Origin of the sequence: Chryseobacterium sp. Mn2064 (assembly GCF_049319685.1) — a bacterium.
GTDB lineage: Bacteria > Bacteroidota > Bacteroidia > Flavobacteriales > Weeksellaceae > Chryseobacterium.
This window is the reverse complement of the sequence record NZ_JBMOUE010000002.1, coordinates 807,403-865,073: the sequence shown is the minus strand read 5'-3', so window position 1 is coordinate 865,073 and position 57,671 is coordinate 807,403. Positions and strand designations below refer to the sequence as shown.

Here is a 57,671-nt window from a genome sequence, read left to right as displayed (position 1 = left end):
TTTTGTAATAATCATTATTGGCAGCACTTTCATAGAAAATGCGGTATCGGGTTGGGTCAATATGTTCCAGATTTTTAGTCTTGATTTTTTCAATGCTCTGCAGAGCTATGGTATAATATTCCTGGCCGTTTCCATAGCGATAGTTGAGGTTGAGGTCATGCTCTTTTCTAATGAATTTTTCATTGAGGCTGGCCACAGTTTGAATCCCAAAACCATCCAGTGCATTTTTCATCGTATTCTGAAAAGTAGTGCCGGGATTGAGTCCGCTGTTTTCTTTCCTGAAATTATTATAAAGCTTTTTGACACAGAAAAACAGAATAATAGCCGGAATCAGAGGTATTAAAAACATCAGTTTAGCATTCAATATCGTTTCTGAATGCGTTACAAACGGAATACTGACCAGAATAATAAATATAATTGCAGCCAAAATGGCATTGATTTTAAAGAAGTCCTTATTGTTCAGCATCGCATGAAGCGTTGTTTTTACATAGGTTTTTCCATCCATGAAATCTGCAAAATCCCAACTGAAAAGAATATTTTTAATCAGTTCACTTTTCGGTTCTTCTTTGGTTTTGCAGGCTGCAATCAACATGGTATTGATGGCTCCTGCACTTGTACCGGCTACTTTCAGAAAACGGATCCCAAAGATTTCCAAACCATAGAGATAGCCTACCAGAGCACTTCCCCAGACTCCGCCTCCTTCCTGTACAAATTCCACATATTGATTGCCATAGGCATCCAAAAGATCAGAAAATTCTTTGGAAGAGATATTATCATGCAATGCTATCAATTTCTCTTTAGAAGCTTGTGAAAGAGAATTATCCTGCAGAGTTATATTTAAGTTTTCGGTTTTCATGGGTTCTGTTTTTGTTGAAAAATGGATCTTTTTCAAAAGAGAGAAATGTTAAAACGCAAAAATCATGTATATCTTGTTGTGTAATGATTTTTGCATTTCAGTTTTTAGGATTATTTCCCACCAGTTCACCACTGTCTGCGCCTTACGTAGATAAAGGTACTGATCACGACTGTTGCCATTACTCCCAGTGTTATAAAATAGCCATGTTTATGATGAAGTTCCGGCATATTTTCAAAGTTCATTCCATATACTCCGGCAATAAAAGTGATCGGTAAAAAATAGACTGAATAAATAGCAAGAACTTTCATTACCTGATTGGCCTTTTGATCCGAAAGGGCCAAGAACATCGAAATAAGGTTGGTGATCTGAATATTCAAATGATCAAAGTCGGCTACAACATCTTTGTGTTTATCTTTTAAATCCACAATCTCAGAATCCTGCAGGTCCAGTAATTTAAACTTGTCGATAGCATCGGTAGAAATAATCAGAACTCTTGAATTGAGTCCCGATTTTCGCTTCAGTTTATACAATCTTCGGATCTGGCTGGTATGATTGGTGTTTTTAAGGAAGATCTCATTTTCAATATTATCCATTGTTTCCAATAGGCTGATGGATTCATCATCGAAACTTTTCATGATCAAAATGGTGATCATGAGGGCTATTTTTTGGGGACTTACTTCCTCCTGCATTACAGAAAGTTTCTTTTTCGTTTCCGTAATACTTCTGCTTTTCATTCTGTGAATGGTAATAATGGTATTATCCAACAGGAAAATTCCGATTTTGGTACTGATGTCACTAATCGTGTTGAGGTTTTTTCTTTCGAGTTCTGTACTTTCCCGGAGAAGATAGAATTTTACATTTCCGTCTTCCTCATATTTTGGGAGGTGATTAGGATCTATGGTATCTTCCAAAAGGAGATTGTTGATTTCGTATCTTTCATGAAGAAATTTCAGGTCTTCTGCGGTAGGAGCCTCTACATCTACCCATTCGCACTGGGCGCTTCTGTATATCGTATCAATTGGCATAAAGTAAAAATACTAATATTTTGAAATACTATGTGTTAAATAAGTTTTATCTTTGCCAAAATTATAAAACTATATGATTAAAAGTACAATAAAAGGTGTTGGATTTTATGTTCCAGATAACGTTGTTACCAATGATGATTTAGCCGAACTAATGACTACGAATGATGAATGGATTACAGAAAGAACAGGCATCAAGGAACGAAGACACAGAAAAAACAGGTACGACTCTCAGGAGACCAGCGCTTATTTAGGTTTTAAAGCCGCTGAGAAAGCAATTCAGAATGCAGGTCTTACTTCAAAAGATATCGATTATATTGTTTTTGCAACTCTTTCACCAGATTATTATTTTCCTGGATGTGGAGTATTGCTTCAGGATATGTTAGGATGTGACACTATCGGAGCGTTGGACGTAAGAAACCAGTGTTCAGGATTTGTATATTCTATGAGTGTTGCGAACGCTTTTATTAAATCCGGTACTTATAAAAATATACTAGTGGTAGGTGCAGAGGTTCATTCTTTCGGATTGGATTTTTCAGACGAAGGAAGAGGAGTTTCTGTGATCTTCGGAGATGGGGCAGGAGCAATTGTTCTTTCGGCAACAGAGGACGAAAATGCAGGGGATATTTTAGCCATGAATATGCATTCTGAAGGAAAATATGCAGATGATCTTTGTACGCAGTTCCCGGGATCCAAATTCGGTTGGAGCGACAGAATGAGAAAAGATCCTGAAAACGTTACCAATAAAGAAGTATACCCAATCATGAACGGAAACTTTGTATTCAAACACGCTGTTACAAGATTTCCTGAAACCATGATGGAAGCTTTAAATAAAGCAGGAAAAAAAGTGGAAGATCTTGATATGTTCATCCCTCACCAGGCGAACTTGAGAATTGCTCAGTTTGTACAGGAAAAATTCGGATTACCGAATGAAAAAGTTTTCAATAATATTCAAAAATACGGAAATACAACGGCAGCTTCTATTCCGATTGCTTTAAGTGAAGCTATTGAGCAAGGGAAAATCAAGAGAGGAGATCTTGTTCTTCTTTCGGCTTTCGGAAGCGGATTTACTTGGGGAAGTGTTCTTTTTGAATACTAGGAAGCAAAGAAAAAGAAGGCTATAAACAGATTGTTTAAACTATAGAAAGAAAAATATACTTTAGATTTTATTGATTCTGAAAAACAAAGAATTAATTTCTTTTAATGGTTTGTTGAGCATTTTATAGAAAGGCTTATATCCTTTACAGATAAAACAGAATACCGCTGCACTTTAGTGCAGCGGTATTCTGTTTTATTCTTTTATCATAAAGAAAAATACCAGGAGATATCGAAATTATTCTATGGTTCAGCATGTTTTTTAAATATAAATTTGCAGCATTAATTTTATACATAAATGATGAATCATATACTATTTTTCAAATAGTTTTCTTTTAAAGATCTACATGCGCAAATAGACATTAATACCTTAAAGATACTTTAGAATGAATACCTACTTGTGCTTGACTTTTAATTCTTTAATAAGATTTCAATTTTAGCTATCAATTTTATTTTTATGATAGTCTTTTTAACGATGTATACTGTTAAAATTCCTCATTTTTTTTTAAGAAAAATTAATTCATTATTTATAGAAATAAATGATATAATTTGTTTTTATTATCGATATTTTGTATTAAGTGTTTGATACACTGAATGTTTTTTATAACTACCTTTAAGGTGAAATTTATTAAATAAATTACAACATGAAAAATAATCTATTGTTTGGGATTTTTTTGGTTCCCTCATTTTTATGTGCGCAAGTGGGCGTTGGAACTTCAACACCTCAGAGAACACTACACGTTAATGGTTCTTTACAGGTAGTAAATGAGTTGAATATTGGAGGAAATTCAACAACAGCTGGCTCAGCGGGAACATCAGGACAGATTCTGACTTCTCAGGGATCAGGAGTTGCTCCAGCATGGCAGACCTTAAATACAGCAAGTGGAACTATTAATAGTGCTGTGTATGTACAAGGGACTACTGCTGCTACCGCTACTCAGGGAACAACAATTGATGTACCGGGTGTTACGCATACTGTAACGGTACCAGCCGGAAAGACCCAGACTGTTTTATTCACTATTTTAGGTTATGCAACGTTTGGAAGCGGTAATACGACTCAAGGTGTTTTTACCCTTTTGCAAGATGGAGTGAAAATTTCTTCAGCCTTTGCTTCTAAAGCAGGAAACTTTCCTGGGGTAACAACTTTGGTAGATATGCCGGTTCCGGTAACATTTTTGAAATCGGTTGTCCTCACAGCAGGAACTTATACTTTTAAAGTTCAATATGTTGCTTGGTCTGGAACAGCAACAGTAAATTTTGTTCCTTCAACTTATGCGGGGTACAATGGTGATACAGAAGCAATGCTTACTAAAATGCAGGTGTTGGTATATAATAACTAATTGACTTTTAAATGATAAAAAAAGCCCCGCAGAACCAAAGTTCTGCGGGGCTTTTTTTATGGGTAAGTTCTGTTAAAGACTTTTCAACAGTTTTTCTGTATCAGAAGAATCTTCTCCTGAAGTTTTTGCCAGTTCAATAGACTTTTCAGCCCACATTTTTGCGTTTTTCTTATCACCTACTTTATTGTAAAGGTTGGCTAGAGTGTCTGTATTCGCAAAATTCTGATCTTTTTTTACCGATTCCTGGGCCCATGCAACAGCTTTTTCTAAAGATGATTTGTTGTTTACATTTTCAAAAAAGTTCCATGCGAGAGAGTTCAGTTCTGCAGAGCTCGCAGCGGAGTAATCCTGATATAGCTCCAGAATCAGCTTTTCATACGTTGGGATGTCTTTGTTTTTCAGCGCTCTGTTGGCTTTCATTCTCTTTAAAATCTTTTCAGATTCTTCTTTGCTTAGAAACTTTGAGGTTTCTGTCATGAAATAGCCGTCATTCCATGTTTTTGTTTCAGAATTGTAGGCTTTTTGAGCTACGGTATTCAGTTTTATATTTTTGTTGATCGCTTCATATTTATCAGCAGGAATCAATTTCAGAATATCTGTTTTTTTATCCTGAAAGGTCTTATATAAAGGACTATCTGTAGTTTGAGTCCCGGAAAGAAGCATTTGGATATCATCCTGATCTAACGTTGATTTTTGCTGAAAATAACGGTTAAGCACTTTTCCTGCAAATTCAGGATCATTATAAATTGTAAGCCCGGCCAGGTTTTTTAGGAATTCAGCATCTTTTTCTCCATTTTCGAACTGCTGTTTCAGAGATGTAAGCCTTTTGCTTGGATCTTCAGCATCTTTTGCAAACTGTATGAAGTCTTTTTCCTCTACGTAGCCAAGAGTCCTGTGTACCGCTTCACCATTACCGTTAATAAACAGATAGGTAGGAAATGCTTTTACATTATATTTTTTGGCAAGATCTATTCCTTCTCCTTTTTCCATATCAATTTTAGCATTGATGAAATGAGAGTTGTAATAGTCACCTACATCTTTAAGAGGAAAAATATTTTTGACCATAAGTTTACAGGGTCCGCACCATGATGCATAAGCATCTACAAAGATAAGTTTATTCTCTTTTTTTGCTTTGGCAACGATAGAGGCGAAGTTGCCCTCTTCGAATTTTATACCTTGAGCCCAGGCAAGAGCTCCGATAAATAGGGTTGAAAGTATGGTTATTTTTTTCATAAAAACTTTTTATTCCATGCAAATGTAATAAATATGATGACATTTAGAGAGGTCATATTGGAAATATTTATATAGGAAACCTGTTTTTAATATAGGGATAGGTGGATATGAAAGAAAATCGTTTATTATTTTGGTACAATTATTAAAATTAATGTAATTTGGTGTTTTAGGTTAAATCGTTAAATTTCAACAGAATGTTTTAATTAAAAGTAAAATATCACTAGTTTTGTAAAAAACAAAAAGACACCTGTGAAAATAATGATGAATTATTATAAAATAAAAATAATAATTTGTTCTTCTATGTCTAAAAATGTACTGATACTTTTGTTTTTGCTCACCACGGCAGTCCCCATATTTTCTCAGCATAAAAATACTTTTGAACAGGCTTGTGAAAGGACTTCTTCCATTACTGCTTATAAGAATTTACCCGAGGCTATCAAAACGGCAGATTCTCTTTATACAGCTGCCCGAAAACCGTCAGAGAAAATAAGGAGTCTTATTCTTTCATCAGAACTGTATGATCACGCCGGAGAAATAAAAAAAGCCATATCGTACAGTGAAGATGCGCATTCTCTCATCAGCGAAGAAAATGATACAGAACGGATGGTAGAAGTAAGCCGATTACTTGCGCGACAATATAGACAGGTAGGGCTTTACGAAAGAGCGAAAAAATACATACTAAAAGGGCTTGAAGCCTCAAAGCAAATTGCTGATTTTCAAAAAAGTAATGAAGCTGCAGGACTGTTGAATCAGGAAATGGCTTTTTATGAAATGGAGCTGGGAAATTATACCAATGCCATACAGTTTGTAGAGTTTTCTTTACAACATTTTGAAAAGATAGAGAGCCGTAACGAAGATAAAACCACCGCTGCCTCTTACCAGGTTTTGGGAGACGTATATTTTAAGCTGAACAATTATCCCGTTGCAGAAAGCTATTACAGAAAAGCAGAACAATTACTCAAAAAAGGAAGCTGTACTCTGGGGCTGGTTTATAACGGTCTTGGAGGAATTCGCCTGAAGCAGAAAAACTGGAAAGACGCCGAATTTTACCTTAAAAAAGCAGAGAAAATTGCAGATACTTCCCGAAGTCTTAAGCTTAAAAAAGCAGTTTATTCCAATATCAATGATTACTATGAAGGTACAGGTGATAATTTCAAAGCTTCTCTGTATGCCGTAAAATATGTGAGAGCATATGACAGTATTGCTGCCCGCAACCACGGTGTTACATCGAAAAATAAAGAAGTTATTGCTGGTAAAAGCAAAGGATCCGGAGAGTTCAGCAAAGCCAAAAACGTAGCCATTATTATTTTATTCTTGTCCTGTATTGCTTTAATTATATTTTTTAGAACAAAACAGAGAAAACAGCGCTCGAAATTAAGAAATATCATCAGAACCCAGTTGAGCCTTATTGGGAATAAAAATCGTTCTGAATCCCCATCAGAATCTCCGGAATTTTCTAATATATCTGTTGAAGAAATTGATGAAAAAGACTCCGAGATAGACCGAAAAAGAAATGAATCGCTGATGACTTCAGAAACAGAATCCAAACTGTTGGAGCTGTTAGAAGAATTTGAAAAAGGAGAACTTTATAATAATAAAGGAATGTCATTATCATTTCTTGCCGGTGAACTGAACACCAATACCAAGTATCTGTCTTACGTAATCAATCAGCATAAAAGTGCCGACTTCAAAACATATATCAACCGTTTAAGGATTAATTATATTGTAGATAAACTCATCAACGATGAAAAGTACAGACAATATAAAATCAGTATCCTTGCAGATGAATGCGGCTTCTCTTCACACAGTAAATTCGCAGCTGTCTTTAAAGCGGTCACAGATTATTCTCCATCAGCTTATATTAAGCATATTGATACTGAAAATCAATTGAATAAAAATGTTCATTTTCGGGAAAATGATTAAAAAAAGATGTTCTTTTTGAACTCTGTCTTACCATTTTCGCGAAAATGGATAACCTATTATTTTACGAAATCCTAATGCTGTCCTATATTTGCGGCAGTTTTACGGGATACAACTTAGTGAGATGTTTGTTTTGTATTAAAAACATGATGTCTCTTTTTGAGATAAAGTAAAAACGAAAAACTATCAGACCATGAAACTTTAGATATTCACATTTACCTATTTCAATTTTTTGAAATAATGAAGACTCCAGTTTTTTATCTGTTAAAGGAAAATTTTGATCCGGAGTTCCGTTTCACACCATATAATCGGGGTTGATTGCCCGGTTTTTTTTCAGTCAAGTTTTTTTAAGTGCAAATCCACAGTACGTCTGTGGATTTGTGATTTTATTTCGTTTTTGTACTGTCGGCTTTTGTGGTTGGAGCAGGAGAAGATGATTCGGAATTGGCAACGGCAGAATCACCCATTTTATTCCTTAAAGAATCTTTATCATGAGCTGCTTTATATTCTTCTCTCTTTTCTTTGTTTTGAGCACAGCTTCCCAGAAAAAATATTCCAAGAACAGCTCCTATCCATAATGTTTTCATAATTGCTTTTTAATGATTGATGATGATCAAATATAGTGATTTTATTAAAAGATAAAAAGATATTGTTATTAAATATATCGTGATTACAGACGAATTTTGAGCAGTCTTAAATAAATCAGTGGATTATATTTAATCAAAACATAAAAAAAACCTCAGAACCGAAATTCCAAGGTTGTATGAAAAGAACAGACAACTATTACATTGTCTATTACTTAGTATATTATCCTAAATATGGATATTTATAGTCTTTTGGAGAAACAAAAGTTTCTTTTACGCTTCTTACAGAAGTCCATCTTAGAAGATTCATTTTAGAACCTGCTTTATCATTAGTTCCAGAAGCTCTACCACCACCGAAAGGTTGTTGACCTACAACAGCACCCGTTGGTTTGTCGTTGATATAGAAGTTTCCAGATGCATTTTCTAACGCTTTATAAGCCTCATTAATAGCGTAACGGTCTTGTGAGAATACAGAACCTGTTAATGAATAAGGAGAAGAAGAATCTACAAGTTTAAGAGTCTCTTTCCAATCCTGATCTTCATATACAAATACAGATAAGATAGGTCCAAAGATCTCCTCAACCATACTTTCGTACTGAGGGTTTGTAGTTTCAATAACAGTTGGGTGTACAAACCATCCTTTAGAATCATCATAAGTTCCCCCAATAGCTACAGTAGCTTCACCGGAAGCATTTGCTCTGTCGATATAACCTTTACATTTTTCGAAAGAATTCTTGTCGATTACCGCGTTCACAAAGTTAGACGGATCTTCAGGAGAACCAATTTTAATAGTGCTCATTTGAGCTTCCATTACTTTTTTCACATCAGCCCAAAGAGATTTAGGAATATAAGCTCTTGAAGCTGCAGAACATTTTTGTCCCTGATATTCGAAAGAACCTCTTACCAATGCCGTTGCAACAGCCTCTACATTCGCAGATGGGTGAGCAATTACAAAATCTTTACCACCAGTTTCACCAACAATTCTTGGATATGTTCTGTAGTTGTGGATATTGTCACCAATCATTTTCCACATTCCCTGGAATACTTTTGTAGAACCTGTGAAGTGAAGACCAGCAAAATCTTTGTGTGCCAATACTTTCTCAGCAGTTTCTTTACCATCTGTAAAGATCATATTGATAACTCCTGCAGGAAGACCCGCTTCAGTTAATACATCCATGATTACTTTTGCAGAATAAACCTGCTTGTCAGAAGGCTTCCAAACCACTACGTTTCCTAGCATTGCCATACACGTAGGAAGGTTTCCTGAAATAGCAGTAAAGTTGAACGGCGTTACAGCAAAGCAGAATCCTTCTAATGGTCTGTACTCAACACGGTTCCAGATTCCATTGTCAGAAACTGGCTGCTCAGAATACATCTCAGTCATAAATTCTACGTTAAATCTTAAGAAATCGATGAACTCACAAGCAGAATCAATTTCAGCCTGGTGTACATTTTTAGACTGTCCGATCATAGTTGCAGCATTGATCACATCTCTGTAAGGACCTGCTAAAAGATCAGCCGCCTTTAAGAAAATAGCTGCACGCTGCTCCCAACCAAGTTCGTTCCAAGCATTTTTAGCTGCCAATGCCGCGTTGATAGCGTCATCTACATGCTGCATACCTCCCTGGTAATAGAATCCGAAATCATGAGCATGATCCTGAGGAGACTGAAGCTGTACTTTTGTATCTGTTGTTACTTCTTTACCATTGATGATCATTGGGATTTCTACCTTTTCAGACCACATTTTTTTGTACGTGTCGATAAGGCTTTTAACTTCCGGAGATCCCGGTACGTATGAATTTACAGGCTCGTTTACCGCTAATGGTACTTGCGAAATTGCTTTTGACATATTACGTTTTATTATTTTTATTAAATTAATAAGTATGTTGTATACAAATTTACGATAATTATAAGAAAAGAAAAAAATACCTCCTGTTTTTGTGAAATGAACTTTTTTACTAGATAATTACTGTAGTATGGCTGGGTTTTGATAGAAAATATTGTTAATTATTTATTGAATTAACCAATACTTTAAATAGAATAAAAAAATACACTATTGAACAAGAATTATGGGAATACGGACAACAAATTATTTGTCATAGTTGATCATCATACTTTACCCATTGTGAATAAAGGATTTATGACCAAATGTTAAAATTATATAAAATTGCATTTGTTGCGATTTTGAACATTTTAAATAATTTTTTTGATAGCCTGCCTTTTAAGATTGTTCTAATTTTACACCATTATTAACAGGTATGAAAAAAAGAGTCTTATTTTTCTCTTTTGTGATATTTTTCTCAGCATTGTGTGTAGGTTTTCTTACACATAAAGGAAAAACTCAATCATATTCTGATATTCTTTCAAAAATTCATCTTCTTCAACAAAAATCCGATCAGCAGACTCAGACTGAAATGTACAGCTTTTCAGATGTACAGGATGCACAGGATTCCAATGACTGGGAGAAAGTGAAATTTGATTACTCCATCCTTGCACAGCAGTGGCTTCACTATTTCTTTGCAGGATATTCTTCTAATATTCAGGTAGCGGCCGTTCAAAACCGTGTTTATATTACAGCACCAAGATACATTCTGTATCATTCCCTGCAGATAGCGGGCTGCTAATCTTATTTTAAACTTATAATGATCCTTTATGGTTTGTATTAACATCAATACAGATCCATAGATATGATTCTTCCTTTTACATTTTTGAACATTCCTATTTGCCTTTACAGAAAGGCGAACCGGATTCTGTTTGTCCAATTTTAAATAAAAATATTATGCACTTAACACCGAGAGAAACGGAGAAGCTTATGCTATTTCTGGCAGGCGAACTCGCTCTAAAAAGAAAGGCAAGAGGCCTTAAATTAAACTATCCAGAATCAATTGCACTTATCAGCCACTTTTTGCTTGAAGGAGCAAGAGATGGAAAAAAAGTAGCTGAACTGATGCAGGAAGGCGCTAATCTTCTGACTAAAGAAGATGTAATGCCGGGTGTATCAGAAATGATCCACGATGTTCAGATTGAAGCCACTTTCCCCGATGGAACAAAGCTGGTAACCGTACACAACCCAATCCGTTAATACCAATTCATTATGATACCAGGAGAAATTTTTGTAAAAGAAGGCACTATCATCTGCAATGAAGGTAGAGAAACTGTCAAAATAAAAGTAACCAATACAGGAGACCGCCCTATTCAGGTAGGTTCACATTTTCACTTTTTCGAAGTAAATAAAGCGATGAGCTTTGATCGTGAAAAAGCTTTTGGGAAGAGACTGAACATCGTAGCAAGTACTGCGGTACGTTTCGAACCGGGAGAAGAAAAAGAAGTGGAATTGGTAGAAATCGGAGGAACCAAAAAAGCAATGGGCTTCAATAATCTTGTGGACGGACAGGTAGATTCCGAAGAACAGAAAAAAATAAGCCTTGCAAAAGTAGAAGAGTTAAACTTTAAAAATCAGTAAGATGAGCTTAAACGTAGACAGAAAACAATACGCCAATATATTAGGTCCTACAGCCGGAGACAAAATCAGACTGGGAGACACCGAAATTATTATTGAAATTGAAAAAGATTTCACCCATTACGGAGACGAAGCCGTATTCGGAGGTGGAAAAACCGTTCGAGACGGAATGGGACAGAATGTTACCGCTAAAAGAGACGATGGTGTTTTAGACCTTTGCATCACAGGAGCAGTAATTATTGATCACTGGGGAATTGTAAAAGGAGATATCGGAATCAAAGACGGTAAAATCGTAGGAATCGGGAAAGCTGGAAACCCTGATACAATGGATGGTGTGTCTCCTAATATGATCATTGGAGCTTCAACAGAAGTACACGGAGGAAAAGGATACATTGTAACAGCGGGAGGAATTGATACCCACATTCACTACATCTGTCCACAACAGATTGAAACCTCTTTATATAGTGGAATCACCACAATGATCGGAGGAGGAACAGGTCCAAACGATGGAACGAATGCCACTACAGTAACACCGGGTAGATTCAATATGCAGAAAATGCTTGAAGCAGCAGAAGAATATCCAATGAACCTTGGTTTCTTTGGAAAAGGAAACTGTTCAGCAGAAGAACCTATCGAAGAACAGGTAGAAGCAGGAGCTCTGGGAGTAAAAATTCATGAAGACTGGGGAGCAACGCCTGCAACCATTGATGCAGCGTTAAAAGTAGCTGATAAATACGACGTTCAGGTGGCGATCCACACCGATACCTTAAATGAAGGAGGTTTCCTTGAAGATACGATGAGAGCAATCAATGGAAGAGTCATTCACACGTTCCATACAGAAGGAGCTGGTGGAGGTCACGCACCGGATATCATTAAAGCAGCCATGTATCCAAACGTGTTGCCGGCTTCTACCAACCCAACACGTCCGTACACCGTCAATACAATTGATGAGCATTTGGATATGCTGATGGTTTGCCACCACTTAAGCAAAAATATTCCTGAAGATGTGGCTTTCGCAGATTCTCGTATTCGTCCTGAAACCATTGCAGCAGAAGATATTCTTCATGATATGGGAGTATTCAGTATCATGAGTTCCGATTCTCAGGCAATGGGAAGACCGGGGGAAGTGATCACAAGAACATGGCAGACTGCCAGTAAAATGAAGGAGCAGAGAGGAGCTTTGGAGGAAGATCAAAATGCAGACAATGACAACTACCGTGCAAAAAGATATGTGGCTAAATATACCATCAACCCAGCTATTGCACACGGTATTTCAGAATATGTAGGATCTATTGAAGAAGGGAAACTGGCGGATTTGGTGATCTGGAAACCTGCATTATTCGGAGCAAAACCTGAAATGATTGTAAAAGGAGGATTTGTAATTGCCGCGAAAATGGGAGATCCAAATGCTTCTATCCCAACTCCTCAGCCTATTATTTACAGAAATATGTTCGGAGCCCATGGTAAAGCTAAGTTTGGTACTTGTGCCAACTTCGTTTCTCAAATCTCTATTGACAACGGAACCATCGCTTCTTATAAATTGGAGAAAATGATTCTTCCGGTGAAAAACTGTAGAAATATTGGTAAAAAAGACCTTATTCATAATGATAAGACTCCTTTAATTGAGGTGAACCCTGAAAACTATAAAGTAACGGTTGATGGTGAGTATATCACTTGTGAACCGGCGGAAACACTTCCTTTAACGCAGCTGTATTTCTTGTTCTAAGATAAGCTTTAAAGTAGGGTGTCTGAAAAGGTCATGATGGCGAAGGAAGAACCTCTTTGATAATCCCCTTGAGGTTCTTCACTACATTCCATTTCGTGCAGAATGACCAGAGCCAGGTATGTTTTCAGATACCCTCTTTATTCAAAGTTGATCTGTTAGAATTTTAAAACAATTATAGAACTAAGTTTAGAATGAAATATTTAAATAAAACAGTTTTTTCTTTTGCATTAGCCGGTATGGCAATTCTTTCAGGTAATGTAAGTGCTCAGTTTCTGGGAGGACACCGAATTAAAAGTGACGAAGAAGGACCCAAAGGGCAGTTTATGGTGTATGGGTCATTAGATTATTCTAAAATCACTACACCATCAAGCAGCAGCAGCACAGTTTCAAGTGCACCGCTGGGAGTAGGATACTTCATCAATAATAATGACCTTTTAGGAGTAAACTATGCCTATTCTCAAAATTCTGTTGATCACAATGTGGTTTATAAACAAAATGAAGCTGGAATCTGGTATAGCCCCTCATTAATGCTTGGGAAATACTTTGTACTGATTGGCCAGGTGGATGCTCACTATGTTTGGGGACAACAGCAGTCGGCAGCCGATGCAATGTATAACTTTAATGGGTTTCGTCTCCGTGCCTATCCTTTAATTGGAATCTTATTAGGCGGAGGTTGGGCTTTGAAATTCAAATTTGCAGAACTTTCCATGCTTCAGACCAAAACAAAAGAAGAAGGCTGGACGAAGAGCTATGTTGCAGGACTTAGCGGTTCAACATTCGGAGTAGGTATTTCTAAAAACATTGACTTCAGAAAAAAATCCAAAAATGATAATTAATCAAATCATAGGCAATCTATCTGAAAATCCTACAGAGAAAATTGTAGATTATCTCGACTTGGAATGGTTTGAAACCACCAAAAGAATTCAGCGTAAAAAAACCAGACAGGGAACCGATGTCGCCATCAAGTTTCTCAGAGAAGGTCAGCGTTTACGGGAAGGAGATATTCTCTTTGAGGATGCAGAAAAAATAATTGCGGTAAACGTTCTGGAAGCAGAAGCTATCGTGATGTCACCCGCTTCTTTGCTGGAAATGGGTACCGTATGTTATGAAATCGGAAACAAACATATTCCGCTCTTCATTCAGAATGATCAAGTATTGCTGCCTTTCGAAATGCCAATGTTCAGATGGCTGGAAGCAAGCGGTTTCAAGCCGGAAAAACAATCCGTAAAGCTGCTTAATCTTCTTAAATCTAATGTTGAACCTCACGGACATGGAAGTCTGGGATCCACAATATTTACGAAAATTTTAAAAATGGCTGCTCCAAAAGATGAATAATATAAACATTAATTTTCTGTCAGGGTTGCTTCATATGTCAGATCCTACACTTCCCATCGGAGGATATACCCATTCCAACGGACTTGAAACCTATGTGCAGGAAAGGATCGTACATAATGTGGAAACAGCAAAAGAGTTTGTTCAGAATATGCTTCAGTACAATCTTAAATACAATGACGGCGCTTTTGTAGCGTTGGCATATAAGGCTGCAGAGAATGGCGATTTAGAAACATTACTAAATCTGGATAACGAATGCAATTCCATAAAGTGCCCGAAAGAAATTCGCCAGGCTAGTCAAAAATTAGGCTTAAGGTTGATCAAGATTTTTAAAAGACGCGAAAACTTTCCTTTTATGGAAGCTTTTGAGAAAGCTGTTCAGAATAAAGAAGCAAACTCTCACTACTGTATCGTATTCGGAGTGTATGCTTACCTCATGAAAATTCCTTTGTATGAAGCCCTTTTAGGTTTCTACTATACTTCGGTGGCCGGTATGATCACCAATGCTGTAAAACTGGTTCCTCTTGGTCAGCTCGACGGGCAGGACATCCTGTTTTCCCTGTATCCTGTAATGGAAAAAACGGTCTGGGAAACCATAGAACTGGACAGAGATATGGTAGGGCTTTGTAATACCGCCTTTGATATCAGATGTATGCAGCACGAAAGACTTTATTCAAGGTTGTATATGTCTTAAAAAAATAAAAACAATAAAGGACGGAAAGGCGGAATGGTACAGAACAATAACATGGTAGATGAGATAAATGAATGGATGAATCTTTTAGCTGAATGAAACGTCTTTGCGACCTTAAAAATCTTAACAATCAAAAGAATCTTAGCGTTCATAGCGCTAAAAAAAATAAAATTAAAAAAAATGGAAAATAGAAAATACATAAAAGTAGGAGTTGCAGGCCCTGTAGGATCAGGAAAAACTGCATTATTGGAACGTTTAAGTAGAAAATTATTCGGAATCTATGATCTTGGGGTAATTACCAATGATATTTACACAAAAGAAGATGCGGAGTTTATGGCTAAAAACAGCCTTCTTCCTCACGACAGAATCATCGGGGTAGAAACGGGAGGATGTCCTCACACAGCCATTCGTGAAGATGCAAGTATGAACCTTGAAGCCGTTGATGAACTGGCTGCCCGTTTCCCTGATATCGAGCTGGTACTTATCGAAAGTGGAGGGGATAACCTTTCAGCAACTTTCAGCCCTGACCTTGCAGACGTTACTATTTTCATTATTGACGTTGCAGAAGGTGAGAAAATTCCTAGAAAAGGAGGACCTGGTATTACAAGATCAGACCTATTGATCATCAACAAAATTGACCTTGCCCCACACGTAGGAGCCAGCCTTGAAGTAATGGAGAATGACGCCAGAAGAATGAGAAAAGGAAATCCTTTTGTCTTCACCAACCTTAAAACCGATGAAGGATTGGATAAAGTAATCGGTTGGATCAAAAAATATGCTCTTTTAGAAGAAGTTGAAGAACCGAATTTAGTAAGATAGATGAATAGCCGTTTAAATATAATCGCAGGATTCAAGGGAGGAGAATCATATGTGAAAGATCTTTATGTCTCACTTCCCTTCAGAGTTGTTTCTGTAGGGCAGAGGAAAAGTGACAAAAAGCTCTATCAGATGGTGATGAGCTCCTCTCCGGGAATTCTGGATGGAGACCGCTACCACCTTGAAGTTGCCCTTGAAAAAGGAGCTTCCCTTCAGCTGCAGTCACAGTCCTATCAGAGGCTTTTCAATATGAAAGACAAAGCGGTTCAGGAGCTCAATGTAAACATGGAAGATAATACCTCTTTTGCCTACGTTCCGCATCCTATAGTTCCGCATGAAGATTCAAACTTTAAAAGTAAAGCCAATATTCATATCGGAAACAACAGTCAGATCATCATTAGTGAAATCATTACCTGTGGAAGAAAGCATTATGGAGAGGTTTTTAAACTGACACGTTTTCAGAATCTGATGGAAATTTACCATAACAATAAGCTGATTGTAAAAGATAATGTGGTGATTCAGCCGGATCTGATTCCTATCAGCAGTATTGGAAATCTGGAACAATATACCCACCAGGGAACGTTGATTTTCTACAGTACAAAAGAGAATGTAGATAAAACCGGATTGATTGAAGAGATTGTTGAAGCCGTAGCACAGCATCAGGAAGAAATGGAAGTGGGAGTTTCTGAAATGGAAGACAACGGTTTTGTGGTAAGAGCATTGGGGCATGGCGGAGAAATGATGTACAACTTCTTTCTGCACATTCAGGAAATGCTTTGGTCTCTGGAATAAAAAAGAAAAAGTTGGGAAGAAAGCCTTAACAAGGCCGGTAAAAATAATATTAAGTAAAAATGGACAGTACAGTTTGGGCACTTCTTTTAAGCGCCGTTTCAATAAGTTTTATACATACAGCGTCCGGACCAGATCATTATCTGCCGTTTATCGTGATCTCAAAATCTAAAAAATGGAGCGGGATGAAAACGGCCGTGTTAACAGTCGTTTGCGGTTTGGGGCACGTGTTGAGTTCTTTAATCTTAGGCTTCATTGGTGTTTTTTTGGGATGGCAGCTGAACAAAATTTCCTGGTTTCAGGATATAAGAGGTAATTTTTCCGGTTGGGCGCTGCTTATTTTCGGGGGAATTTACCTGATTTATGGAATTATCCAAGCTATTAGAAACAAACCTCACAAACATTTTGATGTAATGGGAGATGATGTGTATGTGTATGAACATAATCACAGCGAAATGGTAATGCCGCAAAAAAGAATAAAAGTAACTCCGCTTGTTCTTTTTATGATCTTTGTAATGGGACCAAGTGAACCTTTGATTCCTTTATTGTTTTATTCCGGAGTGAAGCATTCGATGTCTGAAATTGCAGTATTGGTTATTTCATTTACTGCAACTACAGTATTAACAATGTTGGGAATGGTACTTTTAGGACGCTACGGATATTCAACATTGTTCAATACAGATAAGATTGAAAGATATATGGGAGTGGTAAGTGGAGCTGTGGTAACAGTCTGTGGAGTCGGAATGGTCTTCCTGGGATGGTAAATATGAGTTTGAGAGTCAGCTTATTTGAGAGTGATAAAGACAGTGATTAAACATCTAGATTGCTATTCTTACAAATTATTGACAATTCACAATTCACTTGCAAAGCAAAATTGACCATTGTATGTAATACTAAACAGTCTATCATCTATACTTCTCTCGCCTAAATATCAACAGTCATTTAATACAATTAAAAAAACTATGAACGAATTTTTCAAAAAACTACCTTTTATAGATAACGTTTTAAAGGGAATAGGGCAAATTATGCTTCAGGAAAACAGATGGACCGGACTTTTGTTTCTGATAGGAATTTTCCTGGGTAGCTGGCAGTGCGGAGTAGCCGTGTTGTTGTCTACAGCAGCAGGAACTTTCACAGCGATGAAACTTCAATACAACAAGTCTGAAATCAATGCAGGATTATATGGCTTCAGCGCAGCATTAGTGGGTGTCGCTCTGTCTTTCTTATTCGAAACAACCCTATTGATCTGGATTCTGATCTTGATGGGGGGAGCATTAGCTGCTGTTATTCAACATTTCTTTATACAAAAAAAGATACCGGTATTTACATTTCCTTTTATCATTATTACCTGGGTGTTGGTATTTGGTCTGCATCATTTTACTCACATTCCGCCATCTGCATTATTAAGCTGTGAAGTAATTCCTACCAAATATGATGATCTTCTTGCCTGTACCAATGGTTTTGGCGAGGTGATATTCCAGGGTGGAGTGCTTTCGGGGGTGATCTTCTTTATTGCCGTTTTCATCAGTTCACCGGTTGCTGCTTTATATGGACTTGCTGCGTCTATCTTAGGGGCTGGATTATCACAAATGAATGGAGAGCCTATCAAGGAAATTCATATGGGATTATTCGGATTCAATGCGGTACTTTCTGCAATTGTATTCTCAGGCGTTAAAAAAACAGACGGTTTATGGGTCCTTATTGCAGTGATTATTACCATTGCAGTTGATGATTTTCTTGTTGATAACAATTGTCTGGGAGCCGTTGGAGGAGTATTTACCTTTCCGTTTGTGGTAGGAACGTGGATCACTCTTTTCATTCAAAAAGCAGTTCGCAAGTTAATAACAAGCGAGAACTAAAAATCTAATTTTCTAATCAGAATATAATTTATACTCAATAGTAAATAGTACGATTTACATTGTACAACATACATTTTACAAAACAAAAAATGAAAATAACAAAAATAGCAGCCATATTTCTGGCAATGGGTTTCAGTGGAAAAATGATGGCTCAGGAAGCCGAAAAAAAACTGCTAATAAAAGATGCAGACGATAAATTTCCCATAGCAGATGTTCTGATAAAATATGACCATGGGAATAATCATACTCACACAGCTGCAGACGGAACTTTTGCTATTCCTATAAAATCACTTCCCGATACTTTGGTGATCAACCGTCCGGGATATGATGAGGTAAAATGGGCAGTTACCAATGATGATGAACAGAATAAAACTATTTTTCTGCAACATAAGCCTTATCAGATCTCTGAAGTTGCCATCAATCACAGTTCATTCTTATCTGCAATTACCAAAGTTGACTTGAACAAATTTCCGGTCAATTCTGCGCAGGACCTGTTAAGAAAAGTTCCGGGATTATTTATTGCCCAGCACGCAGGGGGAGGGAAAGCCGAACAGCTCTTCCTGAGAGGATTTGATGCCGATCATGGGACGGACATAAGCGTGAATGTAGATGGTATGCCTGTAAATATTGTATCTCATGCTCACGGACAGGGATATTCTGATCTTCACTTTGTAATTCCTGAAACCGTTAATAATATTGACTTTGGAAAAGGATCCTATTATATGGATCGTGGAGATTTTAATACAGCCGGATATGTGGATTTCCAAACGTATAATGGATTGAAAAACAGTATGGTGAAACTGGAAGGTGGTTCTTTCAATTCTAAAAGAGTTTTGGGAATGTTCAATATTCTGCATGATGATCAGGGGAAAAAGAACGCCTACATTGCTGCAGAATACAACTATACAGACGGCCCTTTTGATGTGAAGCAGAACTTCAACAGAGTTAATATTTTCGGAAAGTACAATCAGTGGATTACCGATAAAGATTATTTTAATATTCAGTTTTCTACCTTCAACTCATCATGGAATGCTTCCGGGCAGATTCCTGAGCGCGCTGTAGACGAAGGAATTATCGGAAGATGGGGAAGTATAGACCCTACAGAAGGAGGAAAAACGTCCAGAACGAATGTTCAGATGAATTTCAAACACATTATTTCGTCTTCTGAACAGATTGATGCCATGGCTTTTTATTCTAAATATAACTTCAACCTGTACTCGGATTTCACTTTTTATTTAAAAGACAAAGATCATGGTGACGAAATTCAGCAGACTGATGGAAGAAATATTTACGGAACCGAAATCAAATATACCAAAACATTCTCCCTTCCCAACAGCTCTTTGAACTGGACATCTGGGGTTGGATTAAGAAATGATGATATTAATACATTACAGCTTAATCACGTTTACCATAGAGATCTTCTTTTGGAAAGATTATCAAATGTTACCGGAACAGAAACCAACCTTCATGCTTATACAGGCCTGGTATGGAAAACCGGAAACTGGACGATTAATCCTGCGTTGAGAGTTGATCATTTTATATTCAATATGCATAATCTTCTGGATGTTGAGCAATTACCTTCCGGACAATCAAAAGAAGCAACCAGAGTAAGCCCGAAACTTAACTTTTCCTACGCTCAGAATGATAATGTAATGTGGTTCCTGAAAACGGGGATGGGTTTCCACTCCAATGATCTGAGAGTAGTGGTTCCCAATAAAAACGAAAATACATTGCCTTATTCCATTGGAGCAGACTTCGGGGTAAGATTGCACCCATTCAAATCATTGATCATTACCCCAACATTATGGTATATGGATCTGCAACAGGAATTTGTATATGTAGGAGACGATGCGGTGGTGGAACCTTCCGGGAAATCGAGACGTTTCGGAGCAGATTTGGGAATCCGTTTCCAGCCGCTTGAAAACTTCTATCTGAATGCAGATGTTAATTATTCTCACGCTAGATTTATTGAGGAAGAAAAGGGGCAGGACTATGTTCCTCTGGCACCTGTCGTAACGAGTACAGGTTCTGTGAACTGGGATTTCCTTCATGGCTTTTCATTGGGGCTTCAGTACCGTTATTTGGGAGCGAGACCTGCTGTAGAAGACAACAGCATCAGAACAAAAGCTTACTTTGTGAATGATTTAATGCTTTCTTATAACCGTCAGAAGTGGGGTGCCAATATTCAGGTAAACAACCTTTTCAATGTAAAATGGAACGAAGCTCAGTTTGCTACAGAAACTCAATTGAAAGGAGAAGCAGAGCCTATTACAGATCTTACCTATACACCGGGAAGTCCTTTTGGAGTGAGAGTAGGAGTGTATTATAAATTTTAGATAGAAGAGTAAAAGAGTGAGAGAGTTTTAGAGTATAAAGATGGGAGGATAGAAATGCGGAATGTTTTTATTCTTTCACTCTTTCACCCCTTTTGCTTTAAAAATATTTTGTATAACTTTAAATAATCATAATATCGGATATGGAAGTATTATCCAATTTTCAATATAAGAAGCTTTTTCTTCCCAACATTACGGAGAAAATATTAGCCAATAATGCGGATATACAGCTTTATCGGATAGAGAACTATCTTAAAGGGATTCTGATGCCGGTTATTCCGTATCGTACGACTTTTAATTTTATTATTTTCGTTACCAATGGCCATATCAAACAGTATCTTGAAAATAAAGAATATCATGCAGAGAAAGGAGGCGTTATCTTTATCAAACAGGGAACAATAACGGCAACCGTAGAATTATCAGATGATATTGAAGGTTTTTTTCTGGCTTACGAAAATAACGTCTTGTCCGAACAGGAACTTCCCAAGCATAAAAGCAGCATCTTCTTTATGACTCCTTTCCTGAATCTAGACAGCCTGACGTATGGAACGATCACACAGTTGCTTCCGATTATGGAGCAGGAACTATGGCTGAATAATCTGAACATCAATGATGTGACAGTAACGATGCTTCATTTGATTTTAATTAAAATGCTGAGCACAGATTCAGATACGCACCACAAATCGGCCACACGTCCTATGGAGCTGTCTCTTCAGTTTCGGGATCTCCTGTTTAAATATCATGTTGCCGAAAAAAGAGTGGCTTTCTATGCAGACAAATTATCTGTTACAGAGAGTTATTTGAACAAATGTGTAAAAGGCGTTACTCAGAAATCTCCAAAACAATGGATCAACGAGATTGATATCAATTACAGTAAAGCATTACTGCATTCCAGTAAAGACATTGCAGAGATCGCCTATGAACTGAATTTTCACACCGCCTCACATTTTACGCAGCTTTTCAAAAAGATTGCAGGAATTACTCCAAAAGAATACAGAATTCAGTTTTCTAACAACCGAATTCCGGTGTAATGGAAAAATAGAAAAAAATGAACGTTGAATAGACGCTTCAACAGTAATGAGAGATGGGACAATTTAGATGATCTGTCTCTTTATTACATTCTTTCATTTTCAAGAATTTTCAGGACAAGCTTCTCTTCTTTGGTCAGATCAGATTTGCCGTCATTTTCTTCAATCATTTCCAGCTCATCAAAATATTTTTGAATGGTGTTATTTTCGTAAAGGTTGATCACGAGAGGATGAACGTAATATTTTCTGCAGACGGTACTGGTATTTCCAAGGTGTTCCGCTACAATATCCAGGGCTTCTTTTACTTTCTTCTTATATTCGGAATTATTTTCAGCATGTCCTATTTCTTTAAAAGCAATCAGTGCATTTACAGTGCCGGACCAGGTTCTGAAATCTTTTGCAGTAAAATCTTCATTGCTTATTTCTTTGATATAATCGTTTACCATTCCGGAATCTATAGAATGACGGGTTCCTTCCTCATCAAAATATTGAAACAGCTCCTTACCGGGAATATCTTTACATTTTTGAACCAGTCTTGCCAGTCTTTTGCTGCGGAGATCTACATGATGCATGACTCCCTTTTTTCCTTTAAAGGAGAATGTGATTTTTTGCCCTTTTACCTCTACGTGCTTATCTTTTAAAGTGGTGAGTCCGAAAGAACCATACAGTTTTTCATAAATAGTATTGCCAATACGGATATTGGTTCTCTGCATCAAACTTACAATTAATGCCAGGAGCTTTCTTTTTTCAAAGTTTCTTAAGGCAAGGTCTTTTTCCACCTGAAGGCGTATATCAGGAAGCGCATACCCAAACTGAAGCATTCTGTAAAATTTGGTATGATTTCTCAGAGCGTTCCATAAAGAATGATAGCGGTACTGCTTTCTCTTTTTTACATCAAAACCAGTCGCCTGAAGATGCCCGTTTTCCAAAGCACAGATCCATACATTTTCCCAGGCTGGAGGAATCACCAGTTTATTGATTCTGGCAATTTCTTCTTTATCCTTTATTTTTTCTCCATCCTTATAATAAGAATACTTTTTACCGTTTTTCTTGCGAATGATTCCGGGCGTTTCCGCATCGGTGGTATATACAAGATGTACCGCCTTTGCAGAAGCCTCGGGATCTTTCATAATTTTAACAATTTTTGCAGGTTTTAAATGAGAAATGATCTCTACCTCTGTATTCTTCTCCATAAGACATGGTTAAGAGTTTTTACCCTTCGAAAAAATCAGTAAAAGAATCACTACAATTACACAGACTAAGAAGATTCCCCACCACATTCCTGCTTTAAAAATTGTTCCTACTGCTTCGCAGCTTGTTAAAGTCAACAAACTGAATATCGTAATACTGTACAAGCTCCATTTTTTCATAGTTTGATGTTTTGATTGATTGGTTATACTCTAAGTCGGTCTGCTCTCCAGTTTTTGATGGATCTTTTGATTTCGTCCCCCGAAATATTCTCATGAAGAGCTCTGTACAAAAGTTCTTTGAATTCATCATCATAGGTAAATCTTAATGCTGCAATCTGGTCAAATCTTAATTTCTCAGCAGTTTCATCAGATCTAATATTGAAAATTTCAAAATACCGCTGTTTAAATTCAAGGATAATCATACGGTTTTGAAGTCCCAATGCATAATGCTGTCTTGTCATCAATGCCAGATAAAATAGCAGAAAAATGACAATAGAAAAAAGTATCCAGGTTACCTTTTGTTCGGGATCATTTCCAATTTTATAGATTCCGAATATCTCCAGTACAATTAATAAAGGAAGATAAATAAAGTGATGAGGTGGATAAAATTTCCTGTGATTTTTGTAATTCTGTTGTTTCATACTGTAAAAATACAGCAATAACCTTTCCAATTTTTATTATTTTGATAATAAAATCTCATTTGTGGTATATTTTAGATGTTTTTAAAAGCTGTTTTGTAGGTATGTTTTTAAGATAAGATTATTTTGGTTTTATTTTAATATTTTACCTTTTCTATAGGTTATTTTTGAAAGAAATTACTGTGTAAAACCTCCTGTCAGATATAGAAGCGGTGATTTCAGAAGGATTTCAGTACAATAGAGATCGTATTAATGTTTAACAGCATTTATATTGAAAAATAAGGACCTGATTTCACCCGTAGACATCAAATTTTTCGTAACTTTCGGTGTTTAAAAAAGAAAAGAATGACTTCAAAGGAAAAAGTGGCTGCACTTCGTGAAGAAATGCAGAAAAATAATGTTGATGCATTTATCGTATATTCTGCAGATCCGCATATGAGTGAGTACCTTCCTGAAGAATGGCAGGAAAGAGCATGGCTGTCCGGATTCTTAGGTTCAGCCGGTTTTGTGGTAGTTACCAAAGATAAAGCCGGACTTTGGACAGACGGAAGATACTTTACCCAGGCTGCTATCGAACTGGAAGGATCAGGAATCTATCTTTTCAAAGACGGAATGGAAGGAACCCCCAATTATATCGATTGGATTATTTCTGAGATTCCTGCCGGAGGTAAAGTGGCTGTAAATGCTTTAGCTGCTTCTAATGCCAACTGGGAACTGCTTTCTCAAAAATTAAACTCAAAAAATATTACCCTTATAGATTTTCCGCTTTTAAAAGAAGTCTGGAAAGAAAGAGGAACTCCCTCAACTAACCCTATCTACGTACATCCTGTAGAAAGAGCAGGTAAATCTGTAGCAGATAAAATTGCTGCAATACGTCAGAAAATGGAAGAACAGGAAGCTACCATTCATATTATTTCAAGTTTGGATGATGTTGCTTGGACTTCCAATCTTAGAGGAAGTGATGTAGACTGTAACCCTGTATTTTTAGGATATATCGTAATCACTAAAAATGATGCTGTTCTGTTTACAGGATTAGAAAAGCTGGAAGTGGAAGCCAGAAAACAGATGGATGATTCTTTCGTGAAAATGATGCCTTACGAAGAGTTCTACAATTACCTGAAAGCTTTTAAAAATGAAAAAGTATTGGTTTCTCCAAACAGCAACCAACAAATTTTTGAAACATTAAAAGCAGACAATCAGTTTATTAAAGCTCCGGTTCCGGGAAATCTAATGAAAGCTCAGAAAAATGAAGCTGAATTGGAAGGTTTTAGAACGGTAATGGTAAGAGACGGTGTTGCCATGGTGAAATTTCTTTACTGGTTAACTCACAATGCAGGAAAAGAAGCCATGAACGAATATTCGATCGGTGAGAAGCTGAGAGGTTTCCGTGCTCAAGGAGAGAATTTTGTGGGCGAAAGTTTCGGTTCTATCATTGGGTATAAAGATAATGGAGCCATTATGCACTATTCTGCCAAAGAAGAAGGAAGCAAAGAAGTTACCAATGAAGCGACCATCTTAGTAGATTCAGGAGGTCAGTATTTGGAAGGAACTACAGATATTACAAGAACTTTTGCATTAGGTACTCCTTCTGAAGAGTTCAAAAGAAACTCTACATTAGTATTGCAGGGCCTGATCCGTTTATCGATGGTGAAATTCCCGAAAGGAACCAAAGGGGTGCACTTAGACGCAATTGCAAGACTTCCGTTATGGATGGAAGGCAAAGACTTCAACCACGGAACAGGACATGGAGTAGGAAGCTTCATGAACGTTCACGAAGGGCCGCAAAACATCAGAAAAGATATGAATCCTCAGGATCTTCTTCCGGGAATGGTATGTTCCAACGAACCTGGATACTACCTTGAAGGACAGTACGGAATCCGTCATGAGAACCTAATTGCTGTAAAAGAAGCAGAAAAAACAATCCATGGAACATTCTATGAATTTGAAACCCTTACATTCTGCCCATTCTTTAAAGATACCGTTGTGAAGGAAATTCTATCGGAAACAGAAATCGCATGGTTAAACAATTATCATAAAATCTGCGAAGAAAAAATAGCTCCTTATCTGGAAGGAGAAGTTAAAGAATGGTTCTTACAACTTGTAAGCCCACTTTAATAGAAAAGAAAGTCAATAAATAGAAACCGATTGATTATCAGTTCTTAAATATTGTACTTTAAACAGTAAACAAAATAATTGTTAGATAAACTATAAAGTCCTGTAAGTATCACTTGCAGGGCTTTTTTATGTACACTACCGTATTTTTACGGATAAATTTATAGGGATTCCCCTGAGGCGTTGCCGACAGACTGTACTTATCTTTGTACCAACACAAAATCATTCATATCTTCATATATAACTTAGTAAATTCAAAGCGGTAATCATCTCGTCCTGAGATGATTTTTTTTATTTATTTTCGCTGAATGTAATTCGATTTCATGGAACACGATTATTTTAGAAGCTTTAACCTCTTTTCAGAAGACGAAATTGAAGCTTTCCTACAACTATTTGAACTCAGAAAAATAAATAAAAATGATTATTTCATACAGGAAGGCGAACGCTGCAAAGAAGTTGCCTTTATAAAATCGGGAATATTCCGGTCTTTCTATATTTCTGACAAAGGAAAAGATATGACGTATTGTTTCAGATTTCCCAATCAAATGATTGCTGCTTATTCTTCATTTATTTCAGGAGCTCCCAGTAAAGAAAATATGCAGGCCATTCATGATGCAGAACTCATGGTTCTTCGAAAAGAATCGGTAGATCAACTGACACAAAACAGCCTCAATTGGACCCGTTTCTTAAAAATGATTGCGGAGCAGGAATATCTTGAGCTGGAAACCCGATTCTTTCAGCTTCAGAGAGACAGCGCAGCTCAGAGATATAGTGCCCTTTTGGAGAACTATCCTGATTATATTCGTAATATTCCATTACAATATCTGGCTTCTTATTTAGGAATTACTCAAAGACATCTCAGCAGAATCAGAAAAGAAATTACTTTTTAGACATTTGTCCTGCCCTTAGGATTTGTGGCTCTATACTTTTGTAAAAAAAATATATGAAACACAATATTCTTATAATTGGAGGAAACGGTTTGGTAGGGAGAACAATTTCCCGCATTTTACAAACCAGAAATCCACATATTTCGGTTTTTATCGGTGGAAGAAAAGGAGGGAAAACAGATAACGATCTAAAAATTGATGTTACCAATCCAGATACTTTTAGATCCATTACCGATAAGAAAATAGACCTCATTATTCTTTCTGTTAATGATCGGGAAGATCACATTCTTCGTTTTGCCATTCATCATAAAATCGACTATCTTGATATCACCAAACCAACTCCGGCATTAGTAAAAGCATATTCGATAGCCGGAAAGTCAGACATTCACAGCCGGATTGTATTCAGCTCCGGATGGATGGGAGGGATTGTACCGGGACTGGTAAACGCCATTTCAAACGATGGAGCACATATTAAAGAAACAGGTCTTTTTGTATATTATTCTGTAAAAGATTTAGCAGGGGAGAGCTCGGCGCATTTTATGGCAGAAAATGTGGCTGTTCCTTTTCACCGTTACCAAAATGACCAACCGGTTTCTATCAGACACTTCTTAAATACAGAAACTTTTGATTTTTCCTTTGGAATAGGAAAGAGGCAGGCTTACAACTTTGATGTTCCGGATCTTTATATTCTCAATCACATTGAGAGGATCCCAAATGTAGGTGTAAAAATGACGTATAACTCAAAGTTTATTACCTGGCTGCTGGGGAGTTTTCAGTATTTGAGGATTTTCAATATTTTATCATTAAAAGAGAGGAAAATGATTTTTGGTTCCAGTGGAAATGGAGATCAATCTGTTTTTGAAATCGTAGTAAAAGATCAGTCGGGATCTAAAAAGCTAAGTCTGCAGAGTACCAAAGGTCAGGCTGAACTTACCGCTTTATCGGCAGTTATACACGCAGAAGAATTAATGAGAAATCCTCATGAAAATAAAGTTTATTTCAGCCACCAGCTGCATGAACCATTATCTTTAATGGCCCAACTGAATGCCTACGATACGATTAATATTAAAGTGACATCATGAAAAAAATAGCCATCATTAATGGACATCCTAATAAAGATTCTTTCAACTTTGGGATTGCAGAAGCTTATAAGAAGGGGGCATTAGAATCAGGAGCGGAAATAAGGGAAATTGTTATTGCAGATCTTATATTTAACGCTAACCTTGAATTTGGATATCAAAAAATAATGGAGCTGGAACCTGATCTGATCAAAGCCCAGAAAATTATTCAGTGGGCAGATCATCTGATTTGGATACATCCTGTATGGTGGGGAGGGCTACCGGCCATAGCCAAAGGTTTTGTTGATCGCCTTTTTTTACCTGGTTTCGCTTATAAATACAGAAAAGATTCATTGTGGTGGGACAAGCTTTTGAAAGGAAAAACCGCACATATCATCACAACTTTAGATCAGCCCGGATGGTATTACCGCCTTATGTACGGAAGACCAAGTGTCAATCAGTTGAAAAAATCAATTTTGGAATTCTGTGGAATAAAACCTGTGAAGGTAACCTATATCGGAATTATTAAAACTTCTGATGAAAAACAGAGGCATAAATGGCTGGAAAAGGTAAGAAAACTTGGTCAAAAACAGAAATAAAGACAGGAAGTAGGAGGGAGGATTAAATGGTTTCCTTCCTCTGCATTCCTTTTCTTAATCCTATAATCCTCTTTTTCCCTCTATCCAATAGGCCTGAGATTTGATGCATTTTGGGGAAACACCTCTTGCTTTCAGAAATTTTCTGAAGAGCGACATGCGTTCTCCATTTCCTGTAAGATAAAAAACGGCCTCATCATTATGAATGGCTTCATTTTCTTCATTCAGAAAATCGTTTAAGGCTTCTATCATTCTCATAGTATTGTTTTTAGGACTGTGATAACCATATAAATTTAACGTTTCCAGGGCAAGAATTTCTTCCAATTCATGCAGACATATAAATGTCCCTTTATTCTGATCTACAGCTTCCTTGATGGAAAGAGAACTTCCCAGTGAGGTTTCATCTCCTATGGAAAAGTGAATTTTTGCATTGTGCTCGTAGAATCGTTTCCCTCTCGGCATCAGGATCTTTACGGAACTTCCTACAGACAGTTGCACCACAAAATTACTTCCCGCGGCTGCAACATCATGAAGATGAAATATAATATCAAAAGTACCTTCTTCTTTATTAAAATTGAAAGGAGAATAATTACGAAAATCCCTGTCGTTCACTCTTATTCCTATGGCGTAAGTCGGCTCGTAGGAGGTATCCTGCAAATCTGTAGCAAAACGTACACGAAGGAGATCTGGAGTGATATTTTCTATATGGGTAACAGTACAATCTTTGAATTTTGAAGACCAGACATTTTCTACCGTGTCATTGATCCATTTTGGTAAACTTGGCATAAATAATTTTATTGCAAAGGAAGCTTCAAAATTGAAATACCACCATAGCGGTATCGGGGAATTGATTGGACTATTCGTGGTTTACCTTCTGTTTTTTATTTTGACTTCGAAATTCCGATGGCGACTTATTTTCAAGTTTTGAAAACAACCGTGTAAAGTAAGTATGATCACCATACCCCAGTTCATAAGCAATTTCTTTTACCGTAAGATTCGTAAAGGCCAGCAAACGTTTGGCTTCTATTAATACTTCCTGATGAATCCAGTGTTGTGCAGGCTTTCCTGTTATTTCACGAATGACCTCAGTAAGATAGCCTCTTGTAATATTTAGAATTTCTGCATATTCTGATGGACTTTTCAGGGTTCTGAATTGCTTTCTTACCAAGATTCTGAATGCTCTTGACAGTTGTAAAGCACGGCTTTCCTCTGAAATTTCAATGTTATTTTCATTAGTATACATAAAGGAAAACATTCCCAATAATGTATTGAGCAGAGATTGTATGATCCAAAATCCCTGCTTTGAAGAAAACATTTCATCTGTATAAGAAGAATAGAGTGTACTGGCTGTGGTATGTAGGTGCAGCATCTTGTTTTTATCTGCCATTAGAGGTTGTATCTCTATCAGGGTTTCTTCAAAAACAGAACGCACGATATCCGGAACAAGATCAGATTTTACCGCGACAAACCATCCTGAAACATTTTCCATCACGAGCCCTTGATGTACCTGACCTGGTAATACACAGAAAATAGTGGGACCTTCAGCTTCAACAGTTTTAAAATCAACCATCATTTTCACATAGCCACTTTCCATACAGGTAAAAATGTAGTGACTGTCTCTATGGATTCCTTTATCCAAAAGCATATCGTCTGCGCCACGGGTTCGCTTTTCCATTCTTTCGATAAAAAAACGGTGTTTTGAAATGCCACTTAAGTCATAGGTAGGAATAGTCTGCTTCATTTCTAAGCATTTTTTGCAAATCTATACTATATTTTTAAGAGAATGGTTTTATCATAACCTCTTTATTCAAATTTAAAATAGTAATGATCTGTGTGTTGATTGATGATAAATACCTAATGACAGAATTACGTATTTCTACGGTATTATATTCAAAAGATAAGTTCGACATTTGCACCGTAATAATAAGATAATCAATAAGGTCCAAATTTTTATATGAATATACATCAAAATCCGGAACAGCGTGAATGCTGTTCCGGGTTTTATTTTAGTAGATAAACTGAAGGTACATCTTAATATTCTGTACTAAAAAATAAGGCTATCCATTCCTGTCAGAAATGTATTTGCTTTATAGAATAAAGTATTTTACTACTAAAAAGCTGTAAATTAGTCCCAGAATTAATTAAAAATCCTTCTTTTTAGAATAATATCATGTCTAAGCTAAAAGCGGCAAGAGAACAGAAAAGCCTGACCCAGGAAGAACTATCAGAAAAGTCTAAAATTTCTGTAAGAACCATTCAACGGATAGAATCAGGAACGGAACCTAAGGGACATACCCTTAAAGCATTGGCAAAAGCATTGGATGTTGAAGAATCTTCACTCCAAGAGAGTAGTTTTTCTAGAGAAAATCCTGTTGAAATAGAAAAGGTAGAAAATCCAGATCAGAAAGAAGAGAAGGCTGAGATCAATTATTTCAGTATTAAAATGATCAATCTTTCTTCATTACTATTCGTTATCCTTCCTCCGCTCAATATTTTGGTTCCGCTTTTTTTGATGTTTAAAATGAAACAGAATAATTCTCTGGCCCGACAGATTATTTCGGTTCAGATGATGTGGACGGCTATGGCTCCCATTGTTTTTATGCTAGGGATATTTTTAAAGCTTGGGAGACAGTTTACTTTGATGATTATAATCCTGATTATACTCTCCAATGTATTCATCATTCTTCGTAATGCCGCCGAAATAGATCGTAAGAAAAAACTGTATTTTAGTCTGAAATTCAGCATGATATAAAATGTGTCAGGTTGTTGTCGGGTTTTTGTCGGGGCAATTTTTCGTTGAAAATCGATAAGAATCCGAATCTTTGTCAAAAAATAACAATGACAAAGTCTGAACATTTTATCCTCTCTTTTTTTATGTTGTTCTTTGGGGTAATTCATGCCCAAACAGAAAAAACAGATCCCCTTTATAAAACAATAATGTTGAAAGACAGCCTGCTTTTTTCGGTGGGTTACAACACCTGCAATGTGATACAGATGGAAAGTCTGCTGAGCGACAATTTTGAATTTTATCATGATAAAGGAGGTTTTGCAGATAAAAAGAAATTTATAGCTGATGTTAAAAACGGACTGTGTAAATCTCCGGAAACTTATCAGGTAAAAAGAAATCTGATTAAGAAAAGCACCGAGATCTATCCTATGTATAAAGACGGAAAAATATATGCAGCCATTCAGAACGGAGACCATGAGTTTTACGAAAAAATAGAAAAACAAGCCGAAAAACTGGTCGGAGAAGCCCAATTTACCCATCTGTGGATATTGGAAAATGGAGAATGGAAACTTAAAAACTCACTGAGCTTTAATCATCACCCAAAACAAACCACCGATAGTGAAACGATGTTTGATAATGATCTGGCCATGGAAAACTGGCTGAAAGAAAATAAAGTTCCTACTATTGGGCTAGGAATTATTGAAGAAGGAAAGCTGAAGGAAGTTAAAGTGTTCGGAGACCTCCAAAAGGGGATTTCCGCTCCTCAGAATACCTTGTTCAATGTAGCTTCTCTTACCAAGCCCGTTACCGCTATGGTAGCTTTACGCCTGATCAGCTTAGGAAAATGGAAACTTGATGAACCTCTTGATTCCTATTGGATAGATCCGGATATCGCTAACGATCCAAGACATAAAAAATTGACAACCAGAATAATTTTGAGTCATCAGACAGGTTTTCCTAATTGGAGATCGATGAATAAAGGCAAAAAACTGAATTTCGAGTTTGATCCCGGTACAAAATATCAGTATTCAGGAGAAGGATTTGAATACCTGAGAAAAGCACTTGAAAAGAAATTTCAAAAACCATTGGAACAATTGGCCAGAGAACTTGTCTTTCAACCTCTTGGGATGAAAGATACCCAGTATATCTGGGATCAAAATACAGATGAAAAAAGATTTGCTATTGGATATAACACGGAATTGCAACCTTATCCTCTGGAGAAGAATACAGAAGCCAATGCCGCTGATGATCTGCATACTACCATTTCAGATTACGGAAACTTTATGGTAAACGTAATGAAAGGGAAAAATCTGAAGCCCGAAGTGCTTAGGGAAATGATCCATAAGCAGGTAAAAACTAAAGAAAATAAGTATTTCGGACTTGGTTTTGAAATCTATGATCTTGGTAACGGAGAATATGCATTATCTCATGGAGGAGCAGATCAAGGGACAAGATGTATTGCCATTGTATTGCCAAACTCCGGAAAAGGAATAGTCATTTTTACCAATGTCGATGACGGTTATAAAGTCTATGAAAAGCTGGTTATTCACTATTTGGGTGAACAGGGAAAGAAAATTGTCGAAATAGAAACTAAATGATTTGATAATGCTCTGAAAAAGATATTTTCTGCCATAATCAATGTGTATCTTTGAGCGATTTTAAGCCTGAATGTATAAATAATTTCTACTGTATGCTTTTAGAAAAATTACTTGAAGAATTTAATGTAGACATCAATACCTTTACTCGGGAAGAGTCTGAACTGTTTGATCAGTATTTTGAAAGAATTCTGGTCAGGAAAAATACATTCCTTATTCAGGAAGGAGAAATAGAAAAGTATAGTTATTTTGTGTTTGACGGACTGTTAAGGTGCTGGATTGTTAATCATAAAGGCGAAGAACAGACGTTCTGGTTTTGTAAAAATGGTACATTTTCGTTGTCAAATATCTCGTTTACATTACAGCAAAAATCAACTTTTAACGTACAAACCATTGTGGACAGTGTTCTGTATCGGATCGACAAAGACAAAACCGCTGAATTGTATTCTGCTATTCCCGGATTAAAAACTGTTTTTGAAGATTTAACAGCCATTTTGTTGAATAAGATACTGAACAGAAATATCGATCTGATTAAATATTCTTCCGAGCAGTATTACCTGCAGATGATTGCTGAATACGGGATTATATTAAATTATATACCGTTAAAAGATATCGCCTCTTATTTGGGAATAACGCCACAGGCACTGAGCAGAATACGCAAACGTATTTTTTAACCTGGGTTCAGTGTTTCAGGTAAATAAGTTCTCACCTTTGTGCTCCTGAATTTACAATTATGATCAAAGAAATTAAGATATCAGATTACCAGCGTTTGGTGGAAATCTGGGAGAGCGCAGTGTCGAATACCCATTATTTTCTAAAAGAAGAAGACTTTGTATACTATAAAAAGCAACTTCCTGTATATTTTCAGCATGTGGCTTTAATAGGATTTGAACAGAACAATATTTTAATAGGATTTGCGGGCGTTGCAGAAGGAAATCTTGAAATGTTGTTTGTTCATAACGATTACCGGGGAACCGGAATAGGAAAGAGATTGATAGAATATACCATATCAGATTTACAGGTAACAAAGGTAGATGTGAACGAACAAAATACCCAGGCTGTTGATTTTTACAAACATATCGGTTTCATCGTTTTGCAGAGATCTGAACTGGATGGAGAAGGTAAAGAATATCCCATTCTTCACATGCAGTTGTAACAGCAAACGAGGCAAATTGTTTTAAGCAGCACAGAAATAAGCGTATAAAATCAAAATCCCTGCTTTCAGAATAAAAGAAAGCAGGGATTATTTTTATGGATAAAATATCTATTTTACCTTTTCTAACAGATACAGTTTCGCTCCCGAAAATCCAAGCTTAGGCATCAGATTTCCTTCCAGAACCATTGTTTTGCTGTTGACATCAACCACCGAAATATAATTGTTGGAGTTGTATTCTATATAATTTTCCTTTTCTTTAGTGACCGGATTTTTACCAAATTCCATAGAATATTTTACCCAGTCTTCCTTATCCGAACTGCAGTGTACCGGTTTGAATTTAGATTTTTTAGCTTTGAAAATTATTTGATCAAAACTACCTTCCGTACAATCTGAAGTAAATGAACCGTCCGGATTTTGATCTTTTGAGAAATCTTCGAAAGAACCTTTATAAACGCCTACTACTTTCCAAGTACCGTCCAAACGGTCTTCATCAATCTTTCCCTTGGCTTTGCTTACAGCCCAGCTGATTCCATTGACAGTTCCCTTTACAGCTTTATAACTTAGATTTACCGCTCCTGAAACTACTTTTGTAGCCGTTCTTACCACACAGGAATGGAGAACAAATGCAGCCGAAGCCAGCAATACTATTTTTTTCATTATGTCAAATTTTGTACGAAGATAATATTTATTTTAAACAGATAATTAAACTATTCTAAAAGGGATCGAATGGGTTTAAAATATAAAATTACCTTTGCTAAAAGAATAAAAATGCCTTTTGAACAGTTCCTATTAACAGAAAAATTAAGAGAAAGAACTTCTGATTTCTTCATTTCAAAGCCTGAAATCACTGAAGTTATTTTCAATAAAGATGAGATTGTTCTTACTCTTATCAGGAAACAGAAAATAGAAATACAGGATTTTACATCGTTTATCATTGCGGCGATGGGAGCTTCAGGTTCGGATGAATGGGAGATGCAGAATTCAAATATTGTGTTGATAGATAAGGAAAGAATGTTTCAGAAGATAAATGACTTTCAACAGCTCTGGAAGCTTAATTTAGGAATGGAAACTTATATCAACGGAGAAATTCAGTATGTCTATGAAATGATGATTGAACCTGAGAAGCCGCGGTATGATAGTGAAATTAGCTTTATTATTGAAACCGATTGCTCTTTTATTTATTTTTTTACCAATCATTTTTATTATTAAAAAAATCTTCAGGTATTGGGAAAATAAGGTATTTTACTTTTCGTCAAAATATTTTTTAAGATCAGAAATATTTTTGATATGCAGATCATCAGCCTGTTCTTTGCGCATCATTAAAGCATAAGAATTATTAAAACCTAAAGGTTTCAGCCATCGAATACCGTATTTCTTCTCAAATTCCAGGTTCACATACTGATAGGTTGTATCGGAGTTTTGAGTAACACTTTTGATCGTCTGCGCAGTAGGTTTTAAGAGAACAAGAAGCCCGGTTCCCGTATATTCAGGATAAAAATCGATGGCATCATTCATGAGGGCATCAAAACATATTTTGGTTCCTCCCAAACCCGTTTTGGTTTCTACTTTATAGTTCGTATATCCTTCAATAAGCATTCTGTACATTTCTGTGAGAATATATTGTTCCCCAAAGATTTTTGAACCAATCCGAACCTTTTCTGAGCTGCTTTTTCGGGGAGTTTTATAAAGATTATTTCTGATTAAAAAATCTTTCGCAATTTTTTCCGGGGTTTGATGGAGATAATCGGATCTGTAGTTCAAATCCGTCATAATAGAATCATTGAATTTTCCGGCTAACAGATCTAAGGTTTTTTCCAATTCAGGAAACTTTTCAAGAGTTTTGCTTTTGATGATGGGAGCCGCAAAATAAGGCGGAAATATGTTTTTATCATCTTCCAGTACATAAAGATCAAAAGCTTTAATTCTGCCGTCGGTAGAATATCCGCTGATCAGATCCAGTTCTTTTTCATATGCCGCTTTATACATGATGGCATCACTTACCACCAGAGGGTTTACATTGATTCCATACACCATCCTCAAACCGATATCACCGTCTTGTCTTCCCATAAATTCAGGAGTAAATCCTGCTTTAATAGCACGGTGTGAAATAAAGGTTCCTATATAAAAGCCTCCTGCTATAATAAGAAGAATTGGCAATACATACTTGAGTTTTTGAAACAGCCGGTATCCTGATTTCTGTATAAGAGCAATGATCTGATCCAGCAAAATAGCAAGCAACGCTGCAGGAATAGCACCTGCCAGAATCATATTGGTATTGTTGAGAGAAATTCCGCCAAAGATAAACTCTCCCAAACCTCCTGCGGCCACAAAAGATGCTAAAGTAGCTACTCCAACATTAATCACTGCCGCAGTTCTGATCCCAGCAATAATTACAGGCATAGCCAAAGGAAGTTTTACTTTGAAAAGAAGTTGTTTTCTGTTCATTCCCATTGCTTTAGCAGCTTCAATTACTACCGGATCTACACCTGTAATTCCTGTATAGGTATTTCTTATGATGGGTAAAAGAGCGTAGATCAATAAGGCCGCAATAGCGGGTTGAGGACCAATTCCAAAAGCAGGAATCATGAAGCCCAATAAAGCAATGCTGGGAATCGTCTGTAAAATTCCGGCAATTCCGAGTACGGGTCCGGAAAGTTTTCTTTTTCTCGAAATCATTATCCCTAAAGGAACCCCGACAATAATTGCCAGAAACAGAGAAAAAAGTGTCAACCCAAGATGCTGAATGATCTGGGTGAGTAGTTTTTCATGCTGTTCTACAATAAACTGCCAAAGACTCTGCTGCGTCATACCACCTGTAGTTTTCTATAATGATTAAAAGCTTTTACCATATTTTCATAAGCATCAGCATTGTGATGATCTGTACTCAGTTTCTGTAAAATACTCCAGATACTTGTCTCGTTTGTATATGCTAAGCCAACCGGTAATTCGTCAATGCTAAGAAAGGGAATGATATCTTCGAAGATGGCTACTTTATATTCCAATAACAGTCTACTTTCAGCAAAAAAGTCGCGAACAAAATTATTTTTAGGCTGATAAAGCATTTCTTTGGGAGTTCCGGTCTGTATAATCTGTCCCTGATCCATCAGACAAATTCTATGTCCCAATTCGAAAGCTTCCTGTACATCGTGGGTAACGAGTAGTATTGTTTTATTTTTAAGTTCTTCAAGAGATTTAAATTCAGAATGGATATCCGCCTTGGTAATATTATCTAGAGCTCCAAAAGGTTCATCCATCAGTAAAACAGGAGTGTCAGCAATCAAAGCTCTGGCAATACCGACCCGTTGCTGTTGTCCGCCACTTAATTCACTGGGAAATTGGGTGAGAATTTCTTCAGAAAGATGAAGTTTCTCTAAAAGTTCATAGGTTCTTCTTTGGGTTTCTTTTTTGTCCCATTTCAGCAATTCAGGAACTACGGAAATATTCTGTCGAATTGTATAATGAGGAAATAAACCTGAATGCTGCATCACAAAACCGATTCCCATCCGCAGTTCTTCCGGTTTCTGCTCACGAATGTTTTTACCGTTAATGAGAATATTTCCAGAATCCGCTTCTATCAGACGGTTGATCATTTTAAGCGTCGTTGTTTTACCACAGCCGCTGGTTCCTAATAGCACAAAAATTTCCTGATCATAAGCCTGAAAAGAAATATGATCTACTGCAATTTTTCCGTTAAAACGTTTTGAAACTGATTCAACTGTAATCATCGGCAAAAATTATTGGGCAAGTCGGATTCCTGTAAACTGCCATTTTAAATTGGTTTGAAAGAAGTTGCGGTACGTATTCCTGCTGTGTCCTTTTGGGGTAGCTTCAGAAGCCCCTCGTAAAACCATTTGATTGACCATAAATTTACCATTGTATTCACCCACCGCGCCCGCTTCTTTCTTGAAATGAGGGTAGGGAAGATAGGCCGAATTGGTCCATTCCCAGCGACTTCCCCAATCGAAATGATGAGAGGCAGCTTCCCATTCTGCTTCAGTGGGTAGGCGCATTCCTTTCCATGATGCAAAAGCAGAAGCTTCGTAAAAGCTGATATGGCAAAGAGGGGATTGAAGATCTATTTCCTGTAATCCGTTTAGGGTATAATGCTGCCATCTGTCATCAATATAATGCCAGTATAGTGGAGAATTTACATGATTTTGTTTCACCCAGTCCCATCCTTCAGCGTGCCAGTGTCGGAAATCTGAATAACCGCCAGCTTCCATGAATTCTAAATACTCACCATTGGTTACCAGCTGACTGGCAATTTCAAAATTATCGAGAAATACTTTATGTCTGCCCAATTCATTATCAAAACAAAAACCTTCTCCTGTAAAACCGATTTCATAGATTCCTTCAGAAAACCTGAGCATCTGAGCTTTTTCATGCATCGTTGGAATATTGTCTTTTTCCTTTGTATAAGCCGGAAATAGAGGATTGTGTCCTAAAATATATTTAATATCAGTAAGTAATAATTCCTGATGCTGCTGTTCATGATTAAGGCCTAATTCGAGGAGTGGCTCAATACTTTCTTTCATGAATTCGCTTTGAAGAAAAATTTTCATCTGCTCATCCACATATTTTCGATACTGATAGACCTCTGAAACAGAAGGACGGCTGAGGTTTCCACGGTCTGTTCGTATTACCCTTGTTCCAATAGTTTCATAATAGCTGTTGAAAACAAAATTGTACTGAGGATCAAAAACCTGATATCCAGGAAAATTCGGGAGAAGAATAAAGGTTTCAAAAAACCATGTGGTATGCCCCAGATGCCATTTGGGAGGGCTTACATCAACAATGGGCTGTACCACATAATCTTCAATTTCCAACGGGGCGCAGATTTTTTCAGAATGCCCGCGGATCTCTATATATTTTTTTGTTATATTCTTTGTTGTGATCTCTGGTGTCATGTCTTTTTAGTTTTTAAGGGTTATTGAATAGAAAGAATCATGATTGGAGGGGATATCTTTTATTGTACCTGCCAAATAGTATCTACAAACCACTTTTTGGAATCCTTGATTTCTCCGGTTGTGATAAATCCTGATTTTTCTCCCAATTCTTTTATCTGCTCAGGAGAGAATTTCTGTGAAATTTCCATATCAATAAGCTCATGCTCTTTAAATGAAATATGATCATTACCGATGGTAACTTTTTGATCGGAAAGACTTACCAGAAAGCTTCTGCAAGCCCCACTTATCGGGTCATAGGTCTGATAATGCTGAAACTGGTCGATATCGAAATTGGCACCCAATTCATTATTGATGCGTGTCAGTAGATTAAGATTAAAGGAAGCTGTAATTCCCTGTGAATCATTATAAGCATTGAGAATAATATGAGGATTCTTTTTAAGGTCAAAACCTACCAGTACACAATCTTTGGAAGAGAGATTCTGGTTCAGGTGAAGACAGAAGTTTTCAGCTTCTTCAGGAGTCATATTTCCAATGTTACTTCCTAAAAATAAGACCACTTTTCTGCGGTTAGACAATGATGCAGCCTTCTGAAGCATTTCAAAATAATCACCTTCTAAACAAGTAATTTTCAAATTGGGAAGATGACTGCTTAATTTATTCTGAAGTATAGAAAGGATGTTTCCGGAAATATCAATAGGCATATAAGTAAAGTCACTTCCTGAGTTAACCAGGTGCTCTAGCAAATAGGTAGATTTCATGGCATCTCCGGCACCTAATTCAATCAAATCAAAAGGTTCGTTTTGAGGAATGAGCAGTTCAGCAAGTTCCTCTGTCTTATTTTTAAAGATATCCAGTTCACAACGGGTAAGATAATATTCGGGCATAGCCATAATTTCCTGAAAAAGATGGTCACCGATTTTATCATAAAAGTATTTTGAAGATAACTTTTTAGGAGTATTTTGCAGTCCATTCAGAATATCCAGGTGAAAGTGATCAACAGGATCGTTCTCGGTTTTAGAATATGGATCTAACTGTACGTTCATAGGTCTTATTTTGTGTGATTTTTAGATTGCTGCAATTATCTTGCCTTTTAATGCATTCCGTTCTTTAGCCTTTTATCTATTTAAATATAAACAATTTAGTTTTAATGAGTTAATTTTCAAAGTGTTTTTGTATAATGTGGTACTTTTTCATGTAAAAAAGAAAAGATTCTTTCATAGAAAAGGAGATGACTTGGTTATATAGTTAATCAGCCACCATACATTGATGAAAAATGTACATGGTGGCTGAAAAAAGGTTAAGGTATGGAAATATGATATTTCTTTATAAAAGCATTCAGGGCAGAGTAAACACATCGGAATATTTTGCTGGCATCCACATGCAACATAATACTAAAGCCCCTACGAATAGTAATCCTAAGACAAATGTGGCTATTTTAAAACCATCTTTGCCGGATCTTCTCTCCTGATGACTTCTCCCGGAGCTATGAAGATTTGGAAGACCATTTCCGAATGGGGGATTTTCTCTGATACCCTGTACTCTGACTCCATTTGATGAAAATGGGGAGAGAGATTCTACAGCTGTATTTTGAGTAAGAGTTTGGGAGAATGATCTCTTATTTTCAGAATGTTTATTCTTGGCAGCTTCTATTTTTCCGTCCAGTTTAAGGGTTTTGATTACTTCTTCAATCTTCTGATAATATTGATCATATTCACGGTTGATGAGGTCAAGTCCTTTTTTGGATTCTTTTATTTTTACCTCATTTTCCTGATGGCGTTTTTCATTGAGTTCAATCTGCCTTTTGAGGTTATCCAGTACTTGTTTCTTTTCATCTTCCAAGCTTTCTTTTTCTTTTTCAAGATCTGAAATGGAATTTTGAAGGATGCGCTGTTTTTCCTCCTGAAGCCTTTCAATTTCTTTATCAAAACCTCCTGAATCTACAATTTTAAAGATTCTTTTATGCTTTACAAACTCTCCGATTTCATAACTTTGGGTGAAATAGATCGTATCATAAACATTCAGAAGGTCTATTGATTTGCTGAAAAAACCAGCCAGTTGAGAAGGGTTAGTTTCACAATATACTACAAGATACTGCTGAGTTGCTTTTTTGAAGTCTACATCAGCCATTTCCTGAAGGTTGAAACCTATCTTATCAAAATCCTTAGGCATTTCAATAGAAAACTGATCAGAATGATTGATCATGATGGTTTCGTCAGATATATTGTTCTTTTCGAGTGTGCTGTGAAAATCATTCAACGTATTGATGATGATATTTTCCTTCGCTGTCTTATCAATAAAAAGAAGACTTGACCCTATGAATGTTCCGCCTCTGTCTGAGTTTTGTTCTTTAGCAAAGGTGTAAACAGAGTAAGAGATAAGATTAGAACCTCCCGCATAGTCTTTTCGTATAGAATAGATACTCGTTTGAGGTAATAATTTTATGGCATCCGTTTTTAGATCAAACGTACGGATCTCCTTAGCAATGGAAGGATTTCCACCCAGAAAAAAGGACTGCCTGAAACCATTCGGATTTCCAAATGTACCAAATGCAGCGAAAAAATAAGTCCTTTCCATCAATTTGTAAAACTAAACTTTAAACGTTCCCAAAAAGTTCCCTCATAATCCAAATCATACCCTACAATACTTCTGTACAACCATTTTGATAATACTTCAGCTGTGGAAAGATTCAGCAGGCTGATTTTCTCTCCTCCGGTAGCATTCTGAACACTTCCCACCGTATAATAGGTTTTGCTCAGACCGTACGTATCAATTCGTTGTGACGTCATGGGCAGATGATCAGATATAAAACTGTCAAGAGCTTCCGAACTTTCTACATCCATTCTTCCGGATTTGTCCCATTTGGAAACGACCAGAATAGCATTTACAGATTTTAGATTTTTCCCTTTTCTTTCCAGCTCATCCAGAAATTCATTGATAAGCGAGTCATCTTTATAAGCCGATTCATAGCTGGTGACAATAATAAATGTAAGCGGAATATTTGCATTCAGGAAGGTTTCTATGCTGCTGTGATAGCTGCCACCTCTTCTGATGTCATTATGATTTTCTCCGGAAGTTTCCAAAAATGTAAGATCAATAGGAACCACTCTTTTTGATCGATTATTGGGTTCAAAAACCAAATCAAGGCGGGTTACCTGGTCTCTTGTTGTTCTATTGGGTAATACTCCCTGTCTGATGTTTTCAAAAAAGTCCGAAAGTAAAACATTTGCCTCTCTGGAATTGGGTGTTCCCAGTTTAGGCCTTAAAACTCCGGCATAAGATCTGAGATAATAGAGCATGGAAGAGAGGATAACAGACTTCCCTGATTCAGCAGTTCCGAAAAAGAAAACAAAATTACTTTCCTTGTTTTTAATATCATTGGAAATGGTTTTGGCAATAGGGACGAAATCCTCACTGGGAGTATTGGGATAATCAAAAGAAAGTGGCTTTAAAGCATCCTCATTGTTGAGGGATAATGGTTTTAAATTGTCTTGAGTATCCATAGCTTAATGATTATTAGGAATGATTGTTTTACCGCTTCTTTTATTGTTGAATACACTTCTGTTGTTGTTTCCATTGTAATTTCCTGAGTCTGTTACCAATAAAATAATAATGACGATCACGAAATCCAATAGAATACAACCTGCCAATACTACAAATTGGTACATTCCGAAATTTTTAATAGCGTGCTCAAAAGCAAAACCTATCTTTCCAACCTGTTGGGTTTTTGACACAATAGGTTCAAAGTGAATTTTATCATTTCCCAGAATAGTCTGCGCTCTGCTTCCCAGTTTATTATAATCGGAAAGAGACTCATCAATCAGTCCCTGAGATAACCCATCTTTTTCTTTTTTGGACAGAAGAAGTAAATCCTGAATATTTTTATTCCACTTGAAAGCAGCATTATTAAGATCTGTTTTCAATGTTCTTTCTTCAGGAGACAAATCGGAGATAATGTTGTCGATCTGTTTTCCCATTCTTTCTGAAAGATCTTCATAATCATCACCTACAGGCGTCAAGAGATCCACTTTCTGACCGGTTAGTTTTTCGATATCTTTAATTAAGAGCTGAGCACGGCTTCCGATTCCTTTATTTCCGGGATCTTTAATTTGCTCCATCAGTTGTTTCTTCTTGATTTCAATGTTTTGGGTAGTGGCTTTATTGTACTTGTAACTTAATTTTGACTCTACATCATTTTCAAGAGATGTGAAGTTTTTATTGATATCTCGAAGTTCATCCGTATAGATATCGGTTTTCATAAATCTTGTATATAAAGCATTGAAGTTAGCAATGAAACAGAAAGAAGCAATAAAAATGTAAATCCATACAAGGCTTCCGGTAGGTTTTCCTTCAAGCTTAGCATTTCTCAGCATCCAGCAAAGAAACAGGAGAAGGAGTGATAAAACCAGAGCAATGACAAATGATGCGGGGCCGAAGATTTGCTGGAGGCCCATCCAGGTCTGGTAAAAGCTTACGCTGATCAGTAATAATGCAAGAATTCCCAGGAAGAGATCTGCAGGAGTTGTTTTTCTATTCATAATGTATCAGTTATTTTTTTGAATGAAGATGGTTAAAAACATGATGTTTTATAATGTTCGAAACTACAAACAACCGAAGTAAGATCATTACGGGAACCCGTAAAAAGAATAGTGTCTTTACAGCTTAAAAAAGAGCCGGTAAAATATCCTTTCACCGACTCTCTTTGTATTGAACAAATGATCTCTCTGATTACCTCTTTTCATCAACACCATGCAAAATTTCACCGCCTTGTAATGATATTTCTATCGCTCTGTTGCTGTAAAATCTCATTTTAGATTCATAATCCCTAATGGCTACTGAAATATCGCTGTTGTTAAGAATATTGGCTGTTAAAAGAGCAGCATCCAGAAATGCTGTGTTAGCTCCTACACCTCCTGCGGGGCTCATGGTGTGCACAGCATCTCCTAATGCGGTAATATTTCCCGATTTCCAGGGTTCTTTAGGCAGAGATGAACGGATCGGAGTGACAGATAATGACTTTTGGTCTGCATACTCAAAAAGAGCTGTAAGCCTAGGATGCCATTCTTTGGTTAATTGAGTGATAAGATGGGCAAGATCTTCTCCTGAGTGAGTATAAAAGTCAGCAGGCAGCAATCCAAATGCTTTAGGATTTCCAATAAAAGCCCAATAGAAGTAGTTAGAAATTGGACTCAATATATCCCAGGAACTGTCTTTTTTGGAAAAGTCGAAGACCATTGCATCGGTAATGAGCGAAAACTGGTTTCCTACAATAACGGAAGTACCTTTTTGAAGTTGAGGTGAAATAGCCTTTTGAGTTTCGGAGGAATAAAAAGTTCTTCCATAGATGGTAATATTCCCTGTATTGACCTTTTGATCTTTACAATGTTGCGTCCCAATTTTAGAATGCACACCATCTGCTGCAATGACAAGATCAGCGGTATAAGTTGTACCATCTGTAAAATGTAATTCTACCTCATCATTTTCAAGTTCCTTCCAGTCTGCTAATTCCCTTCCGAAGCAGATGTATTCCTGCAATCCCTGAAGTAAAATTTCCCTTAATGTTAACCGGTTGGGTTTAAGATCCGGGACTTCTTTTACGCCGTCGCTCCAGGATTCTACCATTTCATTTTTGGAAGATTCAAGAGCGGTTGTTAAGACGTTCATTCCAGGATAACTGGCTGCGCAGGTTTCTATAAAGAGATTGTACAAATTGGCTGGAAGGCATTCCTGAAGAGCATTTCTGCCCGGTTCATTCACCCTGATTCTATATCCTTGGGTTCGGGTGTTGATGGCTTGATCTTTTTCAAAAATTTTACAATCTATTCCGTTTTTTTTCAAACCTTGAGCAAGGCATAGACCGCCGAGTCCGGCACCGATAATGGCAATACGTTTTTGGGTGTGTTTTTGTGTCATAATAATGGATCGTCAATCTATGATTTGTTTTTTATGATTGACGAAACAAAATTATGATGGTGAAGGTAGAGATCCGATGGTGATTTAATGGTGATGATGGGACAAATCTTGGTTTTCTTTTCTAAACTGCAAAGCGGTTTTACCTGTTCCTTTTTTAAAGAAACGTGAAAAATAGATAGGATCATCATATCCCAGTTCGAAAGCAATTTGTTTCACATCCATGGTTGTATAGAAGAGTAGTCGGCGGGCTTCCCATAAGATTTTCTGCTGGATCCAAAAGCTGGCAGGGGAACCGGTAACGTCTTTCACCGCTTCATTCAGATAGAGTGGTGTAATGGTAAGGAACTCCGCATATTGCTGTACCTGTTTGGTATTTTTATAATGTGTTGAGATCAGTTTTTTGAATTGTCTTGTAATGGAATATTTATAACTGCTATACTGAAACTGTGATACAGGAATCTCTGAAATTTTTAAAACAACGCTTCCAATAACAGCCTCTATCAATGGAATTATGACAGAAGGATTGTTGAGCAACTTGTCTTTTTCCATTTTTTCGAGCAGAAGAGGGAAATCAAAAAACACATCATTTTTATCAATAGATACAGATTGACGAAGCCACTGATGCATATCCAATATTTCCTGGTGGGATTCAGAAACAGATCCTGCTTCCACAAACAGAAACCAGCCCTCATTATCCTGCTGGTGAATATACTGATGAATTTGTCCCGGCCCCACAAAGCAAAAAGAAGGACCTTTTAACTGGATAGTTTTGAAATCTACTTCAAGAGTAAAATCACCTTTTCTCTGGATAATCAACATATAATGATCATCCCGGTGAATTTCTGCCTGCTTTTCATGAAGCACGGATAGCGGTATCAGTTTTACAAATGAATTTTCCAGCTGATTGTGGTGAGAAGGGATATTTTTTTTCATCCGATAGATCCTGATTGGGAATACGAAGATAAGTATAGTTAAAGAAATAGCCGAAGCTATTATTAGCTAGTCTTGTAATTTAATCTTTAACGAATTAAGATTTTTCCCTTTCTTAATGCAAAGAATTAGTGATTGAGATATAATAATTTAGCCACTAATGAATAAGAAATTTATGCATTAGTGGCCAAAAAATATCTTCAGGTATTTTCGAAATTTTTATAGTATAATCTGTAGTGGCAGAAGTTATTTTTCTTCCGTTTTTAATTTATTGATAAGAGGATTCGCATACATCGTAAGGAAATATTCCTTAGATACGGCATCATCGGAAGCAATACGCATTTCCAGTCTTCGGATAAACAATTGTTTTTCCTGCTCAGTATACTCTGAAGCATATTTATCACTATGGTGAAGCAGGTCGTAAGCTATAAATTTAGTGGGCCAAAGTTTATAATTGCTGATGATAGAGGTATCGATGATCTGTGCAATAGCCTGCAGCTGCTTATTTTTATTTTCGACATGGGCCGCAATATCATCCAGTTCAGCATCAATAACATGGCCAGCATGAAGGTGAATACGTTTCTTCTGACCCAGTATTCCGCTGAGCATTGTGGTAAAGTCTTCATTTTTACCTTTGATGTATTCTTCTTCTCGGTGCTGAGCCAGAAGCTGTGGCATCTTTAAAGAATCTGTAGGATCATATTCGTAAGAAATAGATATAGGAACAATTTTCAATGATTTAAAATAATCTGTCAACGATTGATCTCCTGCAGCCATGGCAAGCATTTTCAAAACACCTTGTTGAGTGGCATCGTTGCCATCTTTAGCACGGCCTTCACGTTGGGCAATCCATACAGACTGTTTTTGTTCCAGTAAAAGGTCTTTAATGTACTCAGACATGGTTTGAGAACTTTTCAGCTGATCGCGAAGTGATAAACCTCTTTGAACGAGAAAATTTCGGTTGAGCTTAGCCAGTACATTCAGGAATTTTCTTTTAACAAGGTTATCTCCAATTGCAGAAGCAGTCATGATATGTCCGCTTTCCAACAATACGAGGTTGAGTAATGAAGTATCCAGCACAATATCTCTGTGATTCGAAATATAAAGATAGGGCGTGTTTTTATCAAGTCTATCGAAACCTGAAGTCGTTAATCCTTCCGAACTTTTAGAAAGGATCTGACGAACCGTATGGGCAACAAAATGATGTTGAAAATCACTGATGGAACGGATTTCTTTAAACTGTTCCAGCCAAACCTGCTCTTCCGTATCAGGAAAAGTAAAGTTCATCAATGCTTTCATCATAGGATCCCGTGCTACACTTCCCAATCTTTCATTCACTTCATGATCATCAAAAAACCGGATTTCATCAAACTTCGACATGCGATTATTTAAAAAATTAAAACTTTTTGCAAAAGAACGAAAATTTATCTGGGGATAGGGTATAATCGGTGTTAAAGTATTATGAATGGCGTAGAACTTAGGGAAATCATTTGGTGAACGATTATATTCTACTATTTGTTCGCCTATATTTTAACCACAAAAGTCATAAAAGTTTTTATTTAAAACACTTTAGTTCACTTAAGTTAGTTGAAAATGATACTGTATAAGTAAGTTCACATGAGAAGAAAATCAAAGATTTTCAAAAAGTTCAGTGTACTTATTGTGCGCAAAGCATGTCACTTATTATTACTTAAGTGTTAAGAATCTTTTGTGACTTTTGTGGTTATTATTAAGTCTGTTTCAGAAGAGCATTCAGAATTTCTTCTAAATTGATTCTCACTTTTGTAGTGTATTAATTCTACAATCACAGTGAAACAATTATCAATTTTATGGGCCTTGCTGTTTTTTATCGGTTTGGCCAATGCACAACAGGGAGCTAATCAGGGGAAGATTAATGGAAGAATTATAGATTCCGGAACAGGAAAGGCAATAGGCTATGCAAGTGTTGGTCTTCTGAATCAGGATAACAAAGAGATTAACGGAACAACTTCCAATGAAAAAGGAGAATTTTCTATAGATTATGTTGTCTCCGGAACGTATAAAATAGCCGTTTTTTATGCGGGATACAAGAACAAAACGACGGATGATATTCAGATCAGTGCGGGAAATGAGACGGTCAATATGGGTGATGTTGGGCTTACGAATGGGGAAACCGCTTTGGAAGGTGTAACGATCATCGGTAAAAAAGCTGTGATAGAGAATAAGGTCGATAAGATTGTTTTCAACGCAGCCAATGATGTAACTTCTCAGAATGGAGCAGCCATTGATGTATTGCGGAAAGTCCCTCAGGTGACGGTAGATGCGGATGGAAATGTTGAACTTCAGGGAAATTCCAATATTAGGTTTTTGATAAACGGAAAGCCTTCCAGTATCTTTGGAAACAGTCTGGCTGATGCGTTGGCTTCCATTCCGGCAAGTCAGATCAAAAGTATTGAAGTGGTTTCCAGTCCGGGAGCAAAATATGATGCGCAAGGTACTGGAGGAATTATCAATATTGTTTTAAAAGATAATAAAGTAAGAGGCATCAATGGAAGTGTAAATGCCACAGGGGGAACTTTATTTGAAACCGGATCTCTGAATCTGAATTACAAGAACAATAATTTCAGTATGAATGCTTTCTTTAGTGGAAATGCTCAGTTGAAGGCCAAAACACCTTTTTCACAGGACAGAACTTCTAGAGATACTTCTTCCAATACCAGTACGCATTTATTACAGGATGGCTATACCGATTTTGAAAGACATGGCTACAGAACAGGTTTAGGTTTCGACTGGATCCTGAATAAAAGCAGTTCATTAAGCGGTTCCCTTTCCTTCAACAGTTTCTCTAATAAAAGTACAGGATTAATCAACCAGCAGCAATATATTACTGATTATAACACCTCCAATGTTTCTTCAATCATCGGATCCAGAACTTCGGATAACCAGTCTTCCGTTCGTTCTATAGACGGAAGTCTGAGTTTTAGAAAAACTTTTGCCAAAGAAGGGCAGGAGCTTACAGCGGATTATGTTTTCAGTTATGGTTCTCCAAAGAGCAGTTATTTTCAGACTCAAAGCTTATCAGGAGCTACTTCTCCATACAATGGTATTTCAGGAAGTAATCCCGGAACGGATAACAGTCACAATATTTCCGTAGATTACGTTCATCCTCTGAATGACAATGTCACTTTTGAAATGGGGCTTAAAACGGTACAGCAACATATTACCAATGCCACGGATGTTCATGTTCTGAACACATTGTCGGGACAATATGATCCAGATCCTTTACAGTCGTATCATTTAAATTATGATATGGGAGTGTATGCTGCTTATTTTTCTTCTAAATTGAAACTATTGAACTGGTTGGATGTAAGAGCAGGCCTCCGATATGAATACACTACGCTGAAAATTGATTTTCCAAATACAAATATTCCGTCATATGGTTTATGGGTTCCATCATTTATTGTATCTCACAAATTTGATAGTGGTGAGACGTTGAAATTATCCTATACAAGAAGGTTGGAACGCCCTGAATATACTGAGCTTAATCCTTTCTTAAATATCAGTGACCCTCACAACATTACCACCGGAAACCCGGCACTGAAACCTGAAATTGGAGATAATATGGAATTTGGATACACTAAAAATTTTGCCAATGGAGGAAATATTTCAGTATCGTTGGTAGAGCGTATCAACAGCCAGGATCTCAAACAGATTACGACTTTCTATCCTACATTTATGGCCAATGGTACAGAGTATACCAATGTGTCGGTAACCGCAAGAGATAATATCGGTAAGGAATACAATTCGGGAGGTATTGTCTCTATATCTGTGCCGTTTCTTCATAATAAGATGAATCTTAGAAGTAATATCATGGCTTTTCACAGGTATATTGTGAGTCAGATCTATGTAGGAAATCTGGATATGGGAATGCGTTACCGCGCCAATCTGAATCTTAACTACCAGTTTCCGAAGAACTTTGTTCTGGAAGTATTTGGAAATTACAACTCTGCCGCTAAAAACATACAAGGCAAAAATCCGCAGTCGATTACCTATACTTTGGCAGGAAGAAAAGAATTCTGGAATAAAAAGGCAAGCTTAGGATTTACCATTACCAATCCGTTTAATAAATATATCAGACAGGTAACCACTGTAAATACAGGAGACTACGATTCCTATTCTATAAGAGATTTGCCATACCGTTCCTTCGGAATCAGTTTCAGCTATAAGTTTGGAAAGATGGATTTTAAAAAAGATAAAGATATCAGTAACGAGTATTTGAATGGGCCGGGATCGGGGAGTTAGAGTTAATTGATAACCCAATAATTGACTGAAAATAAAAGAGGCCGTCTCAAAAGGTAAACAATTTGACTTTTGTCATTCTGAAGAAGGAAGAATTTCAAACAACTGATCCCAGGTGAAATTCTTCATTACATTTCATTCAGAAGTATACTTTTGAGACAGTCTCTTTTTAGTTTTACGATTTATATCTCTAAATTCTTTAACGGAACACCATTTTTTGTTCTCCTTTCTAAAGGACCACTTGTGGAGATAATAAAAATCTTTAATGATTACTTATGGAAAGCAGGAAATTTAACAGAAAATATTCCGGTAGCTCTAGGGGGAGCTACCAAAGTCCCTCTAACCCCTTTAATAAGCCCCTGGAGAGACTTTATGAACGGTGTCGACCCCCTTTATGAAGGGGCTTTACCCCCTTACCCAAGGGGGTAGAGAGAGTTGCCTAAGGGGGTGTAGATACTTATATAAGGGGATATCGACCCTTCATAAAGGGGATGTAGACCGTTGCTATACTACCTGGAGACCGTTAAGAAAGGGGATAGGAGGAATAAAATAGCACTGTAAGAAACATTTGCATTGTTTTCTTAGCTTCATCGGTGGCGCAGCCATCTATTCTTAGCTCCTTATATAATGTATTATACAGATAAAATCTTTGCGTTAAAGAAAAATCAGTTGGATTAGCTATATATATATTAAACGCAAAGTTTTTTAATCTTTATGTATGCTTTTAAGGAGCAAAGCAAATCAACAATTTTAAATTACCAACCCAAAGTAAAATAAATCCAAAAAGCACGTGAAAACGTGCTTTTAGAAAAATAGATTATTGTCAGTATTATTCTTACTGATTGTTATTAGATGAAGGCGGAGGCGTTTGAACCTGCCCAGAAGTTTGTCCTGATATAAAAAATTGTTTCATCCCTTCATACACGACATTGGTACCGGGAACGTTTTCTTCAGAAAGATATCGTATACTTCTGTAGAAACTTATGGAATTATGGTAATTATCATGATCCAATAATACTTTGGTATCAGATAATTGTTCTACTAAGGAATCTAACTGTTGCAGTCTTTGCTCTATCTGTTCTCTGGCTTCATAATCTCTGTCAAATTCCGCTTTATCAAGAAAGGCTGGGATATATTGAACATTTTGTTCCATATAGATTTTGGCTTTATTCACGAAAAGTTTGTTTTGTTCTGCAATTCTTCCGTATTGCTGTCTCTGTTCTGGAGAAAGGTTGATGGTTTTTCCTACAAGAACAGTCTGAATGTCCTGAATTGCTTTATCAATAGTTTCTAAGTCACTTTTTGAGAAGCTAACACTGATTAAATTGTCTAGTGCCATAATATTGTGTTTTTTTGGTTTAATACTATCAAATATAGCGAGTGTAAGGCATAGAAAAATAATGGGTTGTGAGATTTTCGGGAAGCATTCATCAGATTATGCAAACCGGAGCATACAATTTTTATTTTTTGCGTTTTTTGTGTACAAAAAATGATTTCCAGAGGAAAACGGAGAAACGAGGGAGATCAGTGATCTATCTTAATATAAAATAGAAACTGATTGAAAGAGATTTACTAATAGTAAAAAAAGCATCTCTAATAAATAATTAAAGGTCCAAAATGATAAACCATTTTGAACCTTTAATTTCAATATTTTTCTCTTTTAATTATGCTGTTATAATTTTTCTACACATCCACTTTCTTAATCTCCATACCGGCAAATACACAAAAATCACAGACAAAATCCCAGCCAGTACGCCTACCACTACAGCCATTGCTGTAGCATCAAGCTTATAATCTTTCGAAAAGTTATATTGTCCTAAGAAAAGCATTGATAATACTAAAGAACATGTAATGACACCATGCAGAATGCTCAGCTTGGTCATTAGCTTTTTAATATTCAACTGTTCATCTACGGTAAATTCAATGGCTCCTTGTCCTGCGGCATCGGTTACTCTTTTGATGATGTCAATTGTAAGGACGACCGGAAGAAATAGGGCCATAGGTAAAGTAAGACGAGCTAGATTTTGTTCTCCTGAAAAAAAATGGGTATACCCTAATTCTTTGAAACTTGCATACGCGATGATGAAATTAAAAAACACATTCGGGAGGACATAATAAATCGTACGCTTAATGAGAAAGCGCTTCAGGGTAGTTTTTTTGAGCTGTTTAGGTGGCTTCGGCTTAAATTTCAATTTCATGAGGTGGTCATTAGCGCAATAGCTTTCTCTTTTATTTTAGCAGCTTCCGCTTTGGGAAGGAAGTCTTCGTTGGACAAAAATATAAAATCCATTTGATGGTTGTACGTACTCGTTGTCAAAGTGTTTGAGTTCAGCCAAGGGAAGGCTACCGTAGGGCTGAAAATGGTATCGATGCTGAAGTTTTTGTATTCATTTGGAATGTTGATCCTGCCCATATTGGATAAGGTTACATCATGGCCGCCATTGCTTGATTTAAGCATAGAAATCATACGGTCTACAATTGGGTGCATCTGTTCACCCATCCACAGCAGTTCGCGGGCTTCCATTTTTCCTATTTTCTGAACAAGGTCTTCCTTGATGTGTTTGGCGTTACCCAGCAGATCGGAACTTCCTTTTTTAATGGCAAGATCAACGGTTGGGGCAAAAGCAAATAAATGATCCTCTTTGATCTCCGGAATAAAATGACGCACATCTACCGGGCTGATCACTTTTCCTTTGGCTTCTTTTCCCTTTACCTCCTGGAATGCCTGCATGAAGGCAGAACAAAGCAAAGCATGTACGGAAACCCCATTGGCTTTACATCTTTCAGTGATCTGAGCTGTGGTAGCCGGATCTAGTTTTTGGTGAAGCACATAGTTGTGTCCAAGATTTCTCTTTTTGCTTTTTTGCTGCAGCATAAAGAAGAACCTGGCAAAGGTCAGATAAAGTTTAGCTTTGAATTTTTTACTTTTTACATTAAAGTTAGACGGTAAAAATTCATCTATAGAAGTGAAAGGCTCATAAGGTTCTAATTCTAAAACAGGGTTGTCCAAAAGCTGAAGGAGCTCCTTCATTAAAGTCACTCCGGTGGTTCCATCTGAAATGCAATGGGGGATGGTCCAAAATACTTCAGAAACATCCTTTCCTCTTACCCAGACTACACGGGCTAGAGGTGTTTTTTCTTCCTCAAATAAGATTTTCCATTCTTTTTGAGATTCTGTCAGCCAGTCCTGATCTGTTTTTCTTTCTACGATGCGAAGTGGAATAGGTGCGATCTCTTTTTCTTCAATGAAAAAAGGATATTTTTCACTTTTAGAATCTATAACCACTCTTAGCAATGCATGTTTTTGCTGGATTTTTTCCAGAGCAGTTGTAAAGTTCTGCTCCGGAAGTTCTCCTTTTATTTTGGCGGCAAATATGCAATTTACCGGGGTTTCAGGATCTACATACATAATCCTTTCCACCATCATTAGTCTTCTTTTGATCATGATACAGCAATATATTCAAGTTGTAATTTGATGATCTGCATCACTTTATCCCGTATGGGCATTGCTTCGGTATAGGGAAGGTAGCCCTCACTTCCTACAAATGAAAAATCCATTTTTCCTCGGTAAGTAGAGACCACCAGTGTTGTAGTATTCCCCAATGGGCCAATCACAGACGGGCTGAAAATAGTATCTACCGAAAATTCTTTATATTCATGAGGAATCTGAATGCGTCCCAGATTGGAAAACATACAGTCGTTGGACGATTTTCCATTCTTTAAAAGCTTGGTGAAATTATGAAGAGCATCGTGGCCGGATTCCATCACCATCATGGTAATATAAGGATTGAGTTTGCCGGTTTTACGCTCTACCGATTCTTGCATCGATTTCAGGTTTTCCAGGAAAGTCATTTTTTCATTGGAAGAAACCACGATCATCAGACCGAAAGCGAAAATATGATCATTTTTGATCTGCGTAGCAAAACGTCTGATATCTACAGGACAGGAAACTTTATTGAAAGCAGCTGATCCTTTTACATCTCTGAATGCCTGAAGCAACGCTGCACTTAAAAAAGTGTTCACCGTAACTTCATTGGCTTTGCAATAGGAGATCAACTGTTGGCTTACAGACTCATCTACCTTCCAATGGATGAGGTAATCATCCTTTCGTTCTATTGCTTTTTTACCTACAGGAATACATTTGATAGCAGTAGCTGCCAACCTTCCTATAAACTTGGCTTTCAGTTTTTGTCTTCGGCTGTTCAGAATTTTTGCAGGAACTACATCATGAATTCCCAAAATAGGTTTCTCTATTCCGATATCTGCTGAAGGATTATCCAGAACCTCTAAAAACTCATGTAGAAAAGCCATTGCAGAACCACCATCGCATAAACAATGGTGGAACGCAAATAGCATATCGGAAACTTCTTCTCCTTTGATCCAGATGAATCGGATAAGAGGGAGTGTTTTATAATCAAAAGGCGTATGCCATTCTCTTTTGGATTCTTCCTGCCAGTGATCTTCTCCCTTTCGGACTACAATCCTGATAGGAATAGAAATCGGACTTTCAGGAACATCAAACCAGGGAATATTTTGGTTATCATGAGCAATGAGTGCTCTCAGCCATGGATGTTTCTTCTGAATCTGGGCAAGAGCCTGTTGGATATCCTTTAAAGCAAAGGTACCTCTGAGTCTGAAAGGGATCACCGCATTGAACGGCTCTGTTCCATCTCCCAGTAACATTCGTTCGCCAAATAACAATCGTCTTTTCATAGGCTATAAGGAAGCTAATGTTGAATGTTCCTGAACAAAATTTTCTAACAATTCTACAGCTTTATCGTTACCACCGGCAAGATGAAAAGTATTCTGAACTTCTTTTGCCGCGTTTCTGTACTGTGGATTTTCCAGGAGTTCAAAAACGGTTTCACGAAGAGCATCTACTCGTAGTCTTTTGTATCGGATGCTGATTCCACAACCTGCCTGCTCAATTAATTTTGCAATATGGAAATGATCATAAGCAATAGGAGTGATTAGCATTGGCAACCCATTACGGAAAGTATCGTTAACTGTGTTGAAACCACCATGACAAATAACTACATCCATTTCAGGCATCAATGCTGATTGAGGCACAAAGCTGCTTACAATGAAATTGTCTGGCCATTCTTCAAAGATTTCCGGTGGTGTAGCGGCAATTACAGTAACCGGCTGGTTAGCAAATGCATCAATGATCTTTTCAAAGAAAGCTTTTCGGATATCTACCAATAATGTTCCCAGCGATACAAAGATCTTTGGCGTGGTAGAAGCGTTTAATTTATCCCAGTCAAATGGCGCATCATTCGGACGGCCTTTTACAGGACCCACAAATTTCATGTGAGAAGGTACCGTGTCGAAACCGGCAAAAGCCTGGGAAGTAAATACCATATTCAGCTGATGAGAATGAATATAGATTCCTTCTTTTTCAATACCAACTTCTTTTTGTAAGTCTTTGATCAGATTTTGCTGCCATTCCCAGATCTTTGGGGCACTTTTTTCTGTATCTCCCATTACATCGGGAGGAACGGGAGTTGTGGTTACACAAGGGATATTATGTTTATGAGCGAAAAGAGCTCCTCCGAACGTGATACAGTCATTCACAATCACATCAGGCATCCAGCTTTCTGTCAGTCTGGTTAGTCCCGGCATCATCATTTTAGCAAAAGGAACGTAAGTTTCTTCCAGGGCTAACTTCATCACTTCAGGTCCTGAACATGCTGGTCCGTCATCCTGTCTTTTTAAGATACGGGCAATTTCTTGCTGATACGGAATAAGATCTTCTTCCGGATAGTAATAAGATCCTCCTTCCGGAATATGTTTGCTGTCTAAAGGCGTAATTCCGAACCATCTTACTTCATGGCCACGGGCAATAAGGCTGGCTCCTACACTTAAGGTTGGACTGATATGCCCAAAAAATGGAGGGACCACAAATAAAAATCTGGAAGGTTTTTCAGGTTTTACAGCCTTTGATACGGTTTGCTCCAATAAATCTGCTGCTGTAGCGGTACCTCCGGCTTCTACAAAAGACTGTCCTACTTTTTGAGCCGCTTCACGATAAGCCGGATTATTTAAAATCTGCTGTACAGCTTCTTTCAAATGATTGGCTTTAAACCTGTTGAAATTAAGTCTTTCTCCTGCTTCTGTTCTTACAACGCGACCTGCAACATGTGACTGGTCATACGCAATAGGAATCACAACCAAAGGAATACCGTTGGATAGGGTTTCAGAAACGGTATTGTGACCGCCATGGCAAACCACACCATCGAGATGAGGTAACAGATCCAGTTGAGGAACCTGCTGATAAACCATGAAATTATCCGGCCATTGCTCGAAAAGCTGCGGATCGGATACAACAACAACGGTTAGATCTTCATCCTTAAAGGCATCAACAACCTTTTGGAAAAATGCTTTTTTATGATCGTGATCGAAAGTAGTTCCGATACTTACTAAAATCTTTTTGTTGGTAGCGCTTTTTAATCGATCCCAGTCGAATTCACAAGAGATACGTCTTTCGGTAAGTACCGGACCTGTGAATTTGTACTGAGCAGGCAGATCTTCCATTTCACCAAAGAAATAGTTAGAAGTTAAAACTAACGTAAGTAAATCTGAAGTTGCTAAAGAGCGTTCTTCATTCACTCCAAGCTCTTTCTGCAAAGCAATGATTTGGTTCACTTCCCATTCGTGTACTTTAGGCAGCTCATTCATGATTTTAACAGCGGCCGGGGCAGTGACGGAAGTAACACAAGGAATTCCCAATGCTTTGGCTGCAATAGGAGCTGCAAATAATTGATGGTCACCGATAATCAAATCGGGCTGCTCTGTCTTTAGTAAAGAAACAATACCTTTATAAGAGTGTCTGTTCAGCGGAATAAGAACTTCTTCGTAAAGAAACTTTACGCTATCGATTCCGTATACTACTTTTTTTGAGATAATATCAAGATACTGTTCGCTTTCTTTTTTTTCTTCGTCGGTCTGATCGTATTGGATCAGTAAGAGTTTTCCTCCATCCGGAAGTTTAGCCTCTAAAGTTGGGTCAAGGCTGATCCAGGCTACTTCGTGCCCTCTTTGTAGCAGAGTGGCTCCGATGCTTAAGGTAGGATTAACATGCCCTGTCAATGGTGGAACTATAAATACAAATTTAGCCATGGTTCTTCGTTAAGATATTAGATAAAAAATGAGCGATCGTCTCTGCGATGAGCTGAGGCTCCTGAATAGGAATATTGTGATCGCCGGAGATTAATTCAAGTTCGGATGATCCGATTTGAGACTGTAGCCATTCTCCTGTAGGTCTGCAGTTGGAATCAGCACCGTAAAGCAGCAGAGTAGAAGCTTTTATCTGGTTGAAATCTGCTTCCTCAAGGAAATGTTTTTCCCGAATCATATCTGCTTTGATGCTGGTCTGATTAAACAGAAATTCATACATACGATGGTTCTTCTCCATTTGTCTTTTCCCCATCTGTACTTTGGTGGTATCTGTAAAATTGGCAACATAATGCTCAAGGAATTCCTTGCTGTATTCATCAATGATGTTACGTGCTTTTTCGTCCTGAGGATCCGGAGCTTCCATCACCACGAGCTGATTGACGCGGTCAGGATATTCTAAAGCTGTTTTCAACGCAATAAGACCTC

The 57,671-nt window shown here is 37.1% G+C and carries 53 protein-coding genes (2 of these 53 only partly in view); 26 read left to right on the top strand and 27 right to left on the bottom strand.

Translation table 11 applies throughout. From position 1 onward, the window contains the following. A protein-coding gene (locus ACL9RH_RS10970) for a patatin-like phospholipase family protein (RefSeq protein ID WP_422693402.1) crosses the window boundary here: on the bottom strand, window positions 1-856 show its 5' portion. Its footprint begins 731 nt before the window's first position; only the first 856 of its 1,587 coding nucleotides appear in the window; its start codon is at window positions 854-856; its stop codon lies beyond the left edge, outside the window. Window positions 857-981: 125 nt separating this feature from the next. After that, complete coding sequence (locus tag ACL9RH_RS10965) at window positions 982-1,881, bottom strand: CorA family divalent cation transporter (RefSeq protein ID WP_422693401.1); 900 nt, start codon at window positions 1,879-1,881, stop codon at window positions 982-984. Window positions 1,882-1,954: 73 nt separating this feature from the next. Between ACL9RH_RS10965 and ACL9RH_RS10960 the strand changes: the two genes are divergently transcribed. Continuing rightward, window positions 1,955-2,977 (top strand): 3-oxoacyl-ACP synthase III family protein, encoded by a 1,023-nt coding sequence (locus ACL9RH_RS10960; RefSeq protein ID WP_422693400.1) that lies wholly within the window; start codon window positions 1,955-1,957, stop codon window positions 2,975-2,977. Window positions 2,978-3,617: 640 nt separating this feature from the next. Further along, the gene (locus ACL9RH_RS10955) at window positions 3,618-4,313 is read left to right on the top strand and encodes a hypothetical protein (RefSeq protein WP_422693399.1); all 696 of its coding nucleotides are present in this window, start codon (window positions 3,618-3,620) and stop codon (window positions 4,311-4,313) included. Window positions 4,314-4,385: 72 nt separating this feature from the next. Here ACL9RH_RS10955 and ACL9RH_RS10950 read toward each other — a convergent pair whose 3' ends face one another. Next, window positions 4,386-5,546: a thioredoxin family protein gene (locus tag ACL9RH_RS10950; RefSeq protein WP_422693398.1), complete on the bottom strand. Its 1,161-nt coding sequence runs from the start codon at window positions 5,544-5,546 to the stop codon at window positions 4,386-4,388. A gap of 300 nt (window positions 5,547-5,846) precedes the next feature. Between ACL9RH_RS10950 and ACL9RH_RS10945 the strand changes: the two genes are divergently transcribed. Then, window positions 5,847-7,469 carry a tetratricopeptide repeat protein gene (locus ACL9RH_RS10945; RefSeq protein WP_422693397.1) on the top strand — a complete coding sequence of 541 codons (1,623 nt, stop codon included), beginning with the start codon at window positions 5,847-5,849 and terminating at the stop codon, window positions 7,467-7,469. A 383-nt stretch (window positions 7,470-7,852) separates the two neighbouring features. On the opposite strand, the gene ACL9RH_RS10940 is transcribed toward ACL9RH_RS10945, so the two are convergent. Both ACL9RH_RS10940 and pruA read right to left on the bottom strand, forming a co-directional pair. Beyond that, entirely contained in the window at window positions 7,853-8,053 is a 201-nt protein-coding gene (locus tag ACL9RH_RS10940) for a hypothetical protein (protein ID WP_422693396.1), read from the bottom strand. Between the two features lie 220 nt (window positions 8,054-8,273). After that, complete coding sequence (pruA, locus tag ACL9RH_RS10935; RefSeq protein ID WP_422693395.1) at window positions 8,274-9,899, bottom strand: L-glutamate gamma-semialdehyde dehydrogenase; 1,626 nt, start codon at window positions 9,897-9,899, stop codon at window positions 8,274-8,276. 409 nt (window positions 9,900-10,308) lie between these two features. On the opposite strand from pruA, the gene ACL9RH_RS10930 reads away from it, so the two are divergent. The 13 genes from ACL9RH_RS10930 to ACL9RH_RS10870 all read left to right on the top strand — a co-directional run bounded on the left by ACL9RH_RS10930 (window position 10,309) and on the right by ACL9RH_RS10870 (window position 22,087). Next, window positions 10,309-10,674: a hypothetical protein gene (locus ACL9RH_RS10930; protein ID WP_422693394.1), complete on the top strand. Its 366-nt coding sequence runs from the start codon at window positions 10,309-10,311 to the stop codon at window positions 10,672-10,674. 155 nt (window positions 10,675-10,829) lie between these two features. Continuing rightward, window positions 10,830-11,132, top strand: a complete 303-nt coding sequence (ureA, locus tag ACL9RH_RS10925) for an urease subunit gamma (RefSeq protein ID WP_034697260.1) — start codon at window positions 10,830-10,832, stop codon at window positions 11,130-11,132. Window positions 11,133-11,144: 12 nt separating this feature from the next. Continuing rightward, entirely contained in the window at window positions 11,145-11,513 is a 369-nt protein-coding gene (ureB, locus tag ACL9RH_RS10920; RefSeq protein WP_422693393.1) for an urease subunit beta, read from the top strand. 1 nt (window position 11,514) lies between these two features. After that, window positions 11,515-13,236, top strand: a complete 1,722-nt coding sequence (gene ureC, locus ACL9RH_RS10915) for an urease subunit alpha (protein ID WP_422693392.1) — start codon at window positions 11,515-11,517, stop codon at window positions 13,234-13,236. Window positions 13,237-13,427: 191 nt separating this feature from the next. Beyond that, window positions 13,428-14,072, top strand: a complete 645-nt coding sequence (locus ACL9RH_RS10910; RefSeq protein ID WP_422693391.1) for a hypothetical protein — start codon at window positions 13,428-13,430, stop codon at window positions 14,070-14,072. After that, window positions 14,062-14,571 (top strand): urease accessory protein UreE, encoded by a 510-nt coding sequence (gene ureE, locus ACL9RH_RS10905; protein ID WP_422693390.1) that lies wholly within the window; start codon window positions 14,062-14,064, stop codon window positions 14,569-14,571. Before ACL9RH_RS10910 ends, ureE begins: the two co-directional genes overlap by 11 nt. Then, window positions 14,564-15,262 (top strand): urease accessory protein UreF, encoded by a 699-nt coding sequence (locus ACL9RH_RS10900; protein ID WP_422693389.1) that lies wholly within the window; start codon window positions 14,564-14,566, stop codon window positions 15,260-15,262. The genes ureE and ACL9RH_RS10900 overlap by 8 nt, the downstream gene beginning before the upstream one ends. A gap of 177 nt (window positions 15,263-15,439) precedes the next feature. Beyond that, window positions 15,440-16,078 carry an urease accessory protein UreG gene (ureG, locus tag ACL9RH_RS10895; protein ID WP_422693388.1) on the top strand — a complete coding sequence of 213 codons (639 nt, stop codon included), beginning with the start codon at window positions 15,440-15,442 and terminating at the stop codon, window positions 16,076-16,078. Continuing rightward, window positions 16,079-16,867, top strand: a complete 789-nt coding sequence (locus ACL9RH_RS10890) for an urease accessory protein UreD (RefSeq protein WP_422693387.1) — start codon at window positions 16,079-16,081, stop codon at window positions 16,865-16,867. A gap of 59 nt (window positions 16,868-16,926) precedes the next feature. Then, window positions 16,927-17,628, top strand: a complete 702-nt coding sequence (locus tag ACL9RH_RS10885) for a hypothetical protein (protein WP_422693386.1) — start codon at window positions 16,927-16,929, stop codon at window positions 17,626-17,628. 198 nt (window positions 17,629-17,826) lie between these two features. Then, the gene (locus ACL9RH_RS10880) at window positions 17,827-18,723 is read left to right on the top strand and encodes an urea transporter (RefSeq protein WP_422693385.1); all 897 of its coding nucleotides are present in this window, start codon (window positions 17,827-17,829) and stop codon (window positions 18,721-18,723) included. A gap of 89 nt (window positions 18,724-18,812) precedes the next feature. Then, complete coding sequence (locus ACL9RH_RS10875) at window positions 18,813-21,059, top strand: TonB-dependent receptor (protein ID WP_422693384.1); 2,247 nt, start codon at window positions 18,813-18,815, stop codon at window positions 21,057-21,059. A 140-nt stretch (window positions 21,060-21,199) separates the two neighbouring features. Next, a complete protein-coding gene (locus tag ACL9RH_RS10870; protein ID WP_422693383.1) occupies window positions 21,200-22,087 on the top strand; it encodes a helix-turn-helix domain-containing protein in 888 nt (295 codons plus the stop codon). Window positions 22,088-22,170: 83 nt separating this feature from the next. On the opposite strand, the gene ACL9RH_RS10865 is transcribed toward ACL9RH_RS10870, so the two are convergent. Genes ACL9RH_RS10865 through ACL9RH_RS10855 form a run of 3 tightly spaced genes read right to left on the bottom strand, consistent with a single transcriptional unit; the run spans window position 22,171 to window position 23,915 of the window. Further along, window positions 22,171-23,277, bottom strand: a complete 1,107-nt coding sequence (locus ACL9RH_RS10865) for a DNA topoisomerase IB (protein WP_422693382.1) — start codon at window positions 23,275-23,277, stop codon at window positions 22,171-22,173. Between the two features lie 9 nt (window positions 23,278-23,286). Beyond that, on the bottom strand, window positions 23,287-23,454 hold the full coding sequence (locus tag ACL9RH_RS10860) for a phosphatidate cytidylyltransferase (protein ID WP_422693381.1): 168 nt from the start codon (window positions 23,452-23,454) through the stop codon (window positions 23,287-23,289). 23 nt (window positions 23,455-23,477) lie between these two features. Further along, window positions 23,478-23,915 carry a DUF6526 family protein gene (locus ACL9RH_RS10855; protein ID WP_422693380.1) on the bottom strand — a complete coding sequence of 146 codons (438 nt, stop codon included), beginning with the start codon at window positions 23,913-23,915 and terminating at the stop codon, window positions 23,478-23,480. A gap of 342 nt (window positions 23,916-24,257) precedes the next feature. Here ACL9RH_RS10855 and ACL9RH_RS10850 point away from each other — a divergent pair, with 342 nt between their 5' ends. The 4 genes from ACL9RH_RS10850 (at window position 24,258) to ACL9RH_RS10835 (ending at window position 28,568) form a co-directional block, all read left to right on the top strand. Continuing rightward, a complete protein-coding gene (locus tag ACL9RH_RS10850) occupies window positions 24,258-26,027 on the top strand; it encodes an aminopeptidase P family protein (protein WP_422693379.1) in 1,770 nt (589 codons plus the stop codon). Window positions 26,028-26,347: 320 nt separating this feature from the next. Continuing rightward, window positions 26,348-26,914, top strand: a complete 567-nt coding sequence (locus ACL9RH_RS10845; RefSeq protein WP_422693378.1) for a Crp/Fnr family transcriptional regulator — start codon at window positions 26,348-26,350, stop codon at window positions 26,912-26,914. Between the two features lie 53 nt (window positions 26,915-26,967). After that, entirely contained in the window at window positions 26,968-27,993 is a 1,026-nt protein-coding gene (locus ACL9RH_RS10840; protein ID WP_422693377.1) for a saccharopine dehydrogenase, read from the top strand. Then, the gene (locus tag ACL9RH_RS10835; protein WP_422693376.1) at window positions 27,990-28,568 is read left to right on the top strand and encodes an NAD(P)H-dependent oxidoreductase; all 579 of its coding nucleotides are present in this window, start codon (window positions 27,990-27,992) and stop codon (window positions 28,566-28,568) included. The genes ACL9RH_RS10840 and ACL9RH_RS10835 overlap by 4 nt, the downstream gene beginning before the upstream one ends. Window positions 28,569-28,628: 60 nt before the next feature. Here the strand turns inward: ACL9RH_RS10835 and ACL9RH_RS10830 are convergent, their stop codons facing one another. Both ACL9RH_RS10830 and ACL9RH_RS10825 read right to left on the bottom strand, forming a co-directional pair. Then, complete coding sequence (locus ACL9RH_RS10830; RefSeq protein WP_422693375.1) at window positions 28,629-29,351, bottom strand: siderophore-interacting protein; 723 nt, start codon at window positions 29,349-29,351, stop codon at window positions 28,629-28,631. Window positions 29,352-29,421: 70 nt separating this feature from the next. Next, window positions 29,422-30,306, bottom strand: coding sequence for a helix-turn-helix domain-containing protein (locus ACL9RH_RS10825; RefSeq protein WP_422693374.1), 885 nt, complete (start codon window positions 30,304-30,306; stop codon window positions 29,422-29,424). 429 nt (window positions 30,307-30,735) lie between these two features. Between ACL9RH_RS10825 and ACL9RH_RS10820 the strand changes: the two genes are divergently transcribed. The 4 genes from ACL9RH_RS10820 to ACL9RH_RS10805 all read left to right on the top strand — a co-directional run bounded on the left by ACL9RH_RS10820 (window position 30,736) and on the right by ACL9RH_RS10805 (window position 34,044). Further along, window positions 30,736-31,317: a helix-turn-helix domain-containing protein gene (locus ACL9RH_RS10820; protein ID WP_422693373.1), complete on the top strand. Its 582-nt coding sequence runs from the start codon at window positions 30,736-30,738 to the stop codon at window positions 31,315-31,317. Window positions 31,318-31,403: 86 nt separating this feature from the next. Further along, a complete protein-coding gene (locus ACL9RH_RS10815; protein WP_422693372.1) occupies window positions 31,404-32,891 on the top strand; it encodes a serine hydrolase in 1,488 nt (495 codons plus the stop codon). A 92-nt stretch (window positions 32,892-32,983) separates the two neighbouring features. Beyond that, window positions 32,984-33,562 carry a Crp/Fnr family transcriptional regulator gene (locus tag ACL9RH_RS10810; RefSeq protein ID WP_422693371.1) on the top strand — a complete coding sequence of 193 codons (579 nt, stop codon included), beginning with the start codon at window positions 32,984-32,986 and terminating at the stop codon, window positions 33,560-33,562. A gap of 59 nt (window positions 33,563-33,621) precedes the next feature. Further along, on the top strand, window positions 33,622-34,044 hold the full coding sequence (locus ACL9RH_RS10805; protein WP_422693370.1) for a GNAT family N-acetyltransferase: 423 nt from the start codon (window positions 33,622-33,624) through the stop codon (window positions 34,042-34,044). A gap of 108 nt (window positions 34,045-34,152) precedes the next feature. Here the strand turns inward: ACL9RH_RS10805 and ACL9RH_RS10800 are convergent, their stop codons facing one another. After that, window positions 34,153-34,701, bottom strand: coding sequence for a hypothetical protein (locus tag ACL9RH_RS10800; RefSeq protein ID WP_422693369.1), 549 nt, complete (start codon window positions 34,699-34,701; stop codon window positions 34,153-34,155). A gap of 69 nt (window positions 34,702-34,770) precedes the next feature. Here ACL9RH_RS10800 and ACL9RH_RS10795 point away from each other — a divergent pair, with 69 nt between their 5' ends. Beyond that, a complete protein-coding gene (locus ACL9RH_RS10795; protein WP_422693368.1) occupies window positions 34,771-35,253 on the top strand; it encodes a hypothetical protein in 483 nt (160 codons plus the stop codon). A 33-nt stretch (window positions 35,254-35,286) separates the two neighbouring features. Here the strand turns inward: ACL9RH_RS10795 and ACL9RH_RS10790 are convergent, their stop codons facing one another. The 10 genes from ACL9RH_RS10790 to ACL9RH_RS10745 form a co-directional block, all read right to left on the bottom strand. Next, window positions 35,287-36,852, bottom strand: a complete 1,566-nt coding sequence (locus ACL9RH_RS10790) for an ABC transporter permease/substrate-binding protein (protein ID WP_422693367.1) — start codon at window positions 36,850-36,852, stop codon at window positions 35,287-35,289. Beyond that, window positions 36,849-37,769: an ABC transporter ATP-binding protein gene (locus ACL9RH_RS10785; protein ID WP_422693366.1), complete on the bottom strand. Its 921-nt coding sequence runs from the start codon at window positions 37,767-37,769 to the stop codon at window positions 36,849-36,851. The genes ACL9RH_RS10790 and ACL9RH_RS10785 overlap by 4 nt, the downstream gene beginning before the upstream one ends. 9 nt (window positions 37,770-37,778) lie before the next feature. After that, on the bottom strand, window positions 37,779-38,951 hold the full coding sequence (egtB, locus tag ACL9RH_RS10780) for an ergothioneine biosynthesis protein EgtB (protein ID WP_422693365.1): 1,173 nt from the start codon (window positions 38,949-38,951) through the stop codon (window positions 37,779-37,781). A gap of 59 nt (window positions 38,952-39,010) precedes the next feature. After that, window positions 39,011-39,994: an L-histidine N(alpha)-methyltransferase gene (gene egtD, locus ACL9RH_RS10775; protein WP_422693364.1), complete on the bottom strand. Its 984-nt coding sequence runs from the start codon at window positions 39,992-39,994 to the stop codon at window positions 39,011-39,013. Window positions 39,995-40,286: 292 nt separating this feature from the next. Further along, a complete protein-coding gene (locus ACL9RH_RS10770; RefSeq protein ID WP_422693363.1) occupies window positions 40,287-41,525 on the bottom strand; it encodes a hypothetical protein in 1,239 nt (412 codons plus the stop codon). Beyond that, window positions 41,525-42,451 carry a hypothetical protein gene (locus tag ACL9RH_RS10765; protein ID WP_422693362.1) on the bottom strand — a complete coding sequence of 309 codons (927 nt, stop codon included), beginning with the start codon at window positions 42,449-42,451 and terminating at the stop codon, window positions 41,525-41,527. The genes ACL9RH_RS10770 and ACL9RH_RS10765 overlap by 1 nt, the downstream gene beginning before the upstream one ends. Window positions 42,452-42,454: 3 nt before the next feature. Further along, window positions 42,455-43,486, bottom strand: a complete 1,032-nt coding sequence (locus ACL9RH_RS10760) for a hypothetical protein (RefSeq protein ID WP_422693361.1) — start codon at window positions 43,484-43,486, stop codon at window positions 42,455-42,457. A gap of 190 nt (window positions 43,487-43,676) precedes the next feature. Beyond that, window positions 43,677-44,861: an FAD-dependent oxidoreductase gene (locus tag ACL9RH_RS10755; RefSeq protein WP_422693360.1), complete on the bottom strand. Its 1,185-nt coding sequence runs from the start codon at window positions 44,859-44,861 to the stop codon at window positions 43,677-43,679. Window positions 44,862-44,945: 84 nt separating this feature from the next. Then, entirely contained in the window at window positions 44,946-45,794 is an 849-nt protein-coding gene (locus ACL9RH_RS10750; protein WP_422693359.1) for a helix-turn-helix domain-containing protein, read from the bottom strand. A 243-nt stretch (window positions 45,795-46,037) separates the two neighbouring features. Further along, window positions 46,038-47,171 carry a 1-acyl-sn-glycerol-3-phosphate acyltransferase gene (locus ACL9RH_RS10745; protein WP_422693358.1) on the bottom strand — a complete coding sequence of 378 codons (1,134 nt, stop codon included), beginning with the start codon at window positions 47,169-47,171 and terminating at the stop codon, window positions 46,038-46,040. Window positions 47,172-47,600: 429 nt separating this feature from the next. Here ACL9RH_RS10745 and ACL9RH_RS10740 point away from each other — a divergent pair, with 429 nt between their 5' ends. Continuing rightward, the gene (locus ACL9RH_RS10740) at window positions 47,601-50,072 is read left to right on the top strand and encodes a TonB-dependent receptor domain-containing protein (protein ID WP_422693357.1); all 2,472 of its coding nucleotides are present in this window, start codon (window positions 47,601-47,603) and stop codon (window positions 50,070-50,072) included. Between the two features lie 832 nt (window positions 50,073-50,904). Here the strand turns inward: ACL9RH_RS10740 and ACL9RH_RS10735 are convergent. From ACL9RH_RS10735 to ACL9RH_RS10710, 6 genes are all read right to left on the bottom strand, one after another. Beyond that, window positions 50,905-51,408, bottom strand: coding sequence for a hypothetical protein (locus ACL9RH_RS10735; RefSeq protein WP_422693356.1), 504 nt, complete (start codon window positions 51,406-51,408; stop codon window positions 50,905-50,907). Window positions 51,409-51,733: 325 nt separating this feature from the next. Further along, window positions 51,734-52,267 carry a hypothetical protein gene (locus ACL9RH_RS10730; RefSeq protein WP_422693355.1) on the bottom strand — a complete coding sequence of 178 codons (534 nt, stop codon included), beginning with the start codon at window positions 52,265-52,267 and terminating at the stop codon, window positions 51,734-51,736. Next, complete coding sequence (locus tag ACL9RH_RS10725) at window positions 52,264-53,514, bottom strand: condensation domain-containing protein (protein WP_422693354.1); 1,251 nt, start codon at window positions 53,512-53,514, stop codon at window positions 52,264-52,266. Before ACL9RH_RS10725 ends, ACL9RH_RS10730 begins: the two co-directional genes overlap by 4 nt. After that, on the bottom strand, window positions 53,511-54,782 hold the full coding sequence (locus ACL9RH_RS10720; RefSeq protein WP_422693353.1) for a condensation domain-containing protein: 1,272 nt from the start codon (window positions 54,780-54,782) through the stop codon (window positions 53,511-53,513). Before ACL9RH_RS10720 ends, ACL9RH_RS10725 begins: the two co-directional genes overlap by 4 nt. Before the next feature lie 3 nt (window positions 54,783-54,785). Further along, window positions 54,786-57,188: a glycosyltransferase gene (locus ACL9RH_RS10715; RefSeq protein WP_422693352.1), complete on the bottom strand. Its 2,403-nt coding sequence runs from the start codon at window positions 57,186-57,188 to the stop codon at window positions 54,786-54,788. Then, a protein-coding gene (locus tag ACL9RH_RS10710; RefSeq protein WP_422693351.1) for an alpha/beta fold hydrolase crosses the window boundary here: on the bottom strand, window positions 57,181-57,671 show its 3' portion. 292 nt of this gene lie beyond the right edge of the window; 491 of the gene's 783 nt are visible here — the last part of the coding sequence; its start codon lies beyond the right edge, outside the window; the stop codon is at window positions 57,181-57,183. The genes ACL9RH_RS10715 and ACL9RH_RS10710 overlap by 8 nt, the downstream gene beginning before the upstream one ends.

Excerpts from the sequence above, each read along its gene's own strand:
- ACL9RH_RS10965 (WP_422693401.1), bottom strand. The coding sequence starts at position 1,881 with ATGCCAATTGATACGATATACAGAAGCGCCCAGTGCGAATGGGTAGAT.
- ACL9RH_RS10960 (WP_422693400.1), top strand. The coding sequence starts at position 1,955 with ATGATTAAAAGTACAATAAAAGGTGTTGGATTTTATGTTCCAGATAAC.
- ACL9RH_RS10955 (WP_422693399.1), top strand. The coding sequence starts at position 3,618 with ATGAAAAATAATCTATTGTTTGGGATTTTTTTGGTTCCCTCATTTTTA.
- ACL9RH_RS10950 (WP_422693398.1), bottom strand. The coding sequence starts at position 5,546 with ATGAAAAAAATAACCATACTTTCAACCCTATTTATCGGAGCTCTTGCC.
- ACL9RH_RS10945 (WP_422693397.1), top strand. The coding sequence starts at position 5,847 with ATGTCTAAAAATGTACTGATACTTTTGTTTTTGCTCACCACGGCAGTC.
- ACL9RH_RS10940 (WP_422693396.1), bottom strand. The coding sequence starts at position 8,053 with ATGAAAACATTATGGATAGGAGCTGTTCTTGGAATATTTTTTCTGGGA.
- pruA (WP_422693395.1), bottom strand. The coding sequence starts at position 9,899 with ATGTCAAAAGCAATTTCGCAAGTACCATTAGCGGTAAACGAGCCTGTA.
- ACL9RH_RS10930 (WP_422693394.1), top strand. The coding sequence starts at position 10,309 with ATGAAAAAAAGAGTCTTATTTTTCTCTTTTGTGATATTTTTCTCAGCA.
- ureA (WP_034697260.1), top strand. The coding sequence starts at position 10,830 with ATGCACTTAACACCGAGAGAAACGGAGAAGCTTATGCTATTTCTGGCA.
- ureB (WP_422693393.1), top strand. The coding sequence starts at position 11,145 with ATGATACCAGGAGAAATTTTTGTAAAAGAAGGCACTATCATCTGCAAT.
- ureC (WP_422693392.1), top strand. The coding sequence starts at position 11,515 with ATGAGCTTAAACGTAGACAGAAAACAATACGCCAATATATTAGGTCCT.
- ACL9RH_RS10910 (WP_422693391.1), top strand. The coding sequence starts at position 13,428 with ATGAAATATTTAAATAAAACAGTTTTTTCTTTTGCATTAGCCGGTATG.
- ureE (WP_422693390.1), top strand. The coding sequence starts at position 14,062 with ATGATAATTAATCAAATCATAGGCAATCTATCTGAAAATCCTACAGAG.
- ACL9RH_RS10900 (WP_422693389.1), top strand. The coding sequence starts at position 14,564 with ATGAATAATATAAACATTAATTTTCTGTCAGGGTTGCTTCATATGTCA.
- ureG (WP_422693388.1), top strand. The coding sequence starts at position 15,440 with ATGGAAAATAGAAAATACATAAAAGTAGGAGTTGCAGGCCCTGTAGGA.
- ACL9RH_RS10890 (WP_422693387.1), top strand. The coding sequence starts at position 16,079 with ATGAATAGCCGTTTAAATATAATCGCAGGATTCAAGGGAGGAGAATCA.
- ACL9RH_RS10885 (WP_422693386.1), top strand. The coding sequence starts at position 16,927 with ATGGACAGTACAGTTTGGGCACTTCTTTTAAGCGCCGTTTCAATAAGT.
- ACL9RH_RS10880 (WP_422693385.1), top strand. The coding sequence starts at position 17,827 with ATGAACGAATTTTTCAAAAAACTACCTTTTATAGATAACGTTTTAAAG.
- ACL9RH_RS10875 (WP_422693384.1), top strand. The coding sequence starts at position 18,813 with ATGAAAATAACAAAAATAGCAGCCATATTTCTGGCAATGGGTTTCAGT.
- ACL9RH_RS10870 (WP_422693383.1), top strand. The coding sequence starts at position 21,200 with ATGGAAGTATTATCCAATTTTCAATATAAGAAGCTTTTTCTTCCCAAC.
- ACL9RH_RS10865 (WP_422693382.1), bottom strand. The coding sequence starts at position 23,277 with ATGGAGAAGAATACAGAGGTAGAGATCATTTCTCATTTAAAACCTGCA.
- ACL9RH_RS10860 (WP_422693381.1), bottom strand. The coding sequence starts at position 23,454 with ATGAAAAAATGGAGCTTGTACAGTATTACGATATTCAGTTTGTTGACT.
- ACL9RH_RS10855 (WP_422693380.1), bottom strand. The coding sequence starts at position 23,915 with ATGAAACAACAGAATTACAAAAATCACAGGAAATTTTATCCACCTCAT.
- ACL9RH_RS10850 (WP_422693379.1), top strand. The coding sequence starts at position 24,258 with ATGACTTCAAAGGAAAAAGTGGCTGCACTTCGTGAAGAAATGCAGAAA.
- ACL9RH_RS10845 (WP_422693378.1), top strand. The coding sequence starts at position 26,348 with ATGGAACACGATTATTTTAGAAGCTTTAACCTCTTTTCAGAAGACGAA.
- ACL9RH_RS10840 (WP_422693377.1), top strand. The coding sequence starts at position 26,968 with ATGAAACACAATATTCTTATAATTGGAGGAAACGGTTTGGTAGGGAGA.
- ACL9RH_RS10835 (WP_422693376.1), top strand. The coding sequence starts at position 27,990 with ATGAAAAAAATAGCCATCATTAATGGACATCCTAATAAAGATTCTTTC.
- ACL9RH_RS10830 (WP_422693375.1), bottom strand. The coding sequence starts at position 29,351 with ATGCCAAGTTTACCAAAATGGATCAATGACACGGTAGAAAATGTCTGG.
- ACL9RH_RS10825 (WP_422693374.1), bottom strand. The coding sequence starts at position 30,306 with ATGAAGCAGACTATTCCTACCTATGACTTAAGTGGCATTTCAAAACAC.
- ACL9RH_RS10820 (WP_422693373.1), top strand. The coding sequence starts at position 30,736 with ATGTCTAAGCTAAAAGCGGCAAGAGAACAGAAAAGCCTGACCCAGGAA.
- ACL9RH_RS10815 (WP_422693372.1), top strand. The coding sequence starts at position 31,404 with ATGACAAAGTCTGAACATTTTATCCTCTCTTTTTTTATGTTGTTCTTT.
- ACL9RH_RS10810 (WP_422693371.1), top strand. The coding sequence starts at position 32,984 with ATGCTTTTAGAAAAATTACTTGAAGAATTTAATGTAGACATCAATACC.
- ACL9RH_RS10805 (WP_422693370.1), top strand. The coding sequence starts at position 33,622 with ATGATCAAAGAAATTAAGATATCAGATTACCAGCGTTTGGTGGAAATC.
- ACL9RH_RS10800 (WP_422693369.1), bottom strand. The coding sequence starts at position 34,701 with ATGAAAAAAATAGTATTGCTGGCTTCGGCTGCATTTGTTCTCCATTCC.
- ACL9RH_RS10795 (WP_422693368.1), top strand. The coding sequence starts at position 34,771 with ATGGGTTTAAAATATAAAATTACCTTTGCTAAAAGAATAAAAATGCCT.
- ACL9RH_RS10790 (WP_422693367.1), bottom strand. The coding sequence starts at position 36,852 with ATGACGCAGCAGAGTCTTTGGCAGTTTATTGTAGAACAGCATGAAAAA.
- ACL9RH_RS10785 (WP_422693366.1), bottom strand. The coding sequence starts at position 37,769 with ATGATTACAGTTGAATCAGTTTCAAAACGTTTTAACGGAAAAATTGCA.
- egtB (WP_422693365.1), bottom strand. The coding sequence starts at position 38,951 with ATGACACCAGAGATCACAACAAAGAATATAACAAAAAAATATATAGAG.
- egtD (WP_422693364.1), bottom strand. The coding sequence starts at position 39,994 with ATGAACGTACAGTTAGATCCATATTCTAAAACCGAGAACGATCCTGTT.
- ACL9RH_RS10770 (WP_422693363.1), bottom strand. The coding sequence starts at position 41,525 with ATGGAAAGGACTTATTTTTTCGCTGCATTTGGTACATTTGGAAATCCG.
- ACL9RH_RS10765 (WP_422693362.1), bottom strand. The coding sequence starts at position 42,451 with ATGGATACTCAAGACAATTTAAAACCATTATCCCTCAACAATGAGGAT.
- ACL9RH_RS10760 (WP_422693361.1), bottom strand. The coding sequence starts at position 43,486 with ATGAATAGAAAAACAACTCCTGCAGATCTCTTCCTGGGAATTCTTGCA.
- ACL9RH_RS10755 (WP_422693360.1), bottom strand. The coding sequence starts at position 44,861 with ATGACACAAAAACACACCCAAAAACGTATTGCCATTATCGGTGCCGGA.
- ACL9RH_RS10750 (WP_422693359.1), bottom strand. The coding sequence starts at position 45,794 with ATGAAAAAAAATATCCCTTCTCACCACAATCAGCTGGAAAATTCATTT.
- ACL9RH_RS10745 (WP_422693358.1), bottom strand. The coding sequence starts at position 47,171 with ATGTCGAAGTTTGATGAAATCCGGTTTTTTGATGATCATGAAGTGAAT.
- ACL9RH_RS10735 (WP_422693356.1), bottom strand. The coding sequence starts at position 51,408 with ATGGCACTAGACAATTTAATCAGTGTTAGCTTCTCAAAAAGTGACTTA.
- ACL9RH_RS10730 (WP_422693355.1), bottom strand. The coding sequence starts at position 52,267 with ATGAAATTGAAATTTAAGCCGAAGCCACCTAAACAGCTCAAAAAAACT.
- ACL9RH_RS10725 (WP_422693354.1), bottom strand. The coding sequence starts at position 53,514 with ATGATCAAAAGAAGACTAATGATGGTGGAAAGGATTATGTATGTAGAT.
- ACL9RH_RS10720 (WP_422693353.1), bottom strand. The coding sequence starts at position 54,782 with ATGAAAAGACGATTGTTATTTGGCGAACGAATGTTACTGGGAGATGGA.
- ACL9RH_RS10715 (WP_422693352.1), bottom strand. The coding sequence starts at position 57,188 with ATGGCTAAATTTGTATTTATAGTTCCACCATTGACAGGGCATGTTAAT.